The sequence below is a fragment of the Variovorax sp. GW821-FHT09D05 genome (assembly GCF_059416325.1).
Genome location: NZ_JBWKOZ010000014.1, coordinates 1 through 54,277, shown reverse-complemented (window position 1 = coordinate 54,277; position 54,277 = coordinate 1). Strand labels below are relative to the sequence as shown.

54 protein-coding genes and 1 pseudogene (1 of these 55 cut by a window edge) are annotated in these 54,277 nt (G+C 67.9%); 23 read left to right on the top strand and 32 right to left on the bottom strand.

The features are described 5' to 3' along the window. From AC07O3_RS30845 to AC07O3_RS30835, 3 genes are all read right to left on the bottom strand, one after another. On the bottom strand, positions 1 to 922 hold the start of the coding sequence (locus tag AC07O3_RS30845) for an adenylate/guanylate cyclase domain-containing protein (RefSeq protein WP_495341141.1). The gene continues 1,016 nt to the left of window position 1, outside the view; the window shows 922 of its 1,938 coding nt (coding positions 1-922); it begins with the start codon at positions 920 to 922; the stop codon falls past the left edge of the window. Between the two features lie 218 nt (positions 923 to 1,140). After that, complete coding sequence (locus AC07O3_RS30840) at positions 1,141 to 1,914, bottom strand: 2OG-Fe(II) oxygenase (protein ID WP_495341140.1); 774 nt, start codon at positions 1,912 to 1,914, stop codon at positions 1,141 to 1,143. A gap of 41 nt (positions 1,915 to 1,955) precedes the next feature. Continuing rightward, positions 1,956 to 2,876 carry a LysR substrate-binding domain-containing protein gene (locus tag AC07O3_RS30835; protein ID WP_093174801.1) on the bottom strand — a complete coding sequence of 307 codons (921 nt, stop codon included), beginning with the start codon at positions 2,874 to 2,876 and terminating at the stop codon, positions 1,956 to 1,958. Positions 2,877 to 3,063: 187 nt separating this feature from the next. Between AC07O3_RS30835 and AC07O3_RS30830 the strand changes: the two genes are divergently transcribed. From AC07O3_RS30830 to AC07O3_RS30815, 4 genes are all read left to right on the top strand, one after another. After that, a complete protein-coding gene (locus AC07O3_RS30830; protein ID WP_093057036.1) occupies positions 3,064 to 4,263 on the top strand; it encodes an acyl-CoA dehydrogenase in 1,200 nt (399 codons plus the stop codon). A gap of 5 nt (positions 4,264 to 4,268) precedes the next feature. Next, on the top strand, positions 4,269 to 5,504 hold the full coding sequence (locus AC07O3_RS30825; protein WP_495341139.1) for a CaiB/BaiF CoA transferase family protein: 1,236 nt from the start codon (positions 4,269 to 4,271) through the stop codon (positions 5,502 to 5,504). A 13-nt stretch (positions 5,505 to 5,517) separates the two neighbouring features. Further along, entirely contained in the window at positions 5,518 to 5,949 is a 432-nt protein-coding gene (locus AC07O3_RS30820; RefSeq protein WP_489016321.1) for a VOC family protein, read from the top strand. Between the two features lie 158 nt (positions 5,950 to 6,107). Continuing rightward, positions 6,108 to 6,527, top strand: coding sequence for an organic hydroperoxide resistance protein (locus tag AC07O3_RS30815; RefSeq protein ID WP_093057033.1), 420 nt, complete (start codon positions 6,108 to 6,110; stop codon positions 6,525 to 6,527). An 11-nt stretch (positions 6,528 to 6,538) separates the two neighbouring features. On the opposite strand, the gene AC07O3_RS30810 is transcribed toward AC07O3_RS30815, so the two are convergent. Beyond that, positions 6,539 to 6,997, bottom strand: a complete 459-nt coding sequence (locus AC07O3_RS30810; protein WP_495341138.1) for a CopD family protein — start codon at positions 6,995 to 6,997, stop codon at positions 6,539 to 6,541. Between the two features lie 47 nt (positions 6,998 to 7,044). Then, positions 7,045 to 8,031 (bottom strand): LysR family transcriptional regulator, encoded by a 987-nt coding sequence (locus AC07O3_RS30805; protein ID WP_495341137.1) that lies wholly within the window; start codon positions 8,029 to 8,031, stop codon positions 7,045 to 7,047. A gap of 141 nt (positions 8,032 to 8,172) precedes the next feature. Here AC07O3_RS30805 and AC07O3_RS30800 point away from each other — a divergent pair, with 141 nt between their 5' ends. Genes AC07O3_RS30800 through AC07O3_RS30790 form a run of 3 tightly spaced genes read left to right on the top strand, consistent with a single transcriptional unit; the run spans position 8,173 to position 12,093 of the window. Next, positions 8,173 to 9,513 carry a DUF3100 domain-containing protein gene (locus tag AC07O3_RS30800; RefSeq protein WP_495341136.1) on the top strand — a complete coding sequence of 447 codons (1,341 nt, stop codon included), beginning with the start codon at positions 8,173 to 8,175 and terminating at the stop codon, positions 9,511 to 9,513. Positions 9,514 to 9,533: 20 nt separating this feature from the next. Then, positions 9,534 to 10,703, top strand: a complete 1,170-nt coding sequence (locus AC07O3_RS30795) for a M20 aminoacylase family protein (RefSeq protein WP_495341135.1) — start codon at positions 9,534 to 9,536, stop codon at positions 10,701 to 10,703. A 4-nt stretch (positions 10,704 to 10,707) separates the two neighbouring features. Continuing rightward, complete coding sequence (locus AC07O3_RS30790; protein WP_179830506.1) at positions 10,708 to 12,093, top strand: L-serine ammonia-lyase; 1,386 nt, start codon at positions 10,708 to 10,710, stop codon at positions 12,091 to 12,093. Positions 12,094 to 12,105: 12 nt separating this feature from the next. On the opposite strand, the gene AC07O3_RS30785 is transcribed toward AC07O3_RS30790, so the two are convergent. Continuing rightward, complete coding sequence (locus AC07O3_RS30785; protein ID WP_426391013.1) at positions 12,106 to 12,714, bottom strand: VOC family protein; 609 nt, start codon at positions 12,712 to 12,714, stop codon at positions 12,106 to 12,108. A 33-nt stretch (positions 12,715 to 12,747) separates the two neighbouring features. Beyond that, complete coding sequence (locus AC07O3_RS30780; protein WP_495341134.1) at positions 12,748 to 13,614, bottom strand: fumarylacetoacetate hydrolase family protein; 867 nt, start codon at positions 13,612 to 13,614, stop codon at positions 12,748 to 12,750. A gap of 127 nt (positions 13,615 to 13,741) precedes the next feature. Here AC07O3_RS30780 and AC07O3_RS30775 point away from each other — a divergent pair, with 127 nt between their 5' ends. The 3 genes and pseudogenes from AC07O3_RS30775 to AC07O3_RS30765 all read left to right on the top strand — a co-directional run. Further along, positions 13,742 to 14,659: a LysR substrate-binding domain-containing protein gene (locus AC07O3_RS30775; RefSeq protein WP_495341133.1), complete on the top strand. Its 918-nt coding sequence runs from the start codon at positions 13,742 to 13,744 to the stop codon at positions 14,657 to 14,659. Between the two features lie 49 nt (positions 14,660 to 14,708). Next, positions 14,709 to 15,539, top strand: coding sequence for an isocitrate lyase/PEP mutase family protein (locus tag AC07O3_RS30770; RefSeq protein ID WP_495341132.1), 831 nt, complete (start codon positions 14,709 to 14,711; stop codon positions 15,537 to 15,539). A gap of 6 nt (positions 15,540 to 15,545) precedes the next feature. Then, a pseudogene (locus tag AC07O3_RS30765) lies at positions 15,546 to 16,112 on the top strand (uracil-DNA glycosylase family protein); the annotation flags it as partial. 28 nt (positions 16,113 to 16,140) lie between these two features. Here the strand turns inward: AC07O3_RS30765 and AC07O3_RS30760 are convergent. Further along, entirely contained in the window at positions 16,141 to 17,796 is a 1,656-nt protein-coding gene (locus AC07O3_RS30760) for a hypothetical protein (protein ID WP_495341131.1), read from the bottom strand. A gap of 36 nt (positions 17,797 to 17,832) precedes the next feature. Continuing rightward, positions 17,833 to 18,027, bottom strand: coding sequence for a YjiS-like domain-containing protein (locus AC07O3_RS30755; RefSeq protein WP_093057023.1), 195 nt, complete (start codon positions 18,025 to 18,027; stop codon positions 17,833 to 17,835). Positions 18,028 to 18,133: 106 nt separating this feature from the next. On the opposite strand from AC07O3_RS30755, the gene AC07O3_RS30750 reads away from it, so the two are divergent. Then, the gene (locus AC07O3_RS30750; protein ID WP_426391018.1) at positions 18,134 to 19,024 is read left to right on the top strand and encodes a LysR family transcriptional regulator; all 891 of its coding nucleotides are present in this window, start codon (positions 18,134 to 18,136) and stop codon (positions 19,022 to 19,024) included. On the opposite strand, the gene AC07O3_RS30745 is transcribed toward AC07O3_RS30750, so the two are convergent. The 5 genes from AC07O3_RS30745 to AC07O3_RS30725 all read right to left on the bottom strand — a co-directional run bounded on the left by AC07O3_RS30745 (position 19,011) and on the right by AC07O3_RS30725 (position 24,070). Beyond that, complete coding sequence (locus AC07O3_RS30745; RefSeq protein ID WP_495341130.1) at positions 19,011 to 20,615, bottom strand: nitric oxide reductase activation protein NorD; 1,605 nt, start codon at positions 20,613 to 20,615, stop codon at positions 19,011 to 19,013. The genes AC07O3_RS30750 and AC07O3_RS30745 overlap by 14 nt on opposite strands. After that, a complete protein-coding gene (locus tag AC07O3_RS30740; RefSeq protein WP_495341129.1) occupies positions 20,612 to 21,430 on the bottom strand; it encodes a CbbQ/NirQ/NorQ/GpvN family protein in 819 nt (272 codons plus the stop codon). Before AC07O3_RS30740 ends, AC07O3_RS30745 begins: the two co-directional genes overlap by 4 nt. Beyond that, positions 21,427 to 22,464, bottom strand: a complete 1,038-nt coding sequence (locus tag AC07O3_RS30735; protein ID WP_093076596.1) for an aliphatic amidase — start codon at positions 22,462 to 22,464, stop codon at positions 21,427 to 21,429. Before AC07O3_RS30735 ends, AC07O3_RS30740 begins: the two co-directional genes overlap by 4 nt. 179 nt (positions 22,465 to 22,643) lie before the next feature. Next, entirely contained in the window at positions 22,644 to 23,135 is a 492-nt protein-coding gene (locus AC07O3_RS30730; RefSeq protein WP_093057018.1) for a hypothetical protein, read from the bottom strand. Next, entirely contained in the window at positions 23,132 to 24,070 is a 939-nt protein-coding gene (locus AC07O3_RS30725; protein WP_495341128.1) for a LysR family transcriptional regulator, read from the bottom strand. Before AC07O3_RS30725 ends, AC07O3_RS30730 begins: the two co-directional genes overlap by 4 nt. Positions 24,071 to 24,165: 95 nt before the next feature. Between AC07O3_RS30725 and AC07O3_RS30720 the strand changes: the two genes are divergently transcribed. Next, positions 24,166 to 25,152, top strand: coding sequence for an NAD-dependent epimerase/dehydratase family protein (locus tag AC07O3_RS30720; RefSeq protein ID WP_495341127.1), 987 nt, complete (start codon positions 24,166 to 24,168; stop codon positions 25,150 to 25,152). Positions 25,153 to 25,156: 4 nt separating this feature from the next. Here AC07O3_RS30720 and AC07O3_RS30715 read toward each other — a convergent pair whose 3' ends face one another. From AC07O3_RS30715 to AC07O3_RS30705, 3 genes are all read right to left on the bottom strand, one after another. Next, positions 25,157 to 26,101: a glutaminase gene (locus AC07O3_RS30715; protein WP_097197474.1), complete on the bottom strand. Its 945-nt coding sequence runs from the start codon at positions 26,099 to 26,101 to the stop codon at positions 25,157 to 25,159. After that, positions 26,098 to 27,006: a DMT family transporter gene (locus AC07O3_RS30710; RefSeq protein WP_093076603.1), complete on the bottom strand. Its 909-nt coding sequence runs from the start codon at positions 27,004 to 27,006 to the stop codon at positions 26,098 to 26,100. The genes AC07O3_RS30715 and AC07O3_RS30710 overlap by 4 nt, the downstream gene beginning before the upstream one ends. Before the next feature lie 66 nt (positions 27,007 to 27,072). Next, positions 27,073 to 28,026, bottom strand: coding sequence for a LysR family transcriptional regulator (locus tag AC07O3_RS30705; protein ID WP_093076604.1), 954 nt, complete (start codon positions 28,024 to 28,026; stop codon positions 27,073 to 27,075). A gap of 114 nt (positions 28,027 to 28,140) precedes the next feature. Between AC07O3_RS30705 and AC07O3_RS30700 the strand changes: the two genes are divergently transcribed. The 4 genes from AC07O3_RS30700 to AC07O3_RS30685 are packed head-to-tail and all read left to right on the top strand — an operon-like array spanning position 28,141 to position 31,803. Further along, positions 28,141 to 29,268, top strand: a complete 1,128-nt coding sequence (locus AC07O3_RS30700; RefSeq protein WP_495341126.1) for an aryl-sulfate sulfotransferase — start codon at positions 28,141 to 28,143, stop codon at positions 29,266 to 29,268. Then, on the top strand, positions 29,265 to 30,230 hold the full coding sequence (locus AC07O3_RS30695; RefSeq protein ID WP_093076607.1) for an ABC transporter substrate-binding protein: 966 nt from the start codon (positions 29,265 to 29,267) through the stop codon (positions 30,228 to 30,230). The genes AC07O3_RS30700 and AC07O3_RS30695 overlap by 4 nt, the downstream gene beginning before the upstream one ends. Continuing rightward, positions 30,227 to 30,982 (top strand): ABC transporter ATP-binding protein, encoded by a 756-nt coding sequence (locus AC07O3_RS30690; RefSeq protein ID WP_093076609.1) that lies wholly within the window; start codon positions 30,227 to 30,229, stop codon positions 30,980 to 30,982. The genes AC07O3_RS30695 and AC07O3_RS30690 overlap by 4 nt, the downstream gene beginning before the upstream one ends. A gap of 11 nt (positions 30,983 to 30,993) precedes the next feature. Continuing rightward, on the top strand, positions 30,994 to 31,803 hold the full coding sequence (locus AC07O3_RS30685; RefSeq protein ID WP_495341125.1) for an ABC transporter permease: 810 nt from the start codon (positions 30,994 to 30,996) through the stop codon (positions 31,801 to 31,803). Positions 31,804 to 31,815: 12 nt separating this feature from the next. Here the strand turns inward: AC07O3_RS30685 and AC07O3_RS30680 are convergent, their stop codons facing one another. From AC07O3_RS30680 to AC07O3_RS30670, 3 genes are read right to left on the bottom strand one after another with little or no spacing between them, the layout of a single operon-like run. Further along, positions 31,816 to 32,316 (bottom strand): BON domain-containing protein, encoded by a 501-nt coding sequence (locus tag AC07O3_RS30680; protein WP_495341124.1) that lies wholly within the window; start codon positions 32,314 to 32,316, stop codon positions 31,816 to 31,818. Next, entirely contained in the window at positions 32,316 to 32,825 is a 510-nt protein-coding gene (locus AC07O3_RS30675) for a flavin reductase family protein (protein ID WP_093057008.1), read from the bottom strand. The genes AC07O3_RS30680 and AC07O3_RS30675 overlap by 1 nt, the downstream gene beginning before the upstream one ends. A gap of 41 nt (positions 32,826 to 32,866) precedes the next feature. Then, on the bottom strand, positions 32,867 to 33,790 hold the full coding sequence (locus AC07O3_RS30670) for a LysR family transcriptional regulator (RefSeq protein ID WP_495341123.1): 924 nt from the start codon (positions 33,788 to 33,790) through the stop codon (positions 32,867 to 32,869). A gap of 61 nt (positions 33,791 to 33,851) precedes the next feature. Here AC07O3_RS30670 and AC07O3_RS30665 point away from each other — a divergent pair, with 61 nt between their 5' ends. Continuing rightward, positions 33,852 to 35,828: an alkyl/aryl-sulfatase gene (locus tag AC07O3_RS30665; RefSeq protein WP_495341122.1), complete on the top strand. Its 1,977-nt coding sequence runs from the start codon at positions 33,852 to 33,854 to the stop codon at positions 35,826 to 35,828. 270 nt (positions 35,829 to 36,098) lie between these two features. Here the strand turns inward: AC07O3_RS30665 and AC07O3_RS30660 are convergent, their stop codons facing one another. After that, the gene (locus AC07O3_RS30660) at positions 36,099 to 37,328 is read right to left on the bottom strand and encodes a nucleoside recognition domain-containing protein (RefSeq protein WP_093057005.1); all 1,230 of its coding nucleotides are present in this window, start codon (positions 37,326 to 37,328) and stop codon (positions 36,099 to 36,101) included. A gap of 72 nt (positions 37,329 to 37,400) precedes the next feature. Here AC07O3_RS30660 and AC07O3_RS30655 point away from each other — a divergent pair, with 72 nt between their 5' ends. Both AC07O3_RS30655 and AC07O3_RS30650 read left to right on the top strand, forming a co-directional pair. Then, positions 37,401 to 38,981: a phospholipase D family protein gene (locus tag AC07O3_RS30655; RefSeq protein ID WP_093057004.1), complete on the top strand. Its 1,581-nt coding sequence runs from the start codon at positions 37,401 to 37,403 to the stop codon at positions 38,979 to 38,981. 105 nt (positions 38,982 to 39,086) lie between these two features. Further along, a complete protein-coding gene (locus AC07O3_RS30650; protein WP_093057003.1) occupies positions 39,087 to 40,247 on the top strand; it encodes an ABC transporter substrate-binding protein in 1,161 nt (386 codons plus the stop codon). Positions 40,248 to 40,253: 6 nt separating this feature from the next. Here AC07O3_RS30650 and AC07O3_RS30645 read toward each other — a convergent pair whose 3' ends face one another. The 8 genes from AC07O3_RS30645 to AC07O3_RS30610 form a co-directional block, all read right to left on the bottom strand. Next, complete coding sequence (locus tag AC07O3_RS30645) at positions 40,254 to 40,970, bottom strand: ABC transporter ATP-binding protein (RefSeq protein WP_354336403.1); 717 nt, start codon at positions 40,968 to 40,970, stop codon at positions 40,254 to 40,256. Beyond that, positions 40,963 to 41,739: an ABC transporter ATP-binding protein gene (locus tag AC07O3_RS30640; RefSeq protein ID WP_093057001.1), complete on the bottom strand. Its 777-nt coding sequence runs from the start codon at positions 41,737 to 41,739 to the stop codon at positions 40,963 to 40,965. Before AC07O3_RS30640 ends, AC07O3_RS30645 begins: the two co-directional genes overlap by 8 nt. Beyond that, the gene (locus AC07O3_RS30635) at positions 41,736 to 42,698 is read right to left on the bottom strand and encodes a branched-chain amino acid ABC transporter permease (protein WP_093174868.1); all 963 of its coding nucleotides are present in this window, start codon (positions 42,696 to 42,698) and stop codon (positions 41,736 to 41,738) included. Before AC07O3_RS30635 ends, AC07O3_RS30640 begins: the two co-directional genes overlap by 4 nt. After that, entirely contained in the window at positions 42,695 to 43,555 is an 861-nt protein-coding gene (locus AC07O3_RS30630; RefSeq protein WP_093076619.1) for a branched-chain amino acid ABC transporter permease, read from the bottom strand. Before AC07O3_RS30630 ends, AC07O3_RS30635 begins: the two co-directional genes overlap by 4 nt. Before the next feature lie 31 nt (positions 43,556 to 43,586). Then, the gene (locus tag AC07O3_RS30625; protein WP_093076621.1) at positions 43,587 to 44,777 is read right to left on the bottom strand and encodes an ABC transporter substrate-binding protein; all 1,191 of its coding nucleotides are present in this window, start codon (positions 44,775 to 44,777) and stop codon (positions 43,587 to 43,589) included. Positions 44,778 to 44,888: 111 nt separating this feature from the next. Then, entirely contained in the window at positions 44,889 to 45,212 is a 324-nt protein-coding gene (locus AC07O3_RS30620) for a 2Fe-2S iron-sulfur cluster-binding protein (protein WP_495341121.1), read from the bottom strand. Between the two features lie 5 nt (positions 45,213 to 45,217). Then, the gene (locus AC07O3_RS30615) at positions 45,218 to 46,666 is read right to left on the bottom strand and encodes a glutamine synthetase family protein (RefSeq protein ID WP_495341120.1); all 1,449 of its coding nucleotides are present in this window, start codon (positions 46,664 to 46,666) and stop codon (positions 45,218 to 45,220) included. An 11-nt stretch (positions 46,667 to 46,677) separates the two neighbouring features. Continuing rightward, entirely contained in the window at positions 46,678 to 48,012 is a 1,335-nt protein-coding gene (locus AC07O3_RS30610; protein ID WP_495341119.1) for an aromatic ring-hydroxylating dioxygenase subunit alpha, read from the bottom strand. A gap of 262 nt (positions 48,013 to 48,274) precedes the next feature. Here AC07O3_RS30610 and AC07O3_RS30605 point away from each other — a divergent pair, with 262 nt between their 5' ends. Together AC07O3_RS30605 and AC07O3_RS30600 are read left to right on the top strand one after the other, a co-directional pair. Continuing rightward, a complete protein-coding gene (locus AC07O3_RS30605) occupies positions 48,275 to 49,009 on the top strand; it encodes a GntR family transcriptional regulator (protein WP_495341118.1) in 735 nt (244 codons plus the stop codon). Between the two features lie 92 nt (positions 49,010 to 49,101). Beyond that, on the top strand, positions 49,102 to 49,719 hold the full coding sequence (locus AC07O3_RS30600; RefSeq protein ID WP_495341117.1) for a TetR/AcrR family transcriptional regulator: 618 nt from the start codon (positions 49,102 to 49,104) through the stop codon (positions 49,717 to 49,719). Here the strand turns inward: AC07O3_RS30600 and AC07O3_RS30595 are convergent. Then, positions 49,716 to 51,215, bottom strand: a complete 1,500-nt coding sequence (locus AC07O3_RS30595) for an amidase (protein ID WP_495341116.1) — start codon at positions 51,213 to 51,215, stop codon at positions 49,716 to 49,718. The genes AC07O3_RS30600 and AC07O3_RS30595 overlap by 4 nt on opposite strands. 99 nt (positions 51,216 to 51,314) lie before the next feature. Beyond that, positions 51,315 to 52,121, bottom strand: a complete 807-nt coding sequence (locus tag AC07O3_RS30590) for a metallophosphoesterase (protein WP_495341115.1) — start codon at positions 52,119 to 52,121, stop codon at positions 51,315 to 51,317. A gap of 80 nt (positions 52,122 to 52,201) precedes the next feature. Between AC07O3_RS30590 and AC07O3_RS30585 the strand changes: the two genes are divergently transcribed. After that, positions 52,202 to 52,420 carry a hypothetical protein gene (locus AC07O3_RS30585; protein ID WP_093056991.1) on the top strand — a complete coding sequence of 73 codons (219 nt, stop codon included), beginning with the start codon at positions 52,202 to 52,204 and terminating at the stop codon, positions 52,418 to 52,420. 10 nt (positions 52,421 to 52,430) lie between these two features. On the opposite strand, the gene AC07O3_RS30580 is transcribed toward AC07O3_RS30585, so the two are convergent. After that, positions 52,431 to 53,411, bottom strand: a complete 981-nt coding sequence (locus AC07O3_RS30580) for a LysR family transcriptional regulator (protein ID WP_093056990.1) — start codon at positions 53,409 to 53,411, stop codon at positions 52,431 to 52,433. A gap of 121 nt (positions 53,412 to 53,532) precedes the next feature. On the opposite strand from AC07O3_RS30580, the gene AC07O3_RS30575 reads away from it, so the two are divergent. Next, positions 53,533 to 54,075, top strand: a complete 543-nt coding sequence (locus AC07O3_RS30575; RefSeq protein WP_495341114.1) for a hypothetical protein — start codon at positions 53,533 to 53,535, stop codon at positions 54,073 to 54,075. Positions 54,076 to 54,277 lie beyond the last annotated feature (202 nt).

The following is a 54,277-nucleotide window of genomic DNA, read 5'->3' as shown; positions in this document are numbered from 1 at the left end:
CCACCATGTGCGCATGCAATGCACCGAGCACGCCGCTGGGCGGCTGCAGCTCGTGCAGCACACCCGGCATGTCGCTGCGCGCGAGCACGCGGAAGTCAGCGCTCAGCAGCGCGCTGTCGCCGTAGCCGTCGCTGCTGAACTGGCGCACGAATTCCGACAGCCGCCCGAGCGACACGTCGCCCGCCACCACCAGCGCCTGCGCGCTGCTGTCGGCGTAGCGGCGCTTGCTGGGCAGTGCGTAGGTCACGCCAAGCTCTTGCGCGGCTGCGAACACGTACGGCTGCGTCCAGATGGGCCCCTGTGCCTTGCATGCCTGCACGTACCAGCTGCGCTGCGTCGGGTTGTAGTTGCTGCGGAACGACTCGAGGCGCTGCGTGGCATAGCGCTGCTGCACGTCGGCCTCGGCATCCAGCGGCAGCTTGTACTGCCAGGTCTCGGTGGTGGAGCCTGCGCCGCGCTCGATGTAGCGCATGGCCGGCACCGGGTAGCGCAGCGCCATCAGCATCTGGCCCTTCTCGTTGCTGACGTAGATGCTGTCGAGCTCGGGCGACTGCTGCAGCAGCGTCCAGAGCAGCTCCGCCGTTCTTTCGGAGTGCTCGCCCGCGGGCTGCAGGCTGGGGGCGGTGCCCACCGCGTTGATGACCGACTCGGCTTTCTGCAGAAAGGCCAGCACCTTGTCTTCGGTGCGGTCATGGTTGGCCTTGTGCGCGGACACGCCGATGCGCGACACCAGCCGCTGCGAGCCCCAGTAGCCGAGCGACACCAGCAGCAGCGACTGGGCCAGCGCCACCACGCTGACGATGGTGCCCACGTCCACCCGGAAGCGGCGCGAGCGCCCGGCCGGTGCCGGTTGTGTGACAGATTTTTCGACCGACGGCTTTCCAGCCACTTCCGGATTCCCGGAAGAGTTCTTGTTGTTCATACAGCTCCCTGACGACCACTCGAACGCACCCGCTGCAGCGAAGCCGCGGGCCGACCTTCGGTGAGTCACGGCCTCGATCGTTGGTGTCGGGGATCCTGGTGGCGCCGGAGGCGGGCGCGATTTTCGCTCGACTTCGGCTGTCCGTGCGGTACTGAACAGCGCCGCAGTGGCTCAGGCCTGTCTAGACCGGAGTCGTGGAAGCGCGTGGGAGCGGCCTGTCAGCGCGCGTCGTGAAAGATGATGCCCAGCGTATGCCGCCGGCCCGAACGCACGCGGCTCACGCCGTGGCGCATCGTCACGCGGTAGCTGCCGCGCGTGCCGGCCACCGGCCGCTGGTTGACCGCGAAGATCACCGCCTCGCCCTGCGCGAGCGGCGCCACCTCGGCGCGCGATTGCATGCGCGGGCGCTGCTCGGTCAGCACGAACTCGCCGCCGGTGAAGTCTTCGCCCGGCTTGCTCAGCAGCACCGTGAGCTGCAGCGGAAACTGCAGGTCGCCGTACAGATCCTGGTGCAGGCAGTTGTAGTCGCCCTCGTCGTAGCGCAGCAGCAGCGGGGTGGGGCGCAACTGGCCCGCTGCGTGGCAGCGCGCGAGATACGCGGCGTGGTCCGGCGGGTAGTCGGCCGGCTGGCCCATCGCCGCGGCCCACGCATTGGCCAGCGGCGCGAGGCGTTCGTACAGCGCGCTGCGGCATGCGGCGAGCCTGGGCGGCAGCGGGTTTGCAAAGTATTGGTACTCGCCTTGTCCGAAGCCGTGGCGCTGCATCACCACGCGGCTGCGAAAGCGGTGGGCTTCGTCGTACATGGCTGTGAGCGCGGCGCATTCCTCGGGAGTGAACAGCTGGCCAGTGACGGCGCAGCCGCGGGCGGCGAGGTCTGCTTCGATGCGGGGCCAGTCGAGCGAATCGATGCGGGAAGGCTTTCTTGTCATGCGCCCAGTGTCCCGCTTGCAGACCCGCGAGGCTCGCCGTTTCCGGACGCGGGTTTCGGACATGGGCTTTGGCGCCCCACGTGGCGAGAAAGTCACCGGCCCCTTCAAGCTGCCCCGCGTTCGGGCTCCTGCCGGGCCTGCTCCAGCAGCCAGTCGCTGAAGAACTTCAGCAGCGGCCGCTGATCGGCCCGCTCCGGCGTCACGAGGTAGTAATTGCGCTCGCCAGAAAGGGGCCGAGCGCACGCCACCACCAGCTCGCCGCGTGCCAGTTCGTCGGCCACCAGCATCGTCGGCATCAGCGCCACGCCGAGCCCGTGCGACGCGGCCGCGGCCAATATCGAGAACAGCTCGTAGCGCGGACCACCGCGCGCGTTGGGCGCGTCGATCTGCTGCGCGTCGAACCACTGGCGCCAGCCGTCGGGCCGCGTGCTTTGCTGCAGCAGCGGCATCTTCGCGATGGCGGCCGGCGTTACGGCCTTGCCGCGTGGGAGCAGCGACGGGCTGCACACCGGCACCACGTCTTCGTGCATCAGCAGCAGCGCGCGCGTACCGGCCCAGTTCTCTACCTGCGCGGGCGTGCCGGCGTACAGCGCGGCGTCGAACTCGGCGTCGGCAAACAGAAAGGGGCGGGTGCGCGTCTCGATGTGCACCACCACGTCGGGCTGCAGCGCCGCGAAGCCCTTCAGGCGCGGCATCAGCCAGCGGGTGGCGAAGGTGGGCACGGCCGCCAATGAGAGCGAGCCGCCTTCGCCCTGGTGGGCCATTGCGTCGAGCGTGTCGCGCTCCATCGCTTCCAGCCGCTTGGTGATCTGCCGCGCGTAGGCCGCGCCGCTGGCCGTGAGCGCTACCCCGTGCCGCGTGCGGCGGAACAGCGCCACGCCGAGGAAGGCTTCGAGCGTGCCGATCTGGCGCGACACGGCGCTTTGGGTGAGCGCCAGTTCCTGCGCAGCGCGGGTGTAGCTCTCGTGGCGCGCGGCGGCGTCGAAGCACACGAGGGTTTGCAGGGGTGGAATCTTGCGGCGCATGTATGCCTCGGGTGTATGTATGAAACCCTGGCCTCACCAATGAAGAGGCCGATCGAACATCTTGCAAGACATTCTACGAACGCATATCTGGGTGCGGAATCATCGTTTGCGTCATGCCCCCCGCATGGCTAGCATCGGCCCCATTCCCCCTCTTTTCACCTTTCCCCTAATTTCCGGAGACAGCCACATGGCCGCCAAAGCGCAATTCCACTGGGACGACCCCCTTCTTCTCGACCAGCAACTGACCGACGAAGAACGCATGATCCGCGACGCGGCCAACGCCTACTGCCAGGAGCGCCTTGCGCCCCGCGTCATCGAAGGCTTCCGCACCGGCGAAACCGACCCCGCCATCTTTCGCGAAATGGGCGCACTCGGCTTGCTGGGCCCGACGATCCCCGAGCAGTACGGTGGCCCCGGCCTCAACTACGTGGCTTACGGCCTGATCGCCCGTGAAGTCGAGCGCGTCGACTCGGGCTACCGCTCGATGGCCAGCGTGCAGAGTTCGCTGGTGATGGTGCCGATCTTCGAATTCGGTACCGAAGCGCAGAAGCAGAAGTTCCTGCCCAAGCTCGCCACCGGCGAATGGATCGGCTGCTTCGGCCTGACCGAGCCCGACCATGGCTCCGACCCCGGCAGCATGGCCACGCGTGCCAAGAAGGTGCCGGGCGGCTACTCGCTCAGCGGCTCGAAGATGTGGATCAGCAACTCGCCCATCGCCGACGTGTTCGTGGTGTGGGCCAAGGAAGTCAGCGAAAGCGGCACGGTCGGCCCCATCCGCGGCTTCGTGCTCGAAAAGGGCATGAAGGGCCTGAGCGCTCCGGCGATCCACGGCAAGGTCGGCCTGCGCGCCAGCATCACCGGCGAAATCGTGATGGACGGCGTGTTCTGCCCCGAAGAAAACGCCTTCCCCGAAGTGCAGGGCCTCAAGGGCCCGTTCACCTGCCTGAACAGCGCCCGCTACGGCATCTCGTGGGGCGCGATCGGCGCCGCCGAAGACTGCTGGCATCGCGCCCGCCAGTACACGCTGGACCGCAAGCAGTTCGGCCGCCCGCTCGCCGCCAACCAGCTCATCCAGAAGAAGCTGGCCGACATGCAGACCGAAATCACGCTGGGCCTGCAAGGCAGCCTGCGCCTGGGCCGCATGAAGGACGAAGGCATCGCCGCGGTGGAAATCACCTCGATCATGAAGCGCAACAACTGCGGCAAGTCGCTCGACATCGCCCGCATGGCGCGCGACATGATGGGCGGCAACGGCATCAGCGACGAATTCGGCGTGGCCCGCCACCTGGTGAACCTGGAAGTGGTCAACACCTACGAAGGCACGCACGACATCCACGCGCTCATCCTGGGCCGCGCCATCACCGGCATCGCAGCTTTCGCCAACTGAGCCGCATGACCAAGCCCGCAGCACTCGACGGCATCAGGGTCCTCGATCTGTCCCGCGTGCTCGCGGGCCCGTGGTGCACGCAGATCCTGGCGGACCTGGGCGCCGACGTCGTCAAGATCGAGCGCCCCGGCGTCGGCGACGACACGCGCACCTGGGGCCCGCCCTTCATCAAGGACGCGGACGGCAACGACACCGACCAGGCGAGCTACTTCACGTCCTGCAACCGCAACAAGCGTTCGGTCACGGTCGACATGGCCACGCCCGACGGGCAGGCGCTGCTCAGGCAGATGGCGGCGCAGGCCGACATCGTGGTGGAGAACTTCAAGACCGGTGGCCTCAAGCAATACGGCCTCGACCACGAGAGCCTGCGCGCGGCCAACCCGCGCCTCATCTACTGCAGCGTGACCGGCTTCGGCCACGACGGCCCTTATGCCGAGCGCGCGGGCTACGACCTGATGATCCAGGCCATGACCGGCATGATGAGCATCACCGGTCGTCCCGATGACGTACCCGGTGGTGGCCCGTTGCGCGTGGGCGTGGCGCTCACGGACCTGTTCACCGGCGTCTACGCCAGCACCGCCATCCTCGCAGCGCTGCAGGTGCGCGACCGCACCGGCGAAGGCCAGCACATCGACATGGCGCTGCTCGACGTGGGCATGGCCATCCTCGCCAATCAGGCGAGCGCGTTCCTCAACACCGGCAAGGCGCCCGAACGCCAGGGCAACACGCACCCGAGCCTCGCGCCGTATCAGGACTTTCCGACGCAAGACGGCTCGATGCTGCTGGCCATCGGCAACAACGGGCAGTTCGCGCGCTTCTGCGAAGCAGCCGGCCATCCGGAATGGGCGACCGATGCGCGCTTTGCCACCAACACACTGCGCGTGAAGCACCGTCTGGTGCTGATCCCGATGATGGAAGAACTCACGCGCACCCGCACCACGGCCGCGTGGGTCACGCTGCTCGAAGACAAGGCCGTGCCCTGCGGCCCGATCAACGACATTGCCCAGGCCTTCGATGACGCGCAAGTCAAGGCGCGCGGCCTTGCGGTCACGCTGCCGCGCGATGCGGGCGACGGCATCGCCAGCATCACGGGCGTGGCGAGCCCGCTGCGGCTGACGGCCACGCCGCCCGTGCTGCGCCATGCACCACCGGCGCTGGGTCAGCACACGCAGGAAGTGCTGGCGGAAATGGGCATCGACTCCGCCCGCTTCGACGCCCTGCGATCGGCCGGCGTGGTCTGACCACCAGGCAGCCATGACGAGCCCGATGCGCACGCCACCGTTCTCGGTGCTGCGCATCGACCACATCGTGCTGCGCGTGAAGGACATCGAACGCGCCATCACGTTCTACCGCGACGTGTTGGGCTGCGCCATCGAGAAGCGCCGCGACGACCTGGGGCTCGTGCACCTGCGCGCCGGCGCGAGCCTGATCGATCTCGTCACGCCCGATGGCCCACTGGGTAAACAGGGCGGGGCGCTTGCCGGTGTGGAAGGCCGCAACGTCGACCACATCTGCCTGCGCATCGAGCCTTTCGACGAAGCCGCCATTCGCGCGCTGATGGCTGCCCACGGCGTAGCGGTGAACGGCGAGGTGCAGAACAACTTCGGCGCCGAGGGCAATGGCCCCTCGATCTACATCGCCGACCCCGACGGCAACACCGTAGAGCTCAAGGGCGCCCCTCGCTGACCTGCGGCTCGACCGAGCGGCCGCTTTGTACGCCAGTGTGTCTGGCCGCCCGCCGCACACACGGGCATGCAAAAGTGCGCCCCGCTCGACACATCGCGGATACAGCCCGCCGATTCAATCCATGCATCGCCATTCCGGCGAGCCTGAAAGGAATCCCCATGAGCTCCACCACCGCAAAGATCCTCTACACCGGCAAGACCCACACCACCGGCGGGCGCGACGGCGCATCGCGCAGCGACGACGGGCGCCTCGACATCCGGCTTTCGTCGCCCGGCACCTCTGGCGCGGGCACCAACCCCGAGCAGCTGTTCGCCGCGGGCTGGTCGGCCTGCTTCATCGGCGCGATGGGCAAGGCGGCCGGCGCGATGAAGATCAAGCTGCCCGCCGACCTGGCCGTCGATGCCGAGGTCGACCTGGCCAACGAAGACGGCCAGTACTTCCTGCGCGCGCGCCTGAACGTGAGCCTGCCGGGCCTCGAGCGCGAAACCGCCCGCGCTGTGGTCGACGCCGCGCACCAGACCTGCCCGTACTCCAAGCTCACGCGCGGCAACATCGACGTCGAGCTCAACCTGGTCTGAGCGCCGCAGCCTCAGCCAGCCCGCCCGATGGTCGCCACGCCGAACACGATCACGCCCAACACCAGGTTCACCATCACCAGCTTGCGCACGGTGTTGAGCCGCGCGGCCGCTACTGGCCAGGCGCTTTCTTCCACCGCGCGCCGCATTGCCCTGAACACCGAGGCGCGGATGTAGACGTAGATGGCGGCCATCACGATCGCGATGCTCATCATCGCCTCGATGCGCCAGTGCAGGCCGCGGAAGCCGCCCGTCGAGAGGATCATCGCCACGCCGGTCACGAACAGCAGCGTGACCGACGCGTCCACCCCCACGAAGAAGCGCCGCAGCGTCGCGGCCATCATGCGCAGGCGCAGCGGCGGCTCCAGCGTGTCGACGGCGGAAGGGCGCACCGCGAAGTGCATGGTCGCCATGCCGCCGACCCAGAAGGCGGCGCAGAGCAGGTGAATGAAAAGCGGAATGGCGTACGACATGGGGCCCGATCAGAACACCGAAAGGGCGAGGCGCGCAATGTCGTGCCTCATGCCGCGGTGCTTCGTGTACGCGAGGCTGCGCGCTTCTCCGCTCTCTCCGGCTTGTCCTTGCCGGCAGCCAGATCGGCATAGCGCCGCATGTCCGCCACCACGCACCGCAGCAATTCGGCCGCGGCCGGCGACAGCATGCGCCCGTGCCGCGACACGATGTGCGAGCGGCCCTGCGACAGCAGCGGGTTCTTCATCGGCAGCTCGACCAGTTCGGGGTTGGTGGCGTTCGGCGTGAGCGAGATGCGCGTGCCCAGCGCATAGCCCAGCCCGGCCGACACGAAGTGGCCGAGCGCGCTGAACGAGGTGGTGGTCAGCAGCGACGGCAGCCGCACGCCCTCGCTGACTTCCGCTGCCTCGATGTGCTGCCGCACGCCGAAGTTGCGGTGCAGCGTGGCGCCCGGGTAGGGCAGCAGGTCGGCCAGCTTCAGCGGACGGCCCAGCTGCGCGAGCGGGTGCGTGGCCAGCACCAGCGCCTGGATCGGCTGCGAGTGCGACTGGTGGGAGGTGAGCCTGTCGTCCTTCGGCGGCTGGAACAGCATGCCGATGTGGGCGCGTTCCTCGACCACGCGCTGCACGATCTCGTCGGTGCTCGCCACGTCGAGGTCGATGGTGATCTTCGGGTGCGTGGTCATGAAGTCTCGCAGGCTGTGGCGCATGAGCCAGTCGACGTACCCCTCGCCGGCCACGACATCGATGTGGCCGCGCTCGATCTTGCGGATGCTGTCCATCTGCGCCATCAGGTGCTGCTTCTGGCTGTTCTGGCGCCGCACGTAGCCAGCCAGCATCTCGCCCGCGTCGGTGGGCACCACGCCGCGGCCGTGGCGCTCCAGCAGCGGCACGCCGCACTCCTGTTCGAGGACGCCGATGGCGCGGCTCACGGCCGATGGGTCCATGTCGAGCACGTCGGCGGCGCCGCGCACCGAGCCGCTGTCGAGCACCTGCATGAAGTAGCGCACGCGGCGCGTGTCGAGCTTGTCGTCCATGGCCCGGTCTCCTGAAGTTCGTGGCGAGTGTTGCATTCAATGCATCGAATATCCCGATTTACGGTCATTGATGCAATAGACCCGCAAGCCGAAACTCGCCGGCACCCCGCAGGTACTGCGCCCCGAAAAGACGCCCCACCCATGACCTCTGCCGCCTCCGTCCTTGCCGCTGCCGCGCCCTCCAGCGCCTCCGGAAAACTCAAGCTCGCGCTCGTCACCCTCGCCATCGTGGCCGTAGCCGAGCTCATCGGCCCGGTGCAGTTCAGCGTCGGCCCGGGCAAGGTGGCGCTGCTGCCGATGCTGTGGGCGCTGCTGATCGCAGCCGCATGGGGCATCGCGCACAGCCGTGTGCCGGGCGTGGCGCGCGTGGCGACTGCCGAGCAGTCGTTTGCCGGCGGCCTGCTGAATGCGGGCCTGCTGCTGTTCGTGGTGAAGCTGGGCCTCACGGTCGGTGCCGCGCTGCCGCAGGTCAAGCAGGCTGGCTGGGCGCTGCTGCTCCAGGAGTTCGGCCATGCGCTGGGTACTCTGGCGCTGGGCCTGCCGCTGGCGCTGCTGCTGGGCATCAAGCGCGAAGCCGTGGGCGCCACCTTTTCGGTGGGCCGCGAGGGCAACCTCGTGATCATCGGAGAGAAGTACGGCATGGCCTCGCCCGAGGGCCGCGGCGTGCTGGCCGAGTACATCACCGGCACGGTGCTGGGCGCGCTCTTCATCGCGGTGCTGGCGGGCTTCATCGCCAGCCTGCACATATTCGATCCGCGCTCGCTGGCCATGGGCGCCGGCGTGGGCTCGGGCAGCCTGATGGCCGCGGCGCTGGGCGCCATCGCCGCGCAGCAGCCGGCCGAGATGCTGCCGCAGCTCACAGCCATCGCTGCCGCGTCGAACCTGCTGACCACCGTGGCCGGCTTCTACTTCACGCTGTTCCTGTCGCTGCCGTTGTGCTCATGGCTCTACGGCAAGCTGGAGCCGGTGCTGGGTCGCTTCTCGAAGCGCGGCGCGCAGGACTCGGCAGGCACGGGCGCCGTGTCGCAGGTCAGCGTGGCGCATGGCGGTGCCTTGCCACTGCGCGACACGCTCATCGCCTGGGCGGTGGTGGGTGGCGGCGTGCTCATCGGCAATTCGCTGACCTACAAGGTGCCGATGCTGGTCTCGCTCGAAGGCATGGCTGTGGTGGTGGCGATCGCGCTGGTGGTCGAGGGCATCAAGCGCCTCGTGCCGCGCCTGCCGATGGTGCTGGTGCTGTCGGTGGTGGCCACGGTGGTGGGCATTCCGGGCCTGTTCCCGTTCTCCGACGCGCTGATCGCGCTCACCGCCAAGCTCAACTTCCTTGCCTTTACGACGCCGGTGCTGGCGCTGGCCGGCTTCTCCGTCGCGAAAGATTTGCCGGTGTTCCGCCAGCTGGGCTGGCGCATCGTGGTGGTGTCGCTCACCGCCACGGCCGGTACCTTTCTCGGCGCCACGCTGATCGCCGAATTCTTCCACTGACAACCCACGAGAGAACTGCCATGTACCGCGACCCCGACATCGACGAAGACACCCGCGCCCGCATGCTGAGCTGGCGCCGCGACATCCACGCCAACCCCGAGACCGCCTTCGAGGAACACCGCACCGCCAACGTCGTCGCCAACGCGCTGATGCTGATGGGCCTGACGGTGCATCGCGGCCTGGCCGGCACTGGCGTGGTCGGTACGCTGAAGAATGGCGAGGGCCCGGGCATCGCGCTGCGCGCCGACCTCGATGCGCTCAACATGCAAGAGCTGGGCACGCAGGCGCATGCCTCCAAGTGCGCCGGCAAGATGCACGCCTGCGGCCATGACGGCCACACCGCCATGCTGCTCGGCGCGGCCGAGCACCTGTCGCGCCACAAGCCATTCAAGGGCACGGTGCACTTCGTGTTCCAGCCCGCCGAAGAGAACGAGGGCGGTGGCCGCGTGATGGTGGAAGAGGGCCTGTTCGAGCAGTTCCCGGCCGACGCCGTCTACGGCATGCACAACTTCCCGGCCCTGCCGCGCGGCCAGTTCGCGATCCGCAAGGGCACGATGACGGCCTTTCTCGACACCTTCGAGATCGTCATCACCGGCAAGGGCAGCCACGGCGCCATGCCCGAGACCGGCATCGATTCGGTGGTTGTCTCGGCCCAGCTGGTGAACGCACTGCAGACCATCGTGAGCCGCCGCACCGGCGCGACCGATTCGGCCGTGGTGAGCGTCACGCAGATCCACGGCGGCGACACCTGGAACGTGATCCCCGAGACCGTGGTGCTGCGCGGCACCGTGCGCACGCTCGACCCCGTCATTCAAGACCAGACCCAGGTCGCGATGCAGCAGATCTGCGACGGCGTTGCGGTCACGCACGGCGCCCGGGTGGCGCTCGACTATCGCCGCGGCTACCCCGGCGTGGTCAACACGCCCGCCGAGACCGACGCCGCCATCGCCGCCGCCGCCAGCCTGGTCGAGCGCGAGCAGGTGCACACCGACATCCCGCCGGCCATGGGCTCGGAAGACTTCGCCTTCATGCTGCAGAAGCGCCCGGGTGCCTACATCGGCATTGGCGCGGGCGAGGGCCCGAACGATCCGAACGTGCACAACCCGTACTACGACTTCAACGACGCCATCCTGCCGCTGGGCGCCGCCTACTGGGTGGCGCTGGTCAAACAGCAGCTTCCCGTCGCATGATGCGCTGATGCTCTCCGCCTTCGACATCTTCAAGATCGGCATCGGCCCGTCCAGTTCGCACACCGTCGGGCCGATGCGCGCGGCGCTGCTGTTCGCGCAGTCGCTCGAACGGCGCGGCGTGCTCGCGCAGGTGGCGCGGCTGCATGTTGACCTGTTCGGTTCGCTCGGCGCCACCGGGCACGGCCACGCGACCGACCAGGGCGTGATCCTCGGGCTCTTCGGCGATGCGCCCGACACCGTGCGGCCCGAGACCGTGCAGCCGAGGCTCGAAGCGCTTCGCCGCACCGGCCAGCTGAGCCTGCTGGGCACCACGCCCATCGCATTCGACCGCGTGCGCGACATCGCCTTTCGCGGCGAAGAGTCGCTGCCAGAACACCCCAACGCCATGCGCTTCACGGCCTTCGCGGCCGATGGCGGCACGCTGGCCGAGGGCACGTACTTCTCGGTCGGCGGCGGCTTCGTCGTCGAAGGCGGGCAGGCCGTGGCCGCAACCGTGGCGGCTGCTTCCGCCGTGCCGCATCCCTTCACTACCGGCGACGAACTCATGGCGCAATGCCATGACAACGGCCTGTCGGTGGCCGCGCTGGTCATGCGCAACGAATGCGTGTGGCGGCCCGAGGCCGAGGTGCGCAGCGGCCTGCTGCGCATCTGGGGCGTGATGCAGCAGTGCGTGCAACGCGGCTTCGGCATCGACAACCCGCTGGCGTCGCATGCGCTGCCCGGCCCGCTGCGCATGCGACGCCGTGCCCCCGAGCTGAACCGTGAGCTGCTGGCGCAAGCCGGCGCGGCCGACCCGCTCGCGGTGATGGACTGGGTCAATGCCTTCGCGATGGCGGTGAACGAGGAGAACGCAGCCGGCGGCCGCGTGGTCACCGCACCCACCAACGGCGCTGCGGGCGTGGTGCCCGCGGTGATGCACTACTACCAGCGCTTCGTGCCGCAGGCGAGCGACGAAGGCATCGTCGACTTCCTGCTCACCGCGGCGGCCATCGGCATGCTCTACAAGACCAACGCTTCCATCTCGGGCGCCGAAGTCGGCTGCCAGGGCGAGGTGGGCGTGGCCTGCTCGATGGCGGCCGGCGCGCTGGCCGCGGTGCTCGGCGCCACGCCGGCGCAGGTCGAGAACGCCGCCGAGATCGGCATGGAGCACAACCTCGGCCTTACCTGCGACCCGGTCGGCGGCATGGTGCAGATCCCCTGCGTCGAGCGCAACGCCATGGGCGCGGTGAAGGCCATCAACGCGGCGCGCATGGCACTGCGCGGCAACGGCAGCCACTATGTGTCGCTCGACGCGGTGATCCGCACCATGAAGCAGACCGGCGAGGACATGAAGTCGACCTACAAGGAAACCTCGCTCGGCGGCCTCGCGGTGAACGTGGTGGAGTGCTGACCGCGCCGAAGCTCAGGGCACGAACATGTCCCACGGCGCCTTGCCCTCCGGCAGCCGGGGCCGTTCGGTGAGCGAAGCCAGTGGCTCGCCGGCCTCGAAGCGCGCAGCCAGCGCTTCGGGGTCGAACACCACGCCCATGAAGTTCTCGGCATAAGCGCCACTGGCGAAGAAGGCGCTGACTTCCTCGGCTGTTTCGAACACGTCGTGCTGCAGCTCGAGCCGGTGGCCGTCGGGGTCGCGGTAGTACATCGAGATGGTCGGCCCGTGGTTGATGCACCAGTAGGGCCGGATGCCGCGCGCGGCCAGGCGGCGATGGTTGGCCAGCAATTCGCCGAGCGAGCCGTAGGTGAAGGCGATGTGCTCCAGGCCCGTGCTCGCGTCGGCTTCGTGTTTCAGCTCCGGTCCTGCGATCAGGCCGATGCGGTGGTGCTCGTCGTCGTAGGTCAGGAAGCACAGCATCTCGTTCTCGAACGCGGCATGGGCCTGCAGCACGTCGAGGTACCAAGCACGCGAACGCGCCAGGTCGCTCACGCGCAGCACTACGTGCGCCAGCTTGACGGGGCTGAGCGAGGTGCGCGTGAAGTCGGGTAGCGGGCGTACCGGGGTCGCAATGTCGTTCATGGGTGTCTCCTTCTTTCTTTGGGGGCGCAACGCTCAGCCGGCGGGTTCGGCAATCACGCGGTTCTCGATGTGGCCGATGCCTTCGATCTCCACGCGCACCACGTCGCCCGGCACCAGGTAGCGCGGCGGGTCCATCAGCCCGCCGACTCCAGCGGGGCTGCCGGTGCTCAGCACGTCGCCCGGCTCCAGCGTGAAGGCGGTGCTCAGTTCGACCAGCATGGCCTCGATGCGGTGGATCATCTGCGCGGTGTTGCCGTCCTGCCGCAGCTCGTCGTTGACCCAGGTGCGCAGCCGCAGCGCGTGCGGGTCGGCAATCTCGTCGCGCGTCACCAGCCAGGGCCCGAAGGGGCCGTGCGTGTCGAAGGACTTGCCCAGCGTGTGCGTGGGCGCGCGCATCTGCCAGTCGCGCACGCTCATGTCGTTGACCACCACGTAGCCCGCGACCATGGCCATCGCGTCTTCCGCGCGCACGTGGCGGCAGCGCCTGCCGATGACCACGCCGAGTTCGCCCTCGTAGTCGAACTGGTCGGACACGCGGGGCTTGTGCACCGCATCGAAAGGGCCGGCCACGCACGACACCTGCTTGTTGAACCACACCTGGCCCGGTGGCCGAACGATCCCCAGCTTCGCGGCCTCCTCCAGATGCGAGGCGTAGTTGCCGCCGAGCCCCAGGAACTTCTGCGGCGCGGGAATGGGCGCCGCCAGCCGCACGCCGGCCAGTGCCACGCGGGGTGCTTCCGCGAGCGCAGCGTGCAGCCACGCCATGCCTTCGTCGCCGCGCGCAAGGAGCTCGCGCAGCCCGGGCGGCGCGCCGGGCTGGTCCGTCAGGTCGGCGATTTCCTCGTTTCGGACCACGCCGAAGCGAAGGGCGTCGCGGTGCTGGAAGCTTGCGAGTTTCATGGCGTGTGCTGGAACGGGTGGTTGACCGACAGGGAGCGATCGATGATGCTGGTGGAACGAACGCAGAACAATTCGCCCGGCATGAACGGATCGTTCTGCCGGTGGAACGAAAAACAGAACGAGAGACATGGAAGACCTCAACGACCTGGCGCTCTTCGCCCACGTGGTGACGCAGCAGGGCTTCAGCGCAGCGAGCCGGCACCTGGGCATTCCCAAGTCGCGCCTGAGCCGCCGCATCTCGCGGCTCGAGGAGCGCCTGGGCGTGCGACTGCTGCAGCGCAGTTCGCGCCGCCTGCTGCTCACCGGCGTGGGCCGGGAGTTCTACGAGCGCTGCCAGGCCACGGTGGCGGCGGGCGACGAAGCCTTCGACGTGCTGCGCCAGGCCACCTCGCAGCCGCAGGGCCTGCTGCGCGTGAGCTGCCCGTTCACCCTCGCGCAGTTCTGGCTCACGCCGCTGATTCCGGCCTTCATGCGTGCCTGCCCCGGCGTGCGGCTGCAGCTGGAAGTGAGCAACCGGCGCGTCGATCCGATGCAGGAGAACATCGACGTGGTGCTGCGCGTGCGGCGCCCGCCCTTCGAGGACTCCAGCCTCATCGCCCGGCCGCTGGGCTCCACCGTCGACGTGCTGCTGGCCAGCCCCGCGCTGCTGGCGCAGCTTGGCGCGCCGCTGGGGCTCGCCGACCTGGCCGCATGGCCCGTGCTGTCGCTGCCTGCGGAGAACGACCGCTACCGCTGGACGCTGGAGCGCGGCGCGCAGGTGCAGGAATTCGGCTTCACGCCGCACTTCGTCACCGACGACATGTTCGCGCTCAGGCATCTCGCGGAGCAGGGCATGGGCCTGGCGCTGCTGCCCGAGATCATGTGCCGCGATGCGCTCGCCGAAGGCCGCCTGGTGCGCGTGTGCGGCGAATGGGCCTGTGCGACCAGCGAGATCCAGGCCGCGTTCGCTTCCCGGCGCGGCATGCTGCCGGCGGTGCGCGCCTTCATCGACTACCTGCTGCAAAACCCGCCGGGCGAGGCTGTCGCGCGGACAGGCTTATCCTGACCGACCCTTCTTTCGTTCCAACTCCCGCAAAGCAAACCGAGGCACTGCAATGACCCGTACCGTCGCCGAGAAACGCGCCGACTTCCGCGCCCTTCACGAACAAGGCTGCTTCGTCATTCCGAACCCCTGGGACACGGGCAGCGCGCGCTTCCTCGAAGGTCTGGGCTTCAAGGCGCTGGCCACCACCAGCTCGGGCTTTGCGTGGTCGCAGGGTCAGGCCGATGGGGCGATGTCGCGCGAACTCATCCTGGCGCACTTGCGTGAGCTGGCGGAAGCCACCGACCTGCCCGTAAATGCCGACTTCGAGAACGGTTTTGCCGCCGATGCACAGGGCGTGGCCGAGAGCGTGCGCCTCGCGATCGAGACCGGTGTGGCGGGTCTGTCCATCGAAGACTCGACGGGCAACGCCGCCGACCCGCTCTTTTCCATCGACGTGGCGGTCGAGCGCATGCGCGCCGCGCGTAAGGCCATCGATGCATCGGGCGCCGACGTGCTGCTGGTCGGCCGCGCCGAGAACTTCTTCGCCGGGCGACCCGACCTGGCCGACGCCATCGCGCGGCTCAAGGCCTATTCGAACGCGGGCGCCGATTGCCTCTACGCGCCCGGCATCAAGACCCGCGAGCAGATCGCGGCCGTGGTTGCTGCCGCAGGAGGCAAGCCGGTCAACCTGCTGGTGGGTGCGGCCAGCGAGCTCACGATGCAGGACATTGCCGGGCTTGGCGTGCGCCGCGTGAGCGTGGGCGGCGGCATGGCGCGCGCGGCCTGGGGCGGCTTCATCCGCGCTGCGCGCACGCTGGCCGACCAGGGGCGCTTCGACGGCTTTGCAGATGCCGCACCGGGCGCCGAGCTCAACGCGTTCTTCCGCCCGTTCGCCGGCTGAGGCACCGTGGATGCACTGCTCGCCGAGATCCGCGCCTGCCGCGTGTGCGAGGCGCATCTGCCGCTGGGCCCGCGGCCGGTGGTGCAGGCCAGCGCGAGCGCCCGGCTGCTGATCGTCGGCCAGGCACCCAGCATGACCGTGCACCGCACGGGCGTGCCGTGGGACGACAAGAGCGGCGAGCAGCTGCGCCGATGGCTCGGCATCGATCGCGACGTGTTCTACGACGCGACGCGCATTGCGATCATGCCGATGGGCTATTGCTACCCGGGGCGCGGTGCCAGCGGTGACCTGCCGCCGCGCAAGGAATGCGCCGAGCTGTGGCACGAACGGCTGCTCGCGCAGATGTCGCGCATCGAACTGACGCTGCTCATCGGGCAGTACGCGCAGCGCCACTTCCTCGGCAAGACGGCGCGCGGCAGCGTCACCGAAACCGCCCGGGCCTTTGCCGACTACGCGCCGCGTTTTGTTCCGCTGCCGCATCCATCGCCGCGCAACACGGGCTGGTTCAAGCACCACCCGTGGTTCGAGAGCGATGTGCTGCCGGTGCTGCGCGAGCGGGTGCGGGAAGCGCTGTTTTCGCCCACGCCATCGCCGCCTGCAACTAGGGCGTTGACTTCGCGCGCCGCGCCGCAGGCCGGCGCGGCGGCTTCGCCTCCAGCACCAGCTCGGCCGGCAGCGCGTCGTTCCATGATTCGGTGAAGTACGCGCGGTCGCTCGGCACCAGCAGGGGCAGCGCTTCGCGCAGCAGGCTCAGCGACTGTTCCGCCGCCTTCAGGTCGCCCGCGTGCGCCGCATACCAGGCGTGCTCGAACAGCAGGCTGCAATGCTGCAGCCCCGGGTAGCGGCGGCGCCCCGCCTGGTGGTCGGCAAGCCGCGCTTGCGCCACGTCGACCCAGCGCGCGGGCCAGTTCGTCGCATCGAAGGCATCGGCGAGCGGGCCGGCCAGCTTCGAGATGGCGGCCGGGTCCAGTGGCTTCTGCGCACGGAACTGCGCGAGCGTGGGCTGCTTCTCTGGCCGGCAGTGCCCGCGCGCGATGCGCATCAGGTAGATCGCGTTCCACGCCGAGCGGCCCTGGCCGTCGGTGTGGCCGCAGAGCCATTCGCTGAAGGCGATCCATTGCACCGCGCGCCGCGTGGTGTCGGCCTTGCCGTCGTGTGCGAGCGTGGGCAGGTCGGACAAGCCCACGCGATCGAACAGCCATGCGGCCATGCCCATGTTGGCGGCCACGTGCTGCGCCGCGTCGAAGGAGTGCGATTCGAAGGCGGCCGCCAGCGCCTCGCCGAAGCGGCGCAGTGATTCTTCGGCCAGCGCGGCTGAGGCAGGCTTGTCTTCGGCCGACAGCGCCAGCGCGCGCGAGCGGCACACCAGCGCCCACAGGTTGCACCACTCGAAGCGCACGTCGGGGTGGTGCCGCAGCACCAGCCCGCGCGCCGCATCTTCGGCCATGCCGCCCAGCAGCGACTGCGCCAGCGGCAGGTCGCGCGCGGTGTAGGCGCACCATGCGGAGACGATGCATTCCATCGCGCCGAGGTAGTCGTTGCCCGCCACGTGGTGCGCGAGCCGCTGCTTCTTCAACGCCTGCAGCCGCCGACGCGCCTGCTCGTTGTCGCCGAGCCGGCGCCACAGCATGGCCTCGTTGAGCGTGACCAGTGCGCGCTGGAAGTCGGTGGCTGCCAGCGTGCCGGCGAGGCGGATCGATTCGAGCGCGCTTCCGTTGCCACTGCCGTTCCCGCCCGCCACCGGCGCCATCAGCCGGCCCTGCCGCGCCGCCTGCTGCGAGGCGACAAGCTGCTTCCAGAAGGCCGCGTCCTGCAGATGCACCGCGTCGGGCGGCGGCGAGCCGGTGGCTTGGGCTTTGCGCGAACGCAGGCCGAGGAACGACGCCACTTCGGCGGCCGTGGCCGCGCGGCCTTGCACCAGCACGCGCACGCGCTTCGCCTCGGCGGCGGGAAGCCAGAACGGGCCCTGGCTGCGCCGCTCGGCATTCAGGAAGCGGGGCTCGCGCTGGGTGTCTTCGCCCCAGCCGACCTCGATGTTCCAGGCCTTGAAGTCGCGGAACGCGCGGCTCACGACCATGCGCAAGGTGCTGGCATCGGACACTTCGCCGCGCAGGTCGGCCAGCCGCACGATGCCGGCGCCGGCATCGTGCGCATGCTGCATGCGCACCAGCAGCCAGAGCGATTGGAAGGCCGCGCGCCGGCCGTTGACCGACTGCGGCGAGGTGAGTTCGATGGAAAGGAGAGCAGGCTTGGGCACGCCCGAATTGAACCTCAAATCGGGCGCAGAACCTGATCAGTGCCGATGGCGGTCCAGCAGCTCGGGCACTTCGCTGCGCCCGATACCCAGGTCGCGCAGATCGTGGTCGCTCATGCCGGCCAGTTGCCGCGAGTCGGCGTGCGCGCGGCGGCTGTTCACCACCCGGCGGCGCCAGCCGCGCAGGGCATGGATCAGGCGTTGATGAAAAGACGATGGCTTGGGCGCGGTCACGATGGGCTCCTTGGTTGGGAGCGCTCATCTTCCGGCGGTGCATGCTATTGTGGAAGTTGAGATTCCTGACACTTCCCATCACCTTTACTGATACTGAGGCGACCCGATGCGACAGCTCAACCTCGATCAACTGCGTACCCTCATCGCCATCGTCGATCTCGGCACCTTCTCGGCGGCGGCCAGGGCGCTGCACCTGGCGCAGCCCACGGTGAGCCTGCACATCAGCGAACTCGAATCGCGCCTCGACGCGCCGCTGGTGGTGCGCGGCAACCGGCGCATCACGCCCACGGCCGCCGGAGCGGCGCTGGTCGAGCGCGGACGCAAGCTGCTGCGCGACACCGACGACGCCGTCGAAGCAGTCAAGCGCCAGGCCGAAGGGCGCGTGGGCCGCGTGCGGCTGGGCACTTCGACCGGCGTGCTGGTCGACCTGCTGCCGCAGGTGCTCGAAGCGCTGGGGGAGGAGCATTCGGGCATCGACGTCGAAGTGAGCATCCGAGGCTCCTACGAGGCCATGGAGCGGCTGGCGGCGGGCACGCTCGACATTGGCCTGGTCGCCATTCCGCAGCCGCCGCTGCGCGGCATCGTCGTCACGCCGTGGTGCGAGCAGCCCATGATGGCCTTCGTGCCGCAGCGCTGGAAGGCGCCCAGGCGCGTCACGCCGGCCTGGCTGGCGACGCAGCCGCTGATCTTCAACGAGGCGACCACGCACATGTACCGGCTCACGATGGAGTGGTTCGCAGATGCCGGCTTCGCGCCGCGCGCACGCATCGAGCTCAACTACGACGCGGCCATGCGCAGCCTGGTGGCGGCGGGCTATGGCGCCGCGCTGCTGCCGCTGCAGCAGTCCACAGACACGGGGCGCAACGACCGCATGCAGATCCTGCCGGTGAGCCCGAAGCTCACGCGCCGCGTGGGCATTGCGCATCGCCAGCACGCGATGCTCGACGGCGCGACGCTGAGCGTGCTGGAGGTGCTGACGGCGTTCAGCCAGGCCTGAGCATCCCGAGCCGGGCGCTCATGCGCGCCAGGCGCTGGGGGAGCGCGCGCACATCGTCGGCAATGCCGTGGTTGCGCCAGCCGAAGATGCGGCGCACATAGGCATCGGCTGCGCCGTCCACCGCAATGCAGGCGGTGTGCACGCCGGCTTCGCGCGCCTCGGCCACGGCCTGGCGGGCGTCTTCGATCAGGTAGTTGGGGTCGTGCACGTCGATGTCGGAAGGCGCGCCGTCGGTCACGAGCAGGATCGCGCGCTGGCCCGCGGGCTCGCCGCGCAGGTGCGAGGTCGCATGGCGAAGCGCGGCGCCCATGCGCGTGGAGTAGCGCCCGCGCACCGCGCCGATGGTGGCGCGCGACGCGGAATCGAGCGGCTGGCCGAAGTCGAGCAGGCGGTAGTAATAGACCTCGGCGCGCGTGTTCGACGAAAAGCCGTGGATCGCGAGGCGGTCGATGCCTTGCGTGTTCGATGCGGCAAGCAGCAGGGCGGCCCGCTTTTCGATGTCGAGCAGCGAGACGGTGTGCGGGCCCGCATCGTTCGCCGATGCCGACAGGTCGAGCAGCACGAGCAGGCTCGAAGGGCGCGGGCCCTTGCCGGGGCGCATGAACAGGCGGGGGTCGGGCTGCAGGCGCAGGCGGCGGTCGATCAGCACTTCGATGGCGGCGTTCAGGTCGATTTCATCGCCTTCCCATTGGCGGCGCAGCCGGTGCGTGCGGTCGAGATGGCGGGAGCGGGGCAGGGCGAGCGGAGGGATGCGTTTGCTGTCGGCCGTGGCTTGCTCGCGCAGTGTGGTGAGGCCTTGCCATGCGGGCAGCTTCTCGATCACCGTGCACCAGTCGGGGCGCAGGCGCTCCAGCTTGCGGTCCCATTCGGGGTAGGTGTAGCGGCCCAACTCCATCTCATCCATGCCGCCGGCTGACGGGTGGCTGCTGCCTTCGCCAAGCGCCCCCGATTGCTGGAGCGCGATGGTCTCGTCCGGCGGTGTATCGGCGTCGCCGAAATCCCAGAGGTAGCTGTTGTCGTCGCGGTAGGGCGCGGGCACCGCATAGTCCCGGGGCTCGAAGCGCACGCGCATCTGGCCGAGGTCGTTGGCAAGGATGGAGGCGACGGCGCGGAAGGCGTCGCAGTCTTCAAGGCCAGTGCGTGCGACGGTTTCGTCGAAAAGGCGGCGAGCCTTGTTGACCCAGTGGTTGTCGTCCTGCCATGCGGGCAGCATCAGCATGCGGTCCATGCGCGCGACGAGCGCGGCGAAGCCCAGGTCCAGCGGGTCGGGCACGGGCGCCAGCGATCCGGCGAACCAGCCGTGCAGGCCGGGGAAGTCGCGGCACAGCAGGCGTTCGACGCGCGCGTCCTCGATGGCCGAGATCACCGCGATGCCCATGGGCTTGAGGGTGCGCGCCGGGCGGGCGGGCGTGGAGTGGCGCAGGTGCGCGACCGCATGCGCGACCATGGCGCGATGCAAGCGTTCTTCGCCGGCGCCCTCGGGCAGCAACAGGCGCTTGCCGACGAGCACGGCGCGTGGTCCGGCCAGCGCCTGCACTTCGACATCGATGCCGGCAAGGCCACGGGCCAGCAGCGACAACGCAGCGTTCATCCGAACTGCGCTTCGACAAAGCCCTGTAGCGCGCTCGCCATGTCGGGGTCGTCGGTCAGCGCGCGCGTCATCGTCATCTCGCAGCTCTCGCGCGGCGTCACGCCGTCGCGGATCAGCACGCCCGCATAGATCAGCATGCGCGTCGACACGCCTTCGTCGAGCCCCCGGTGCTTCAGCTCGCGCGAGCAGCGCGCGATGGCCACCAGCTTCGCCGCGAGGTCGAGTTCGATGGCGGCTTCGTGCGACACGATCTCCGCTTCGAGCGCGCTGTCGGGGTAGTCGAATTCCAGCGCCGCGAAGCGCTGGCGCGTCGAAGGCTTCATGTCCTTCGTGCTGCTCTGGTAGCCGGGGTTGTATGACACCACGAGTTGAAAGTCGGGGTGCGCGCGCACCAGTTCGCCCTTCTTGTCGAGCGGCAGGATGCGCCGCGCGTCCGCCAGCGGGTGGATCACCACGGTCGTGTCCTGCCGCGCCTCCACCACCTCGTCGAGATAGCAGATGCCGCCGTGCCGCACGGCGAGTGTCAGCGGCCCGTCGTGCCAGGCCGTGCCGTTGGCGTCGAGCAGGTAGCGCCCGACGAGGTCGGAGGCCGTCATGTCCTCGTTGCAGGCCAGCGTGACCAGCGGCCGGCCCAGCGACCACGCCATGTGCTCCACGAAGCGGGTCTTGCCGCAGCCGGTCGGGCCTTTGAGGATCAGCGGCATGCGGTGGCGGTACGCCTGCCGGTACAGCGCCACCTCGTTGCCCGCGGGCCGGTAGAAGGGCTCGGTCTCGATGCAGTAGGCAGCCAGCGGATCGGGAACCGCCGCGTTCATCGGTGCTGGGCCGGCTCGTTCGGAATGCCCTCGATGGGGCACTCCGGCGTGCCCACCGTGCTGCGCGTGAACGACTCCACCATTTCGCGCGTGCCCTCTGGGTCGTTGATCCACTTCGTGTAGAAGTTGTACGGGCAGGCTGCCACGCCCTTGTCGCCGTCGCCGGAGTTGATGGTGCCGGTGTAGCCGCGGTGCACGAGCTTGAACAGGTGGTTCTGCGACTGGCCGTTCTTGCGCGCATCGCGGATCAGGCCCATCGAGAGCTCGGCGTAGTTGATGCCCATCTCTTCCTCGCCGCATTCGCCCAGCGTGCGGCCGTCGAAGCCGATCAGCGCCGAGTGGCCGAAGTACGAGTACACGCCGTCGAAGCCCGCCGCATTGGCCACCGCCACGTAGGTGTTGTTCATGAAGGCCATGGCCTTCGACACCATGATCTGCTGTTCCTTGGCCGGGTACATGTAGCCCTGGCAGCGCACGATGAGCTCGGCGCCGCGCATCGCGCAGTCGCGCCAGATCTCGGGGTAGTTGCCGTCGTCGCAGATGATCAGGCTGATCTTCATGCCCTTGGGGCCATCGCTCACATAGGTGCAGTCGCCCGGATACCAGCCCTCGATGGGCACCCACGGCATGATCTTGCGGTACTTCTGGACGATCTCGCCCTGGTTGTTCATCAGGATCAGCGTGTTGTAGGGCGCCTTGTTCGGGTGCTCCTCATGGCGCTCGCCGGTCAGCGAGAACACGCCCCACACGTTGGCGCGGCGGCAGGCGTCGGCAAAGATCGCGGTTTCCTCGCCCGGCACGGTGGCCGCGGTGTCGTACATCTCCTTGGCGTCGTACATGATCCCGTGCGTCGAATACTCCGGGAAGATCACCAGGTCCATGCCCGGCAGGCCCTTCTTCATGCCGACCAGCATTTCGCCGATCTTGCGGGCGTTGTCCAGCACCTCTGCCTTGGTGTGCAGGCGGGGCATCTTGTAGTTGACGACCGCGACGCCCACGCAATCGTTGCTGCTCGAAATATCACCATGTCTCATGACGCTGCTCCTGAAGGATGGTTGAGAAAGAAAACAAACAAAAAAGGCCCGAACCGGGGTTCAACCGGTTCGGGCCTGTCTGTCTGCGGTGCAACGGGTTCGTGTCGTCGAAGCCGATTGTTCTCAACTCAGCGCGAGCTGCACATACGTCATTTCGCTGATTGCGGTGGGTGCTGTGTTCAGCGGGGGCGCGCGTAGCCGGATTCGATCCAGGCGGTGGCGCTGGAGGCGGTGAGCCTGAAGGCGGGCGACACGTTGACGCTGGCGAGCTCGGAGTCGTCGGCATCGTCATAGGCGGTGAGCGTGGCCGAGGGGTTGTCCTCGTCGGGCACGATGCCCAGGGCCACGCGAATGCGCTGGTCGTTGCGCGCGGTGACGGTCACGCTCTTGTTGAGCGTGGCGTGCAGCTGCTGCTCGTGGCGGCGGATGACTTCGGCGGCGGTCTTCACCAGCGTGGAGAAGGCGGGGCCGTCGAGCGGCTTCGGATTCTTCTTGTCGCGGCCCATGGTCCAGGGGCCGACCAGTGCCGGCTCGGGGTCGCCGTGGCGGGTCATCTCGACGGCCCAGCCGTCGTCTTCCTCGTTCTTGATGATGCGGGCGGTCCAGCGGTCGTCGCGCCAGAGGCGGTCTTCCTGCAGGGGGAGGGTGTCGGAGTCTGTCGGGTCGGTCATTCGGGTGTCGTTGGTCTGGCGCGGGGTATTTTCGCCTCTGCCGCAGGGCCGCCGATGTAGAGCGAGAGGCCTTCGACCAGTGCGTCGAAGGCGGCGCGGCAGCGCGGGCTGTTGCGCAGGTCTTCGTGCATCGTGACCCAGGTGTCGAGCTTCAGCGAGAAGGTGCGCGGCATCAGCCGCACCAGCGCGGCGTTGCGCCTGGCCAGCGCCACCTGGCAGATGCCGACGCCCGCGCCCGCGCGGATCAGCGCCAGCTGCGCGAGGTCGCTGTCGGTGCGCAGCGAGAAGCCATCGCGCGAGAAGATCTTGAGCGACTTGCCCGCGTTGCGCACGAAGGCCGAGGGCTGGTCGTAGCCGATCACCGAATGCGCGGCCAGCTCCTCGAGCTTGCGCGGCGTGCCGTGGCGGGCGAGGTAGTCGCGGTGCGCATGGAAGCCCAGCTCGATGTTGCCGATGCGGCGCGCCAGCAGCTGCTCTTGCCTGGGCCGCACCATGCGCACGGCGATGTCGGCTTCGCGCTGAAGCAGGTCCTGCACGCGATTGGTCGACACCAGCTCGACCTTCAGCGCCGGGTGCGCCTCGCGCAGCCGCGCCACGATGGGCGGCAGCACTTCGACGCTGACCACCTCGCTGGCCGACACCCGCACCACGCCGCGCACGCCTTCGCCCTGGCTGCTGGCGGCCCGCTCCAGCGAGGCGGCGGTGCTTTCCATGGCCTCGGCATGCGCGCGCAACGACAGCGCCACCTCGGTGGGAAGCAGCCCGGTCTGCGAGCGTGTGAAGAGCACCACGCCCAGCGCCTCTTCGAGCGCTGCCACGTGGCGCCCGGCCGTGGGCTGCGTGATGCCGAGCGCGCGCGCCGCGCCCGAGAGAGAGCCCTCGCGCAGCACGCCGAGGAAGGAGCGGTACAGCTCCCAGCCGATATTCGAAGTCATACATAAATGTATGACCGATGGCTCATGTTCGGCAATTCCAATTGAACCCTGCCGAACCCAGAATTCCTCCATCGACAACTGTTCTGGAGCATTTCATGGCACGCAACGACACGGTTCTGGTTCTTGGCGCAACGGGCGGCATCGGCGGCGAGGTAGCCAGCCAGCTGCGCGATGCGGGCTGGGAGGTGCGCGCGCTCAAGCGCGGCGCGACCGAAGGACGCAGGGACGGCATCACCTGGCTGGCTGGCGACGCAATGGACGCGCAGGCTGTGCGCCAGGCCGCGAAGGGCTGCTCGGTCATCGTGCATGCGGTCAACCCGCCGGGCTACCGCCGCTGGTCGGAGCTGGTGCTGCCGATGCTCGACAACACCATCGCCGCCGCGAAGGCCGAAGGCGCGACGATCGTGCTGCCCGGCACGGTCTACAACTTCGGCCGCGATGCCTTCCCGCTGCTGGCCGAAGACTCGCCGCAGCATCCGGCCACGCGCAAGGGCGCGATCCGCGTCGAGATGGAACGGCGCCTCGAAGACGCCAGCCGCCAGGGTGCCCGCGTGCTGATCGTGCGCGCTGGCGATTTCTTCGGACCGAAGGCCGGCAACAACTGGTTCTCGCAGGGGCTGGTGAAGGCGGGCCAGCCCGTCAAGGGCGTGAGCTACCCTGGCCGCGCCGGCATTGGCCACCAGTGGTCGTACCTGCCGGACGTGGCCCGCACCATGGTCGAGCTGCTGGCGCGGCGTGACCGGCTCGAAGCCTTCGCCCGCTTCCACATGGCCGGCCATTGGGACGCCGACGGCACGCGCATGAGCGATGCCATCCGCAAGGTAGTTGCTCGCCGCACAGGTGCCAAGGTGAGTGCGTCGGCCTTTCCGTGGTGGCTGCTGACGCTGGCCTCGCCCTTCGTCACCACCTTCCGCGAAATGCGCGAGATGCGCTACCTGTGGCAAACGCCCGTGGGCATGGACAACGCGAAGCTGGTTGCCTTCCTGGGTCGTGAGCCGCACACCCCGCTCGACGAGGCAGTGGAGGCCGCGCTGGAAGGCATGGGCAGCCTGGCCGCGGCGCCGGTGGCCGTGGCAGCCTGATCGATCAGAAGACCGACAGCCCCGTGCGCGCCACGAACAGCTCCAGCGCCTTCATGCCCAGCAGCGAATTGCCGGTGGCATCGAGCGCGGGCGACCACACGCACAGCGTGAGCCGGTCGGGCACCACCGCGACGATGCCGCCGCCCACGCCGCTCTTGCAGGGCAGACCGATGGAAAAGGCCACGTCGCCCGCCGCGTCGTAGGTGCCGCAGGTGAGCATCAGCGCGTTGATGCGGCGCGTCTGCCGCTCGCCCGTGATTTCGGGCTCGCCGTCGATCGGGTGCGCCCCGTCGCGACAAAGGAAGGCGGCGGCACGCGCCAGTTGCCGGCAGCTCATGCGCAGAGAGCACTGGTGGAAGTAGGTGTCGAGCACGGTCGCGACGTCGTTGTCGATCTTGCCGAAGCTCTTCATGAAGTTGGCCAGCGCGACGTTGCGAAAACCCGTGTCGGCCTCCGACTGCGCCACTTCGTCGTCGAAGCCGATGGACTCGCCGCACAGGCTGCCCATGAGCGCGAGGATGTCGGCCTTCGCGCTGCCGCCGGTGGCCTTCGCCTGGCTTACCAGCCGGTCGGCCACTGCGATGGCGCCGGCATTGATGAACGGGTTGCGGGGCTTACCCTGCTCGTTTTCGAGCTGCACCAGCGAGTTGAACGGATTGCCCGAGGGCTCGCGCCCGATGCGCTCCCACAGCGCGTCGCCCATGCGCTGCATGGCGAGCGTGAGCGTGAAGAGTTTCGACACGCTCTGGATGGAGAAGGGCGTCTCGAAGTCGCCCGCGCCGGCTTCTTCGCCCTGGCAGGTACGCAGCGCGATGCCGAACTGCCGCGCGTCCACGCGGGCGAGCGCCGGGATGTAGCTCGCGACGGTGCCACCCTGGCCGAGCTGCGGACGCAGCGTGGCGACGATCTCGTCGAGAACGGGCTGGAAGTTCGTTGTTGTCTTGCTCATGCCGAGCGTTGTACCGCAGGCCGCCGGTTCACCAGCACGATGCCCAGCGCCACGCCGGCCAGTGCCACGATCAGCTGCGCCGTGAGCGGCTCCTTCAGCAGCACCACGCCGAACACCAGCGCGAACAGCGGCGTGAGAAAGGTGAAGGACGACATCTGCGTGGCCGGGTAGTGCCGCAGCAGCCACATCCACGCGAGGTAGCTGGCGAAGGCGCCGACCACCGTCTGCAGCCCGATGGAAGTCCAGGCCCACGCGGAATACGAAAAGCCCCAGTGCTCGCCGAGCGCGAGCGACAGCACCGGGCACACCGCCGCCGTTACCGCCACTTGATAGAACAGCGTCTTCTCCGCGCTGGCCGTAGCCAGGCGCGTGGTGCGCAGCGTGAGCGTGGTCAGGCCCCAGAGCATGCCGGCCGCCAGCGCCATGCCGTCGCCGATGAGCTGCGACGAACTCATGTGGCCGAAGCCTTCGCTGAAAGCCAGCACCACGCCCGAGAACGCAATGAACAGCCCCAGCCACTGGAAGCCCCGCAGCCGCTCGGCCGGCACCCAGCGCGGCAGCAGCAGCGACACCCAGAAAGGCGCGGTGTAGAGAAACACCGTGAGCCGCGAGGCGCTGGTGTGCTGCAGCCCCAGGTAGATGCCGGCGAACTCGCCAGAGAACAGCAGGCCGGCCAGCAAGCCGGGCCACAGCGTGCCATCGCGCTCGAACAGTGGTACGCCTCGCGATACACACCACAGCCACAGCAGCACCGTGGCGCCGATCATGCGGATCGAGGCCTGCCACATCGGCGGCACCTCGGCCACGGTGGTCTTGATGAGGATCTGCTGCAGGCCCCAGAAGGCGCAGCAGGCAATGAGCAGGCCGATGGCGAGGGAGTCGAGGTGGGTCTTGCGCTGGATCATTCGGGGCCGGTCAGTCGCGGCGGGTTGCCGCGTAATTCATCCGATGATCGTATCGTGCCAGCGTGTTTATTGTGCGAACGCGGTCAGCGAAGGCAGCGGCGCGCGCTGCTCGAAGCGCTTTTCGATGGCCAGCAGTGCAGCCTCCAGGAACTGCAGGAACATGCCCATGGCCACCGCGGTGGTCTGGCCCGCGCGCTGGTAGAGGCAGCTGAACGAGCGCGCCCCCGCGTCGGCCAGGCCGGTCCACACCAGCGTGCCGCGTTCCACGTCTTCGGCCACGTTCTCGGGAATGAGAAAGCCGATGCCCGTGCCGCCGGCCACCAGCCGCCGCACCATTGCGACCGAGCTGGTCTCCACCAGCGGGCGCACCTTGCGGTGCTCGCGGTGGTCGATCTGGTCGACCATGGCGCGCAGCTCGGTGTCTGGCGTCATGAGGATCAGCGGGTGGTCCAGGCAGTCGCGCAGCCGCGGCAGCTTGCCCAGCGCCGCCAGCGGATGGCCGGGCGGCGTGACCAGGCCCAGGTGCTGCGGAAACGCGCGTATCTCTTCCACGCCGGGCGGCGGCTTGCGGCGCAGGCAGAAGCCGATGTCCGATTCGCCGTTGGCCACCCACTTCAGGATGTTCTCGCCGCTGCCCGAGCGCACGCTGTAGGTCACGCCCGGGTAGTTCTTCATGGCCGCCTCGATGACCTCGGGCACCAGCTGTTCGGCCGACGAATGCGACACCGCCAGGTTGATGTGCCCGCGCCTGAGCGACCGCAGGTCTTCCACCTGGGCCATGGCGTTGTCGAAGTCGCGCTGCCCGCGCCGCACGGCGGCCACCATGATCTCGCCCGCCGTGGTCAGCTGCATGCCGCGCGGCAGCCGGTCGAACAGCGGCGTGCCGACCTGTTCCTCGAGGTTGAGCACCTGCTGGTGCACGGCGGCCGCCGTGAGGTGCAGCGCCTCGGCGGCCTTGCGCACCGAGCCGCGGCGGGCCACTTCGTCGAAACAGCGGAAGGTCTGGGAGATGGCGCGCATGGTGGCGGGGAGTGTATGGATTTTCTATACGCACCGTACGAAACAAACAGATTTTCCTGACGGGCGATGCGGCCTAGATTCGCACTACTCTTCAAACTCCCGAGGTTCGCTTCCGTGACCACAACCACCGTCGACCAGATCACCCAGCGCCGCCGCGGCACCGGCCTGATCGCCCACGACCCGGCGCTCAGCGCCGGCGGCTACACCCTGATCGCGCCGCAGACCGATGACGGCAACGTCTACCTGATCGACATCGAGGGCCGCGTCGCGCACCAGTGGAAGATGCCGGTGCGCCCGGGCCGCGCGGCGGTGATCCTGAAGAACGGCAACCTCGGCTACAACGGCAACCACGCGAACTCGCCCGAGATCTACGGCGCCTGGTCGCTGTGGCACGGCGGCGATTTCTACGAGGCCACGCCAGAGGGCGAGATCGTCTGGCGCTTCGAAGATCCGACGCACCACCACGACGCCCGCTGGCTCGACAACGGCCACCTGCTGTACGCCGGCTGCGCGCCGGTGCCGGCCGGCTTTGCCGAGCGCGTGCCGGGCGGCACCGCCCACGGCCCCGGCGAGGCGATGTACGGCGACGTGATCCGCGAGGTCGACCGCGACGGCAAGCTGGTGTGGGAATGGAAGGCCTGGGAGCACCTGGCGCCGGAAGACTTCCCCATCCACCCCGGTTTCGGCCGCACCCACTGGCCGCTGGTGAACGGCCTGGACCTAACGCGCGAGGGGCTGGTGCTGATGAGCCTGCGCACCACCTCCGGCATCGTCGGCGTCGACAAGGCCACGGGAGGCGTAAAGCTGCACATTCCGCCGTCGGTGCTGTCGCACCAGCACGCGCCCGTCGCGCTGGCCAACGGCCACATTCTTGCTTTCGACAACGGCAACTTCCGCACCGGCAAGCATGTGGCGTTCTCGCGCGTTCTCGAAATCGACCCGGCCTCCAACGAGGTCGTGTGGCAATACGCGGACGAACTGGTCAACGCGTTCTACACCGCCTACATGGGCAGCGCGCAGCGCCTGCCCAACGGCAACACGCACGTCACCGAGTCGGCCACGGGGCGCCTGTTCGAGGTCACGCCGGCCGGCGAGGTGGTGTGGGAGTACGTGATTCCCTGGTTCGCCCAATACCCGGACGAGGCCGCGCGCAAGTACGTGCCCGGCCGGCAGAACAGCGTGTTCCAGACCTTCCGCTACACCGCGGCGCAACTTCCATGGCTCAAGGTTTCCGCATCATGATTTCTTCCGCCCTTCGCATTGCGTTCCCGTTGGCGCTGGCGGCGGTGCTGCCTCTTTCCGCGCAGGCTGCCGACGCTCCCAAGCCCGTGCGCATCCTCAGCAACTGGTTCGCCCAGCCCGACCAGGCCGGCTACTGGCAGGCCCAGCAGGACAAGCTCGGCAAGGAAGCCGGCATCGAGATCAGCGTGCTGCAGGGCGGCCCGAAGATCCAGACCATTCCGCAGGTGGCCTCGGGCCAGGCCGAGTTCGGCATCGGCAATGCCGACGACGTGCTGCTGGCCCGCCTGCGCGGCGCGCCGGTGCGTGCGGTGTTCGCGCACCTCGACTACGTGCCCTACACGCTGGTCTACCACGCCGACCCGGCCGTGAAGTCCATCGCCGACCTGCAGGGCCGCACCTTCGCGGTGAACATCGGCAACGCCTACTGGGAGTGGACGAAGAAGCAGTACAAGCTCACCGGCACGCGCGAGATCCCGGTGAGCGGCGACCTGAGCCTGTTCCGCAACGACCCGAAGATGGTGCAGCAGGGCTACTCGCTCTTCCTGCCCGCGCGCATGGCCGCGGCCGGCGTGCAGGTGCAGCAGGTCACGCTGGCGTCGCTGGGCTACCGGCCCTACGACGTGCTCTTCACCACCGACGACATGATCCGCAAGAACCCCGCGCTGGTGAAGGCCACCATCGCGGCGGTGCAGAAGGGCTGGGCCAACTACGTGCGCAACCCCTCGGGGCTGAAGCCGCTGATCACCGGCATGAACAAGCAGATGACGCCCGAGATCTACGACGCGGCCAACAAGGAAATGATCGAGACGCTGATCTCGCACGACCTTGGCCGCATCGGCTGCATGACCGACGCGCGCTGGAGCGAGCTTGCGGGGCAGCTGCGCAGCGTCAACTTCCTGCCGGCGAACTTCGACGCGAAGCAGGGCTACGACCGCACGCTGGTGCCGGGCTGCAACCCATGAGCGGCGCGGCCGTCGGGCTGGAGGGCGTGTCCAAGCGCTTCGACTCCGGGTTGCAGGCGCTGGGCACGGTCGACCTCGCGCTGCGCCCCGGCGAATTCGTCTCCATCGTCGGGCCCTCGGGCTGCGGCAAGTCGACGCTGCTGCGCATCATGGCGGGGCTCATCGCGCCGAGCACGGGCCGTTGCACGCGGCCCGACGGCATCGAGACCGCCTTCGTGTTCCAGGAAGCCGCGCTGCTGCCCTGGCGCACCGTGGAGCGCAACGCGCAGCTGCTGATGGAGCTCGAAGGCCATGCGCCCGCGAGCTACCGGGCGCGTGCGGCCGAGGCGCTGAAGCTGGTGGGGCTTGCGGGCTTCGAGAAGTCGTACCCGCACCAGCTTTCGGGCGGCATGCGCATGCGGCTGTCGCTGGCGCGCGCGCTGGCGTTGCGGCCGGGGCTGCTGCTGCTCGACGAGCCGCTTGCGGCGGTCGATGAGCTCACGCGCGACGTGCTGCAGGAAGAGCTCTCGTCGTTGTGGCGCCAGGCCGGCTTTACCGGCGTGCTGGTCACGCACAACGTGCATGAGGCGGTGTACCTGTCGAACCGGGTGGTGGTGATGTCGCCCCGGCCGGGGCGCATCCTCGATGTGATCGACGTGCCTTTCGAATTCCCGCGCGCGCCGGAGTTGCGCGCCAGCGCCGGCTTTGCGGCGCTTACGGGACAGGTGACGGCGGTGCTGCGTGCGCAGCACCATGCGCAAGCCGTGGCTTGAGGGAGATGGCGATGACCCGATCCGATTCTTCTTCTTCGGCCGCCGCCTTCGTGCGCAACGCCGCCCCCGTGCTGGTCGTCGCGCTGCTCGCCATCGGCCTGTGGTGGCTGCTGAGCGCTACCGTCTACGAAGGCAAGGGCTATCTGCTGCCGTCGCCGCAGGAAGTGGCGGCAGCCACGGCCGAGAACGCCGCAGTGCTCGCGGGCGCGACGCTCTCTACGCTGAAGGAGGCGCTGCTGGGCTATGCGCTGGCCATCTTCCTCGGCATCGCGGGTGCGGCAGTGCTGGCGCAGTCGCGGCTGCTGGAGCGCAGCCTGTATCCGTACGCGGTGCTGTTGCAGACCGTGCCGGTGGTGGCGATCGCGCCACTCATCGTGCTCTGGTTCGGCTACAACGAGCTGTCGGTGGTGATCGTCAGCTTCATCATGTCGCTGTTCCCCATCATCAACAACACGATGCTTGGCCTGCGCTCGACCTCGCGCAATCTTGCGGAGCTGTTCGCGCTGCACCGCGCGAGCGGGCTGGTGTCGTTCTGGAAGCTGCGGTTGCCGGGTGCGCTGCCGCACATCTTCGCGGGACTGCGCATCTCGGCAGGGTTGTCGGTGATCGGCGCCATCGTGGGCGAATTCATCATCGGCTCGGGCAATGCCGAAGGCGGGCTGGGCGTGCAGATCGTGTTCGCGCAGGGGCGCATGTACACCGCACTGCTGTTCGCGGAGGTGATCGCGGCGACGCTGCTGGGCTTTCTGTTCTTCCTGGTGGTGAGCGCGATCGGCCGGCTGCTGCTGCGGCACTGGCACGAATCGGCATTGGGAAGCTGAGTGCCAGGGGCCTTATTTCGCGGCCAGCGGGTAGGGCGGCTTGCCCCGCGCGCCCACCATCAGGTCGGGCACCACCGTCTCGACATCGGGCAATGCACGCGCCGCGCGTTCCAGCTTCTTCGCCAGCGCCGCGTTCGGCACGCAGCCCTGCAGGTACACCCAGCGGCGCTGGATCATGACCCACACGCTGCCCTTGTTCACTCCGGGCACCGCCAGCAGCGCGGCGCGCACCTTGGGCGCGAGGGGCTTGTCGTAGCGGTAGGCGTTGCTGTCGGTGCATTTGCCGGCCAGCCAGCAGCTGGTGCCGCGCTCCAGCCGCGAATGGGTCTGCATGCGGCGCTCTTCGGCGGTGTAGAACGGCCCCTCGGGCATGGCGCAGGCCGGCAGGCCCGCGGACACCTGGAAGAACGGGTCGTCGAACCAGTTCTGCTTGAGCGGCCCGCTCGCTTCCTGCGCCATGCCGGTCTGTGCGGCAAGCAACAAGACAGACGACAGGAGCGCAGGGCGGTTCATTACAAGGGATGCTCGGTGTAGAAGCGCCCGCCGTGGAACAGCAGCGGCGAGGCGCCCGCGTCGTGCGTGCAGCGCTCCACCTCGCCCACGAAGATCACGTGGTCGCCTTCGTCATAGCGGCTGCGGTTGAAGCACTCGAAGCTGGCCGCCGCGCCTACCAGCACCGGCGCACCGCCGAGGCCCTCGGTGAAGGCCACGTCGGCCCAGCGGTCGATGTTCTTGGTGGCGAAGCGCTCGGCCAGCGCCTTCTGGTTGGCCGCCAGGATGTTCACCGTGTAGTGCGAGCCGGTGCTCAGTGCGGGCATCGAGCCGGCCGCGCGTGCAAGGCTCCACAGCACCAGCGGCGGTGCCAGCGACACCGAGTTGAACGAGTTGGCGGTGAGGCCGACCAGCGTGCCGTCGGCCGCGCGCGCAGTGACCACGGTGACGCCGGTGGCGAACATGCCGAGCGATTCACGAAACTCGTCGGTCGAAAAGGAGGGCGGCTGGGCCCGGCGGGGAGTGGTCACGAAAGAGGCTGGGCGGTGGTCGGCAGGAGGGCCATTTTGGCTCAGCGCCCGGCGGGCTGCCTGACCGGGCCCATCAACTCTGTCACCAGGCGGGTATAGACGGTGGCGGCGGCCGAGGGCGTTCGGCCCGCGAGCGTCACCAGGCTGTAGTGCGTCTGCATGCGGGCAAAGCCGGCCACCGGCAGTGGCACGAGGGCGTTGGTGTCGGTGTTCAGGGCCGGCGCGTGGGGCGCGAGGATGACCGCGTTGGCGGTCAGGGCCAGGTGGCGCAGGGTGCCGGCGTCGTCGCAGGTGACGTTGAACACGCCGCGGTCGTCGCGCTGGATCTGGCTGTCGAAATACGCAGCCACCTCGGCGGGGAGGTTGGGGCCGGCCACGGGATAGCGCATGGCTTTTTCCAGCGTTACCTGCTTCAGCCGGCGCAGCGGGTGCTTCGGCTGCACGAAGAACGAGACCGGCAGGTCGGGCAGCCGGGCAAGCTTGAGGCCGGGCTGCTTCTTCAGGTCGCGCGTGTCGGCGATGAACAGGTCGAGCTGGCGCCGGTGCAGGCGCTCGCTGAGCGTGGCGGTGTCGGCCACTTCCATGCGCATCAGGAGTTGCGGATGGCGCTGCGTCATCAGCGACAGGGCCATGCGCCCGAGCGTGCTCGCGGCGAAGGGACCGAGCCCCACGGCGAGGCTGCCGATGGCCAGGCCTTCGAGCTGCAGCACGTCGCGCTGGATCTGCTGCGCATCGGCCAGCAGTTCGCGGGCACGCGCCAGCACGAGCTCGCCGGCTTGCGTGAAGCGCACGGTGCCATAGGCCCGGTCGATCAGGCGCGCCTGCAGGTTGTCTTCCAGGGTGTCGATGCTGCGCGAGAGCGCGGGCTGCGACAGGTGCACGGCCTGCGCTGCGCGGCCGAAGCTGCCCTGCTCGGCAAGGGCAACAAGATGCTGGAGCTGGCGCAACTGCATTTTGCGTTTCACTTAAAAAGGAAGCGCGTATTTTGCATTTGCCAATGCTTCTGCCGCTTCGGAGAATTGCCGGATGACCCCTTCTTCCTTCTCCACAGCTGCATTCGTCGCACTGGCTTGCGCGCTCGGCGCCCCGTCGATCTCCGCGCAGATCGCGCCCAAGGCGCCCGAGCCTTCCACGCTGCAAGCCAACGCCGACATGGCGAAGACGCTGCCTTTCGCCAACCGGCAGGACTTCGAGGACGCGATGCGCGGCTTCGTCGGCACCGTGCCCGATGCGCTGGTGCCCGGCAGCGGCACGCGGCCGGTGTGGAGCATGAAGCCCTACGACTTCCTGAAGGCAAACGAAGCGGCCGACACCGTCAACCCGAGCCTGTGGCGCCAGGCGCAGCTCAATGCGATCCATGGCCTCTTCAAGGTGACCGACCGCGTCTACCAGGTGCGCGGCTTCGACATCGCCAACATGACCATCGTGGAAGGCGACAGCTCGCTGATCGTCATCGACCCGCTGCTGGCCGCCGAAACCGCGCGCGCCGCGCTTGCCCTGTACTACCAGCACCGCCCGCACAAGCCGGTGGGCACGGTGATCTACACGCACGGCCATGCCGATCACTTCGGCGGCGTGAAGGGCGTGATCGACGAGGCCGACGTGAAGGCCGGCAAGGTGCAGGTGCTCGCGCCCTCGGGCTTCATGGAAACGGCCGTGGCCGAGAACATCCTCGCGGGCAATGCGATGAGCCGGCGCTCGCAGTACCAGTTCGGCACGCTGCTGCCGCCGGGCGCGCGCGGGCAGGTCGACACGGGCCTGGGCAAGGCGCTGGCGCGCGGCACCATTTCGCTGATTGCGCCCACGGCCACAATCGACAAGCCGACCGAAGAGTGCACCATCGACGGCGTGCAGTTCGTCTTCAAGCTCGTGCCGGGCTCGGAGGCGCCGTCGGAAATGATCATGTACCTGCCGCAGTTCCGCGTGCTGAACATGGCGGAGGACGTGACGCACAACATGCACAACCTCTACACCATCCGCGGCGCGGAGGTGCGCGACGGCAACCTGTGGTCGAAGTACATCGACGAGGCGCGCGTGGCCTTCGGCGACAAGACAGACGTGCTCATCGCCCAGCACCACTGGCCCACCTTCGGGGGCGAGCGCATCGTCGATCTGCTGAAGAAGCAGCGCGACATGTACAAGTTCATCAACGACCAGTCGCTGCGCTTGCTCAACCAGGGCTACACGTCGGCCGACATCGCAGAAACGCTGCGCATGCCCGCGAGCCTGGAGCAGGAGTGGTCCGCGCGCGGCTACTACGGCACGTTGCGGCACAACGCCAAGGCCGTGTACCAGAAGTACCTGGGCTGGTACGACGCCAACCCCGCCAACCTGAACCCGCTGCCGCCGGTGGCCTATGCGAAGAAGACGGTCGAGTACATGGGCGGCGCAGACGCGGTGCTGGCGCGTGCGCGCGAAGACTTCAAGAAGGGCGAGTTCCGCTGGGTGGCCAGCGCGATGAGCCAGCTGGTGTACGCAGACCCGGCCAACCGCGCGGCCCGCGAGCTGGGCGCCGATGCGCTCGAGCAGATGGGCTACCAGTCGGAGGCCGGCACCTGGCGCAGCGCGTATCTGGTGGGTGCGATGGAGCTGCGCAATGGCGTGCCGAAGATTCCGGGCGGCAACAGCTCCAACGCCGACACGCTGAAGGCGGTGAGCAACGACCTGTTCTTCGACTTCCTCGGCGTGCGGCTCGATGCGGCCAAAGCCGAGGGCAAGAAGATGGTCATCAACTGGAACTTCACCGATTCGAACCAGCAGTTCGTGCTGACGCTGGAGAACTCCGCGCTCACGCACATCGCCGGTCAGCAGCCGGGAGCCGATGCCACGGTCACGCTGAGCCGCGCCACGCTCGATGCAGTCACGCTGAAGGAGACGAGCTTTCCTGCTGCGGTGCTGGCGGGCAAGGTGAAGATCGATGGTGACCGGGCGAAGCTGGGTGAACTGCTGTCGATGCTCGATACCTTCGAGCCGATGTTTCCTGTTGTCGAGCCGCGGAAGTGAGGGTTCGGGGGGTGTGCGAATGGCACCGGGTACTCCCCTCCGCGAATGTCCCCCGGCCTGCGGCCTCCTCCTTTATTTCGCTGCGGGGAGCACCCGGTGCCATTCGCACATGGACGCAGCGCTCATGCCGACCTATCAACAAGTGCTCTGAACGATCACGTCGATGGGGTGCCTTGCGCAGCGAAATAAAGGAGGAGGCCGCAGGCCGGAGGACATTCGCGGAGCAAGGTACCCCGTCGGCGTGATCGCGCCCCGAAACAACGCCGAGTCCTAGCCAAAGAACCAATAGCAGACCGCGACAGCCGCCACAACACCGGCCAGCTCTGCCAGCAACGCGCAGGCCACCGCATGCCGCGCTCTCTGGATGCCAACGGCGCCGAAATACACGGCCAGCACGTAGAAGGTGGTTTCGGTGCTGCCCTGGATGGTGGCGGCCACCAGCGCGGGAAAGCTGTCGACGCCCTGGCTCTTCATGGTCTCGATCAGCATCGCGCGCGCCGCGCTGCCCGAGAAGGGCTTGACCAGCGCGGTGGGCATGGCGTCGACGAAACGAGCGTCGAAGCCGCCGGCGTTCACCAGCCAGCGCAGGCCGTTCAACGCGAAGTCGAGCGCGCCCGAAGCGCGCAGTACGCCGACCGCGCACAGCATCGCGACGAGGTACGGCAGCAGGTTCTTCGCGATGTCGAAGCCTTCCTTCGCGCCTTCGATGAAACACTCGTACACCTTGATGCGGCGTATCGCCCCGGCCAGCAGGAACACGACGATCACGCCGAATAGCGTGAGGTTGCCCAGCAGCGAAGACAGCGACGCAATGGCCGCCGCCGACAGCGTGCCCAGCAGCGCCATGAAGCCGCCCAGCAGCAGCGCGCCCGGCAGCAGGTAGGCCAGCACCACCGGGTCCCACAGCCGCAGGCGCTGCGCCACCGCCACCGAGAGCAGCCCGACCAGCGTCGAGGCACTGGTAGCCAGCAGGATCGGCAAAAACACCAGCGTCGGGTCGCCCGCGCCCTGTTGTGCGCGGTACATGAAGATGGTGACCGGCAGCAAGGTCAGCGACGAGGCATTAAGTACCAGGAAGAGGATCTGCGCGTTGGTGGCCGTCACCGGGTCGGGGTTCAGCCGCTGCAGTTCGCGCATCGCCTTCAGGCCGATGGGCGTGGCGGCGTTGTCCAGCCCCAGCGCGTTGGCCGCGAAGTTCATCGTGATGAGCCCGAGCGCCGGATGCCCCGCCGGCACGCCCGGCATGAGCCGCCGGAACAGCGGCCCCAGCAGCCGTGCGAGCCAGCCGACCAGCCCCGCGGCCTCGGCGATGCGCAAAAAGCCCAGCCACAGCGTGAGCGTGCCGAACAGCAGCACCATCACCTCGACCGCCAGCCGCGCCATCGCGAACAGGCTCTCGACCAGCGCCGCGAACACGGTCGGGTCGCCGCCGATGAGCCACCGCCCCAGCGCCGCCAGTGCCGCCACCCCGAAGAAACCAAGCCACAAGCCGTTGAGCACGCTTCTTTTCCTTTTGTTTCGCTTCGATGATAGGGCCGCCATCCGGGCTCGCCGCGAGCTACAGTTCGGGCCATGCGCGCCCTCATCGTCCGTCGTTTTGCCGCCTGCCTGAGCGTCCTGGCGGCCATTTGGCTCACCGGCTGCGTCAGCCTGCCGCCGCCCGAGCCGAAGGCGAACGTCACGGCGTTCACCGACGTGGCGCAGACAGAACTGGGGCAACTGGCGGCCAAGGGCGCGCCGGGCGATTCCACCGCGCTGTCGGGCTTCCGGCTGCTGCCCGAGGCGGCGTTTGCCTTCGACGCCCGCATCTCGCTTGCGCGGCATGCCGAGAAGTCGCTCGACGTGCAGTACTACCTGGTGCAGCGCGACGACATCGGCCTGCTGTTCCTGCGCGAACTGCGCGAGGCCGCGGCGCGTGGCGTGCGGGTGCGCCTGCTGGTGGACGACCTCTACACCGGCGGCGAGGACGAGCTGTTCGGCACGCTCGCGGCCTTTCCCAATGTGGAGGTGCGGCTGTTCAACCCGCTGCCTTCGCGCGCCAGTTCGCTCGGCACGCGGCTGCTCATGTCGCTGACCGACTTCGGCCGCATCAACCACCGCATGCACAACAAGCTGCTGGTGGCCGACAACAGCTTTGCCGTGTCGGGCGGCCGCAACATCGGCAACGAGTACTTCATGCGCAGCACGGCCGCGAACTTCATCGACATGGACGTGATTTCCAGCGGCCCGGTCGTGCGGCAGATGTCCGAAGGCTTCGACCGCTACTGGAACAGCTCGCACGCATGGCCCATCGAGCGCATCGCGCCCCTGCGCGGCATGACGCGCGAGGCGGCGCAGCGGCGCTTCGACGAAATTGCGCGCACGGCCGTGCCCGACGTGCCCATTCGCCCGCGCGACGTGCTCAACAAGTCACCCGTGGGCGAGCAGCTCATCACCGGCAAGCTCGACCGCTACTGGGCGCCGGCCACGCTGTTCATCGACGACCCCGACAAGATCACGCGCAAGGCCGACGAGGCCTATATCGGCAGCGTGACCGAAGGCGCGCTCAGCGTGATCAACGCGACGCGGCGCGAGGTCGTCATTGCCTCGCCGTACTTCATTCCGGGCCCCAAGGGCCTGGAGGAAATGCGGGCGTGCATCGCCAAGGGCGGGCGCATCACGGTCGTGACCAACTCGCTGGGCGCGACAGACGAGCCGCTGGCCTATGCGGGCTACGAGCGCTACCGCGCCGACATGCTGAAGATCGGCGTCACCATCTTCGAGATCGCGCCCACCCTAAGCGGCAGCTCGGGCCGCTTCGGCGACTTCGGCAAGTCGATCAGCCGGCTGCACGCCAAGCTGGCAATCGTCGACAACGAGCGCTTCTTCGTCGGCTCGATGAACCTCGACCACCGCTCGGCCGCCGTCAACACCGAGATCGGCCTGGTCATCGACAGTCCCGAGCTGGTGCAGGACTACAACAAGCTCATGTCGGGCGAGCGCGTGAACCTCGGCTACCGGCTGCGGCTCGGGCCCAACGGCCGGCGCGTGCAATGGCTGGAGTACGACGACGCCGGCGGCGACATCGTCCACGAGGACGAGCCCGGCGAATTCCTCTGGCTGCGCTTCAAGAACTGGCTGCTGTTGCCCATCGTGGGCGAAGAGCTGCTTTAGCGAAGTAGCTGCCGCTGTCATCTCAGGTGGAGAGTGGGTGCGTTACATTCCTTGAAAGAATGTGAATTTTTGTCACTAACGCATTACCTCCTGGAGACTTCGACCATGACCGTTCCCGTGCCGCGCGAGTCGATTGCGCCGCTTTCCACCAGCCGTCGGCGTGCGCTGACCGGGCTGGCCGCAGCAACCGCCGCCGCGGGCCTGGGTTTTCCGGCGCTTGCGCAGAACCGGCCGGTGCGCATCGGCACCACCTTCGACAACAGCAGCGTCGAGAAGGCCAACGGGCAGGGGCTGTTCCAGGGTTCGAGCGCGTTCTTCAATGCGCTGAACAAGGCGGGTGGCATCAACGGCACCAAGGTCGAGCTCGTGATGGCCGACGACACCTTCAAGCCCGACGTGGCCAAGGCCAACGCGCTGGCCTTCGAGAAAGACAGCTCCGTGCTCGCGCTGCTGCACCCGCTGGGCACGCGCCAGACAGCCGAGGTGATGGACGCTGTGCCCGGCATGGCCGTGGTCGGCCCGATCACCGGCACGATCGCGCTGCGCAAGAAGGCTTCGCCCAACACCTTCTGGGTGCGCGCCAACTACGACCAGGAAGTCGACAAGCTCGTGAGCACCGCCGCCGTGCTGGGCCAGAGCCGCATCGGCCTCGTGCATTCGAACGACCCGCTGGGGCAGTCGGTGCTGGCGGCCTTCAAGAATGCGCTGGCCAAGGCCAAGCTGGAGCCGGCGGTGATCGCGACCACGCCCAACACCACCAGCATGGAAGTGGGCCCCGCCGCCGAAGCGATCGCCAAGGCCAAGCCGCAGGTGGTGGTGGTCGGGCTGGCCGGCACGGCGCCGGTGTTCCTGAAGGCACTGCGCGAGGCGGGCAACAGCAGCTCGGCCTATGGCCTGTCGATCACGGCCAGCGCGCTGTCGGCCATGGGCGACCTGGCCAAGGGCCTGGGCTTCGTGATCGTGGTGCCGTCGCCGTACTCGACCAAGTTCGAGATCGTGCGCCGCTATCAGGCCGACATGGTGGCCAACGGCGTCAAGGACTTCTCGCTCACGAGCCTGGAGGGCTATCTGAACGCCGCAGTGCTGGCTGAAGGCATGCGCCGTGCCGGTGGTTCGCTCACGCGTGCGTCGGTGATGTCGGGGCTGGCGAGCATCGAGAACTTCGACCTGGGTGGGGTGAAGATCAACTACGGTCGGACCAACCGCGAAGGCGGGCAGTTCGTGGACGTGGCCGTCATCGGCAGCCGCGGGCAGATGCTGAGCTGAACGCCGTCAGGCTTGCTCGGCGATTCCCACGCCGAGCAAGCCTTCGAGCAGATTCCTGTCTGCCGCGAGTTCCGCGCTCGGCCCCGCATGCACCACGGTGCCGCGCTCCAGCACGATCGCCTTGTGCGTCATCTCCAACGCGAGCACCGGATGCTGCTCGACCACGATCGACGCCAGTCCTTCCGACTCGCACAGCCGGCGGATCGCTGCAGCCAGTTCTTCCACGATGATCGGCGCGAGGCCTTCCATCGGCTCGTCGAGCAGCAGCAGCTTGGGGTTGGTCATCAGCGCGCGGCCGATGGCGAGCATCTGCTGTTCGCCGCCGGAGAGCTGGTTGCCGTAGTTGCCGCGCCGCTCGCGCAGGCGCGGGAAGAAGTCGTAGACGCGCTTCAGGTTCCAGCCGCCGAGCCGCGATATCACCGTGAGGTTTTCTTCGACGGTGAGCGATGGGAACACCTCGCGCTCCTGCGGCACCCAGCCCAGCCCCGCGCGGACGCGCTGGTGCGAGGGCCAACGCGTGATGTCGGCGCCTTGCCAGCGGATTGAGCCCTGCATCACGCGGGTGTTGCCCATCAGCGTTTCGAGCAGCGTGGTCTTGCCCACGCCGTTGCGCCCGAGGATGGCGAGGCTCTCGCCCTGCTTTAGCGAAAAGCCGAGTCGGTCGAGCACGACTGCATTGCCGTAGCCGGCGGTGACCTGATCGAAGGCGAGTGCTTCAGGCATGGTGGTGATGGCGGGGTGAACTTCCGAGATAGACCTCGCGTACGCGCGGGTCGGCGCCGATTTCCGAAGGCGTTCCCTCGGTCAGGATGCGTCCGCCCACCAGCACCGAGATGCGGCGCGAGAAGCGGAAGACGAGCTTCATGTCGTGCTCGATGAACAGCACGCTGATGTCGGGCGGCAGCGCAGCGATGGCCTCGAACAGCTCGCCGCTCTCGTCCTCCGGCACGCCGGCAGCGGGTTCGTCGAGCAGCAGGATGCGGGGCTTGGCCGCGAGTGCGAGCGCGATCTCCAGCAGCCGCTGCTTGCCATAGGCCAGCTCGGCCACGGGCACGTCGGCGAGGCTGTCGAGCCGGAGCGTGCCGAGCAGCGCATGCGCCTCGTCGAACACCGCCGTGCAGCCCTTGAGCGGCCGCCACCAAGTGGCACCCAGCCCTTCGCGCTCGCTGATTGCCAGCACGACCGACAACAGCGGCGTGAGGCTGGGGAACAGCGTGTTGATCTGGAAGGTGCGCGCCAGGCCCATGCGCGCGCGCTTGTCGCCAGGCAGGCGGGTGATGTCGCGATCGCCCATGTGGATGCTGCCGCTGGTGGGCTTGAACACGCCGGTGAGCAGGTTGATGAGCGTGGTCTTGCCCGCGCCGTTGGGGCCGATCAGCGCCTGCCGCGCGCCGGGTTCGAGCGAGAGGTTCACATCGCTCACGGCCTGGAAGGCGCCGAAGCGGATGCCCAGGCCGTGTGTGCGCAGCGTGTGCGTGGTGGTGGAACTCATCGCGCCTTCCCTATGCGAACGAAACGCGAGAGCGCACCCATGATGCCGCCGCGGCCCAGCATGACGGCCGCAATAAGGAAGATGCCGAGCCAGAACATCCAGTACTGCGGGTTCATGTCCGCGAACCAGTCGTGCACCAGCATGTAGACGATGGCGCCGATCATTCCGCCGTACAGCCGCCCTGTACCACCCAGCACCAGGATGATGAGTACCTCTGCCGAGCGGTTGAAGCCGATCGACTCGATGCCGACGAACTGCGTGGTCTGCGCCAGCAGCGCGCCCGCCACGCCGGCCACCGCGGCCGAGAAGGCGTATGCCATGCGCAGCCGCGCCTCCACCGGCGAGCCGATGGCCGTCATGCGCTTGCGGCTGTCGTGAATGCCGCGCAGCGCCAGGCCGAAGGGCGAGCGCAGCACGAGCCGCACGAGCAGGAACATCGCGAGCACCACGCCGAAGGCATAGCCGAATGCGGTCTTGCCGTAGAGGTCGAAGTCGAAGAGACCGAGCACCGGCGCGATGACCACGCCCTGCAGCCCGTCGGTGCCGCCGGTGATGCCCGAGAGCCGGTTGACCAACTCGTACAGCAGCACGCACACGCCGATGGTGATCATCAGCCGCGTGAGGTCGGCGCCGCGCACCACGAGGTAGCTCAATACATAGCCGAGCACGCCGCACACTGCGAGTGCGAACAGCAAGCCGGTGAAGGGCTCGCTCCAGCCGTACTTGGCCAGCAATCCGGCCGCGTAGGCGCCCGCGCCGAAGAAGGCCGCGTGGCCCACCGTGAGGATGCCCGCGTAGCCCAGCGCCATGTCGAGCGACACGGCGAACAGGCCGAAGATCATGATCTGGCTCATCAGCGTGAGCTTGTCGGGCAGCAGGAAGAAGCTCGACGCGAGTGCCAGCCAGAAAGCGATTTCGGCGATGCGCAGGTGCGCGGGAGAAAGATGCAGGGCTTTCATGCGAGCCCCTTCTTCGCAACGATGCCGTTTGGCCGCACCAGCAGCATGACGATCATGAAAACGTAGATGAGAAAGGCGCCCGCTTCCGGCAGGTAGTACTTGCCCGCCACGTCCACGATGCCGACCAGCAGCGCCGCAATGAACGGCCCGGTGACGGTGCCCGCACCGCCCACGCACACCACCATCAGGAAGTAGACGAGGTACTTGAGCGGGAACGACGGCTCCAGCCCCAGCATGCCCAGGCTCAGCGCACCGCCGAGGCCCGCGAGGCCGCAGCCGAGAGAGAAGGTCAGGAAGAACAGCCGCTGCACGTTGATGCCGGTGCCGCCCGCCACGCGCTGGTTGTCGACCGCCGCGCGCACCATCGCGCCGTAGCGGGTCTTGCCCAGGCCCAGCAGCAGCGCGGCCAGCACCGCCACGCCGCAGACGATCAGGAACAGGCGGTAGCGGCCCACTTCGAGGCCCAGCAGCGACATCTGCCCGTCGAGCGCCGGCGGCAGCGTGAAGGGCTGCATCGTCGGGCCGAAGAAATACGTGAAGGCGGCGATCGACACGAACACCACGCCGATCGACAGCAGCACCTGGTCGAGCGGATGCGCGCGGTACAGCCGACGGTAGAACACGAACTCCAGCACCGCGCCCGCGACGGCAGCCGCCACGAAGGCCGCCGCCAGCGAGAGGCCGAAGCCCAGGCCGAAGTGGTTCATCAGCACGCTCGCGGCGTAGCCGCCCACCATCGCGAAACTGCCGTGCGCGAGGTTGACGAAATTCATGAGCCCCATCGTGATGGACAAGCCCACGCCGATGAGAAACAGGAGCATGCCGTAGGCCACTCCATCGAAGATCACGATGCCCATGAATTTCCTGCTGGCTGACGAACTGGCTGGCTTACTTGGCTGCGGCTTCCTTGGCCGGGTCCTTCACGCGGTCGAACTTGTCGAACTCGACGTTCACCAGCTGGCCGTTCACGCGCTCGGTCTTGCGGATGTAGACGGTCTGCACGATGTCGCGCGTGGCGGGGTCGATCTCGATGGGGCCGCGCGGGCTCTCGAAGCTCAGGCCCTTCAGCGCCTCCATGAACTTGTCGCCGCTGGCGTCGCCCTTGGTCTTGGCCAGTGCGAGGTCGATGGCGGCCATGGCGTCGTAGGCGGTCACGGCGAAGTAGCTCGGGCGCAGCTTGGCGCCGTTGTCGGCGGCGAAGTCTTTGACGAACTTCTGGTTCTTGGGCGAGGGGTGCGCGAACGAGTAGTGGTGGCTGGTGACCAGGCCCAGCGCCACGTCGCCGGTGGCGTCGAGGTAGCTGTCGTCGGTGGCTTCACCCGTGGCGTAGAGCTTGATGCCGGCCTGCTCCATGCCGCGTTCCTTCCACACCTTCAAAAAGGCCGGCGGCATCACGCCCGAGGGGAAGAAGAAGAACACGGCCTGGGGCTTGGCGTCCTTGATGCGCTGCACGTAGGCCGAGAAGTCGGGGTTGTTCATCGGCGTGCGCACTTCGCCCGAGACCTTGCCGCCGCCGGCGGTGAAGGTTTTCTTGAACGCGGTTTCGGCATCGACGCCCGAGGCGTAGTCGGCGACCACGGTGTAGGCGTCCTTGATGCCTTCCTTGAGCATGTAGCGCGCCATCGGGTCCGTTACCTGCTGCACGGTGAACGACAGGCGCGCCACGTAGGGCGAGCTGGTGGTGATGGCCGACGATGCCGCGTTCATCACGATCGTCGGAATCTTCGCCTGCGTGGCGATGGCGCCCACGGCGTACGCGTTGGGGCTGAAGTCCAGGCCGGTGAGCACGTTCACCTTGTCGCGCACGATGAGTTCCTGCGCGATGCGCTTGGCAGCGTCGGGCGCGGGGCCTGCGGTGTCCTTCTTGATGATCTCGACCGTGCGGCCGCCCACCTTGCCGCCGTGCTCCTTCAGGTAGAGCGCGATGCCGGCGTCGAACTGGCGGCCGTAGTCGGCGTACGGGCCCGAGTAGGTGGCGATGAGGCCGATGCGCAGCGGCTCGTCGGCGGCGTGCGCCGTGGCGCCCAGCAGGCCGAGGCCGGCGAGCAGCAGGGTCGAGAGGATGGTTCTCTTGGTCATCGTTGGGTTCACGGAAAACGCCTTTCAGGTGGAGTGGATGCGCCACGTCGGGCGCCGCTGTCATGTAACCGAATATGCAAACAAAGCGGGCGATGATGCCCGAGCCGTCCTTCAAATCTGGGTATCGGGCACGCGGACCCTGAGGCCATCGAAGGCTGCGGTCACGCTGAGCTGGCAGCTCAGGCGCGAGCCGGGCCTGCGCTCGGACGCGACGGCGTCGAGCAGCGCGCTCTCCATGTCGTCGGGCGGCGGCAGCAGGTCGATGAAGGCGTTGTCCACGTAGACGTGGCAGGTGGCGCAGGAACAGCAGCCGCCGCACTCGGCGTCGATGCCGCGCACGTTGCCGCGAATGGCGGTCTCCATCACGCTGGCGCCGACCTTGGCGTCGACTTCGCGGGTGGTACCGTCCTTGAGGATGTAGTGGATCGTGGGCATGGTTTTCAGAACATGTCGAAGTACTCGCGGTGTTCCCACTCCGAGACTTCGAGGTTGAAGCGGGCGATTTCCGCTTCCTTGATGTGGCAGAGGTAGTCGATGAAGACTTTGCTCATCTGCATGTTGAGCATCTCGTCCTTGCGCAGGCAGGCGAGGGCGTCGCTCAGAGAGCGAGGTAGTTGCTCTGCCGGTGTTTCGTACGGCGCATCGGCCGAAGGACCGGGGTCGGTCTTGTTGCGGATGCCGTCGAGCCCCGAGAACAATTGCGATGCGAGGTACAGGTACGGGTTGGCCGTCGGCTCGCCCACGCGGTTCTCGATGCGCGAGGCGCTTTGCCCCACGCCGCCGAGCACGCGCAGCATCGCGCCGCGGTTGTCCTTGGCCCAGATCGCTCGGTCGGGCGCGAGAGAGAAGGGGCGGTAGCGGCGGTAGCCGTTGATGGTGGGGCTTGCCAGTGCCGCGGCGCCGCAGGCATGCGCCTTGAGGCCACCGAGGTAATGCATGCCGATCTCGCTGAGGGTCTGGCCCTCGGCTTCGGGCATGAACGCGTTGACGCCGTCGCTCTTGCGGCGCAGCGACTGGTGCAGGTGCCAGCCGCTGGACATCACGTTCGGAATCTTCGGGCGGCACATGAAAGTGGCGTGCAGCCCGGCGCGCTGGCAGATCTGCTTGATGGCGCTGCGCAGCAGCACCATGGTGTCGGCCGGCATCACGCCGGCGGTGGGGCCGAAGGTCAGCTCGAACTGGCTCGGGCCGAATTCGATTTCGAGCGATCGCAGCGGCAGGCCGAGCGCGATGAGGTTCGAGCGCAGCAGTTCCATCAGCCCGTCGACGCGGTCGTAGCGCAGCTCGGTGAGGTACTGGTGGCCGTGCGACAGCAGCGACACGCGCGGCGGTTCGCCGGGCTGGCCCGAATCGGCCAGGCCCATGCGCGCGTCGTCGAGCTTGAAGACGTGGAACTCCACCTCGAGGCCGGCGATGAAGTCCAGCCCCAGCTCGTCGAGCTGGCGCACCGCGCGCTGCAGGATCTGCCGCGTGGCAAAGGGGCAGGGCTTGCCGTCGGCCATGTAGGCGTCGCACATCACCCAGCCGGTGCGCGGCGACCACGGCAGCACCTTGAAGGTGGCGGGGTCGGCCACGATGGTGAAGTCGGCGCCGCCCTGCAGGCCTTCGATGGCGAAGCCGCCGCCTTGCGTGAACACCGGGAACACGGTCTTGTGCGAGGTGTCCTTGGCGAGCAGCGTGGAGGTGAGGTTCACGCCTTCCCACAGGGCAGAGCGCGCCTCGGTGGCAACGAGCGTCTTGCCGCGCAGGATGCCGTGCTGGTCGGGCCAGGCGAAGCGCACGAGGTCGACCTCGCCGCTGTCGATGCGGCGCACCAGCTCCCTGGCTTGCGCGTGCTGGTCGTCGGACCAGAGGCCGAAGCGGTCGACGAATGTGTGGCTGCTGCTCATGGCGTGCGTGCTCAGGCGGCGAGCCGTGCGGAGGCCCAGTCGGACTTCAGGCGGCGCGCGCGGTCGGCGTCCTGCCAGTAGGCCTCGGTGGCTGCCTCGTCGCTGACGTTGCGGCCGATGCCGTCGATGGAGGGCGGGCCGGTCATTGCGCTGGCCTGTGCGGCGTCGATGAGCATCGGCGCACTCTCGCCGGCCAGCGTGGCTTCGATGGCCTTCACCAGCACGCGGCGGTAGGCAATGATGCCCTTGTCGGTGCTGCCCAGGTGCTCGCGCGTGCGGTCCTGGATGGCGCCTTGCGACTCCACCGCCCACTGGTCGTGCACGTTGATGTCGTCGCCCATGCCGGTGTAGGTTTCGGTCAGCTGCTCTTCGATGCTGTAGCCGTAGTTGTTGCGCTTGTTCTTGCGCGAGGTGTAGTCGGGCAGCTCGTAGAGCTTCAGGCGCTGGTCGCGCATCTGCCGCTTGTCGACCGGGCCGGTGAAGCTGGTGAAGATGGCGTACCAGTAGCAGTGCGTGTCGTCCACCGGCACGTGCCATTGCGAGATGGTCATCTCCGCGCTCATCGGGATCACGAAAGCCTGCGGGAACACCACGTTGGTCACGCGCACGTGGGTGGTGTCTTCGGACAGCTTGCGCAGCGCCTTCAGGCGGAAGCCGTAGTCGGTGGGCTCCACGCTGATGTCGGGACGGTCGTACTCGCGCAGCACCTTGGTGATGGGCATGTCGGAGTCGGCCGACGCGCCGCGGAACTGTTTGCCGTAGCTCCCGGAGGTGTCTTCGTCCTCGAAGAAGCGGTGCAGGTACGAGGCGTGTGCCGGGTCGATGCCCACTTCGAGCGCCTGCAGCCAGTTGCATTCGAACAGGCCCTTGAACGCGAAGGTGTGGCTGTCGGGCGCGACGAAGCAGTCGAACTCGGGGAAGGCGGGCGGCTCGCCCTCGCCGATGAACGCGAAGACGACGCCGCTTTTCTCGACCACCGGATAGGCCGACTGCTTGATGCGGCTGCACAGCTTGCTGGTGGCGGGCTCGGCGGGGGTTTCGAGGCAATTGCCCTTGGCGTCGAACAGCCAGCCGTGGAAGGCGCAGCGCAGGCCGCCGTTTTCGAGCCGGCCGAAGGCGAGGTCGGCGCCTCGGTGCGGGCAGTCGCGGTCGAGCATGCCGAGCTGGCCGTTCTCGTCACGGAACAGGACGAAGTCCTGCCCCATGAGCTTCACGGGCTTGACCGGGCGCGGGCCCGCAAGTTCGTCGGCCAGGGCCACCGGCTGCCAGTAGCGGCGCAGCAGCTTGCCGGCGGGCGCGCCGGGTCCGACGCGGGTGATGAAATCGTTCTGCTCTGCGCTGATCATCGTGCGGGCTCCATCGTGGGGACTGTGGAAAGAGGCTTGCAGTCATTGCATGCAACTGTATGCATTGTCTTGGTGATCCTCGATCCGGGTCAAACTTTCATCTGCGATTTCGCCCCGATTCGGGGCTTGAAGAGGCAAAAATCAGGGTAAACGCTGAGCTGCTCGTTAGTTTTCGACACTTGTTGTGGCGCAATGCATGCAACAACCGAGCCAAGCTAAATATGCTGCGTGCAGTGTCGGGCTCGTCTCCTAGAATCCGCCGATGGACTCCCAACAATCCCGCGTGCTCGTGCAACTGCGCGACATGATCCTCAAGGGCGAATTCGTGCCCGGAGAGCGGCTGGCCGAGATCCCGCTCGCCGAGAAGCTCGAAGCCTCGCGCACCCCGGTGCGGCTCGCGCTGGCCAGTCTGGAGCACGAAGGGCTGATCGAGCAATCGCCCAGCGGCGGCTACCAGATGCGCCGCTTCACCTCGCAGGAAGTGGCCGACGCCATCCGCGTGCGCGGCGTGATCGAAGGCTTCGCCGCGCGCCTGTTGGCCGAAGACGGTGCATCGCGCCAGCTGCTGCGCGACCTGAAAGAGTGCCTGGAAGACGGCGACCGCGCCGTGAACAAGCCCAGCATGGAGATCGACGACTACGCGGCCTACGTCGAAATGAACGACCGCTTCCACAAGCTGATCGTCGAAGGCTGCGGCAATCTCGCGCTCAAGCGGGTGATGGACATGCTGGGCGGCCAGCCCTTTGCTGCCCCGAGCGCGATGCTGCCGATGCAGTCGTCGATGGAAGAGGGCCAGCAATGGATGCGGCAGGCGCACCGCACGCATCACGCGATCGTGCAGGCCATCGAGCGCGGGCAAGGGGCGCGGGCGCAGGCGCTGGGCGAGGAGCACGTCGAGATCGCGCGCATGAACCTCGACTACGCGCTGGAGCGCCCGGAACTGGCGGCCGAGCTGATGCCAGGCATCCGCCTGGTGTCCAAGGGCAGGGGCGCCTGAGATCGGGCAAACCGGCGGGTCTGTATAAGACTGGCTGGTATTTCGGCATCCATGCCGTTTGCTCGGCGACGGGCGAGACTAGAATTTCCGGCATGAGTGCCACCGCCCCCGCCAAGACCTCGTTCAAGGAACAGATGCTGCAGGCCCGCGAGGAGGCCATCGTGCAGACCGCGAACCGCCTGCTCGCCGAGAAGGGCTTCGAATCGATGACGGTCGACGAGGTGGCCGCAACGGTCGGCATCGCCAAGGCCAGCCTCTACAAGCACTTTCCCAGCAAGGAGGACCTGGCCGCCGCAGCGATGGTGCGCATCATGCAGCGCACGCTGGATTTCCTTGCCGCGGTGCCGGCCGAGGACAAGACCGTCGACAAGCTGCGCGCCGTGGTGCGCTGGGCCATGCAGATGCAGCTGGCCGGCGAGATGCCTTCGCTGCCGCACCAGAACTCGAGCCTGCGCGCCGCGCTGATGAACAACCGGGGATATCTCGACCGCCTGGTCACCATCAGCGACCAGCTCGGCGGCTGGATCCAGGCGGCGCAGGCCGACGGCTCGCTCAACCCGAAGCTGCCGGCGATTGCCGTGCTCTACACGTTGTTCGCACGCGCCTGTGATCCGGTGCTCGGTTTCCTGAAGGCCGGCGGGCTGCAGACAGACGAGCAGATCGTCGAGCTTGTGCTCGCAACCTGCTTCGACGGCCTGGCCGCGCGCTAGCTGCTGAGCGCGCGCCGCGGCGTCACCACGGCTTCCACCGCCGCGCCCACCGCGAGCAGCCGGTGATCGGTGTTGCCGATGCTGGCCACCATCAGCCCGACCGGCGCCGTGCCCGCGTCGTGGCAGGGCACCGAGAGCGCGCAGCCGTCGAACAGGTTCACCACCGAGGGGTTGCGCAGCATGCGGCCGTTGATGCGGTAGTAGGTGTCGTCGTCCTTCAGAACCTCGGCGATCGGCGGAGCGATATCGGGCGTGGTGGGCGTCAGCATCGCGTCGTAGCCCACGGCGGCCGTGTTGATCGAACGGATGAACTGGCGGCGCAGCGCCTGCAGCTGCAGATAGTCAGGCGCGGTGATGGTTTCGCCGGTCTTGATGCGGGCCAGCACGCGCGGGTCGTACTTGGCGGCACCTGTCTTGATGAAGTCGCGGTGCCAGGTGAAGGCTTCGGCGGCGGTGATCATGCCGCGCGGGTTGATGGTCGGCGCCTTCGCGAACTCGGTCATCGGCAGTTCGGTGACCGTGGCGCCGGCGGCCGAGAGCTTGGCCAGCGCCGACGCGAATGCCGCGGCCACGGGCGGCGACAGATCGTCCTGGAAGAAGGTCTTGGGCACCGCGAAGCGCAGGCCGCGCAGCGGAAGCACACGCAGCGGGCGCTGCAGTTCGGCGGCCAGCACGGCGTCGAGCAGGGCGCAGTCTTCTACCGTCCAGGCCATCGGGCCGGCCGAATCGAAGGAGGTCGACAGCGGCATCACGCCGTCGAGCGGAATGCGCCGCTGCGTCGGCTTGAAGCCCACCAACCCGTTGAGCGCCGCCGGGATGCGCAGCGATCCGCCGGTGTCCGTGCCGATGGCGCCGGCCGCCATGCCGTCGGTCACCGAGATCGCGCCGCCCGAGGTCGAGCCGCCCGGGATGCGGCCTGTTGCGCGGTCGTAGACGTTTTTCGGCGTGCCGTAGTGCGGGTTGACGCCCAGACCGGTGTAGGCGAACTCGACCGTGTTGGTGCGCCCGATGATGATCGCGCCGGCGCGTCGCAGCCGCTCGACCACGAGGGCATCGCGCGCCGCCGGCGGCTGGCCGGCCAGCACCATCGAGCCGCCGAGCGTGGTGATGCCGGCTTCGTCGAACAGGTCCTTCAGGGAGATCGGGATGCCGGCGATCGGCGAGGCGGCCGGGCGGCCGCTCTTGCGCTCGGCGTCGAGCCGTGCCGCGGTGGCGCGGGCCGAATCGGCGTGCACGCGGATGAAGGTGCGCGCGCCTTCGCCCGCGGGGTTCTGGATGGCGGCCAGTGCTTCTTCTACTAGTTGGCTGCTGCTGAGGGTGCCGGCGGCGAGGCGGCGCGACATTTCGGCTATCGACAGCTGGCCCATGGCCCTGCCGGCGGTTTCGTTCGGTCCCTGGGCGAAGGCCCGGGGCCACAAGGAGAGCAATCCAGTGGCCGCGGCGGCGCCGGCGGTCTGCTGCAGGAAGTTGCGTCGTTGTTGTTGCTGTTGCGTCATGGCGCTCTCCTCCATCGGTGAGATGGGCTCGGCCAGTCTACACAGCCGTGGTGGCGAACGCGTTGCTGGCCGTTACCGTCTGCGCGACGGTGCGGCCGGTCAGCGCACGTCGATAAGCAACTGGGGCTTGTAGCCTTCCTGTTCGCCGTTGCGTGCGTAGCCCAGCGGGTTGGCCACCACGCGGCAGCCGTTCTTCACATAGTCGGACGGACAGTGCAGGTGGCCGTGCAGCCACAGCTTCGCATGGGGCAGCAACTCGTCGAGCGCATTGCAGAAGCCGGCCGTGCCGGGTGTCAGGCCGTAACGCGGGTCAGCACTTTCGAGGCTCGGCGCAAAGTGGGTGATGGCCACCGTGGTGCCGTCGAAAGGTTCGGCCAGCGCCTGGGTGAGCCAGGCCTGGCAGGCCAGCGCCTGGTCGCGCAGCTGCGCGGCGAGGAAGAGTTCGCCGTTACGCATGGTGGCTGCTTTTTCAAGATAGAAATCGGCCGCGCGCATGGCCTTGCCACGTTTCTTGAGCGCCTCGGCCAGGCTGTCGGTGGGTTCGGCCAGTGCGTCGAAGTCGGCCCACAGCGTGGTGCCCGCGAAGCGGATGCCGTCGATTACCCGGGTTTCGCGCTCCAGCCAGAGGATGTCGAGTTCTTCGCAGAGCGTGCGCAGGCGGTCGTGGGTCTCGTCGAAGTCGACGTTGTCGTACTCGTGGTTGCCCGGCACGTAGACAACCGGCACTGGCCAGCCGTTGCGGGGCGAAAAGCGGCCCAGACCGAAATCGGTATCGGTCAGGCGGGAGCCTTGTTGGTAGGAGCCGATGTCGCCCGCCAGGATCAGCATGTCGGCGCCCGGCACGGGCTCGGCATGGAAGCGGGGATGGGACTCCAGATGCAGGTCGGAGAGCAGTTGCAGCTTCATCGTCGGGCCAGTCTAGGTGAATTGCCCCATGCGTGAAGTGCATAAGGTTTGGCTTGATTAACTAGGGATAACCCTTATTCTTGAAACATCAACCACTCCAGCGCAGCCACGAGCCGCGCACCGTCATGTTCAGCCTCATTGCCCAAGTGGCCCGTTTCTTCCGTTCTTCCAGCGCCAATGCTCCGGCCAGCCACGCCGCAGCGCTGATGGAAAGCGCCGATATGCGCGCCGGCCGCGGAGCCCACCACGCGCAGGAACTGCGCGCCGCAGCCAGCGCCTGGCTCAGCGTCGTCCGCTAAGCGAACCCGGTCAGCCGGGCACTTTCTGCCCGAGGACCGATCCGGCGAAAGCCGCGGCTGCCGAGCGCAACAGCGCATTGCGCAGCCACTCGTGCGAATGCCCATGCTGGGCGCGCCGATGCCAGATGGCATCCACGTGCACCGGCGGCTGGTCGAAGGGCAGGTCGCGCAGCACCAATTGATCGTCGATGCCGGTCACCGTCACGAAGTGACGGGGCAGCACGGTCAGCAGGTCTGAATTGGCGACCACCCGGCCGGCCGTGAAGAACTGGTTCACCGTCACCACGATGCGCCGCTCGCGCCCCAAGGCGCCCAGCGTCTGGTCGATGAAGCCGTAGGGCCTCCCCGAAAAACTCACCAGCAGGTGTCGCGCTGCGCAGTAGTCATCGAGCGTGAGGGGTGCGCTCGCAAGCGGATGGCCGCGCCGCATCACGCATACATACTGACCCAGGTAGAGCCGCTGGGTCTCGAACGGCACCCCTACCCCAGATTGCCCGCGCGCCGCGAGGCTGGCGATCACCGCCGGGAAATAGCCGACGGCCATGTCGACCTCTTCCAGCTCCAGCATGCGGCGCGGATCGCGTGTGGTCAGCGGCAGCACGCGCAACGAAATGGCGGGCGCTTCCTTTTCGGCGATCTGCACCAGGCCCGGGATGAGTTCGGCTGCGGTGGCGTCGGCCATCGCTAATAGGAAGGTGGTGTCGGCGGTGCCTGCATCGAACTCGCCGGGAGCCAGTGTGTGCTGCAGCTGGCGCAGGGCATCGCGCACGGTCGGCCAGAGGGCCAGCGCCCGTGGCGTGGGCTCCACGCCGGCGCCGGAGCGCCGCACCAGCTCGTCCCCCAGTACTTCACGTAAGCGCCGCAGCGCATTGCTTACCGCCGGTTGCGTGATCGAGAGGTTGCGGGCGGCGCGCGTGAGGTTGCGCTCCGCCATCACCTCGTCGAAGACGCGAAGCAGGTTGAGGTCGAGTGTGCGAAAGTTGACATCCATCAGTCTTATGAATGATAAACATCAGAAAGATAAAGTGGACGAACACTGGGGTAATCCCTAATATCACTACATCGGCCTTGTTCGCCACCACTGATTACCACTGTCCCAGGAGGGATGCATCATGACTAGCTTCGTTCACGTTGACCAACCTACTGTCCACCCCGGCGTGCGTCGCGCCGAAGTCCTGTTCGGCCAGATCCAGGCCGCCCGCGCCGGTGCCAATGGCGCCCGTCCGCTCGTTGCTCTGCTGATCGTCGCCATCGCGGCGGCCGTGCTGGTGGTGACTGACTCGCTCGTTTCCAACTGGAACGAAGGCGGTCTACTCGCTGCCTGGACTGTGTTCTGCGTCGCAGCCATCGCCTTGTTTGCGCTGTTCGCAGGCTCGGTGCGCCAAAGCAGCATCGCCGGTGCCTGGCGCGCTGCAGCCGAACGCCGTGCCGCTGCCCGCGCCGACGCCCGCTTCCTGGAAACCGCGAAGAGCGACCCGCGCGTGATGCAAGAGCTGCAGGCTGCGATGTGGCGCCAGCAATCGGAAGGCACGTTGCCTGCCGCTGAGGCTGCCAAGATCGACGCGCTGGCCCGCATGAGCACCCGTTCGCAGGAAGTGCGCATGCCCACGCTCTATGAAGCGATGCGCCGCATGAACAGCTCGCGCTATTACTAAGTAGCAACTTGCTGTATGTAAGAAAGCCGCCCTCGGGCGGCTTTCTTTATGGGGGAGCGTAGTCTTCGAGGAGGTGCCTCGGAACTTGGGCGAAAAAAGTTCTTGGAGGTTGATGGCACCTCCAAATCTGTCATATACTCGTGGGCTTCGCTGATGAATGCCACTGGTGTTCGAGGCAGTTGGTGCTTCTTCTGGGGTGTTG

What these genes read in the sequence shown, in the direction of transcription:
- AC07O3_RS30780 (WP_495341134.1), bottom strand. Translation starts at nt 13,614, where the DNA reads ATGAAACTCGCAAGCTTCCAGCACCGCGACGCCCTTCGCTTCGGCGTG.
- AC07O3_RS30820 (WP_489016321.1), top strand. Translation starts at nt 5,518, where the DNA reads ATGACGAGCCCGATGCGCACGCCACCGTTCTCGGTGCTGCGCATCGAC.
- AC07O3_RS30600 (WP_495341117.1), top strand. Translation starts at nt 49,102, where the DNA reads ATGAGTGCCACCGCCCCCGCCAAGACCTCGTTCAAGGAACAGATGCTG.
- AC07O3_RS30775 (WP_495341133.1), top strand. Translation starts at nt 13,742, where the DNA reads ATGGAAGACCTCAACGACCTGGCGCTCTTCGCCCACGTGGTGACGCAG.
- AC07O3_RS30835 (WP_093174801.1), bottom strand. Translation starts at nt 2,876, where the DNA reads ATGCGCCGCAAGATTCCACCCCTGCAAACCCTCGTGTGCTTCGACGCC.
- AC07O3_RS30620 (WP_495341121.1), bottom strand. Translation starts at nt 45,212, where the DNA reads ATGCCCACGATCCACTACATCCTCAAGGACGGTACCACCCGCGAAGTC.
- AC07O3_RS30840 (WP_495341140.1), bottom strand. Translation starts at nt 1,914, where the DNA reads ATGTCCGAAACCCGCGTCCGGAAACGGCGAGCCTCGCGGGTCTGCAAG.
- AC07O3_RS30650 (WP_093057003.1), top strand. Translation starts at nt 39,087, where the DNA reads ATGACCGTTCCCGTGCCGCGCGAGTCGATTGCGCCGCTTTCCACCAGC.
- AC07O3_RS30805 (WP_495341137.1), bottom strand. Translation starts at nt 8,031, where the DNA reads ATGGACGACAAGCTCGACACGCGCCGCGTGCGCTACTTCATGCAGGTG.
- AC07O3_RS30635 (WP_093174868.1), bottom strand. Translation starts at nt 42,698, where the DNA reads ATGAAAGCCCTGCATCTTTCTCCCGCGCACCTGCGCATCGCCGAAATC.
- AC07O3_RS30825 (WP_495341139.1), top strand. Translation starts at nt 4,269, where the DNA reads ATGACCAAGCCCGCAGCACTCGACGGCATCAGGGTCCTCGATCTGTCC.
- AC07O3_RS30625 (WP_093076621.1), bottom strand. Translation starts at nt 44,777, where the DNA reads ATGACCAAGAGAACCATCCTCTCGACCCTGCTGCTCGCCGGCCTCGGC.
- AC07O3_RS30575 (WP_495341114.1), top strand. Translation starts at nt 53,533, where the DNA reads ATGACTAGCTTCGTTCACGTTGACCAACCTACTGTCCACCCCGGCGTG.
- AC07O3_RS30745 (WP_495341130.1), bottom strand. Translation starts at nt 20,615, where the DNA reads ATGAACGCTGCGTTGTCGCTGCTGGCCCGTGGCCTTGCCGGCATCGAT.
- AC07O3_RS30610 (WP_495341119.1), bottom strand. Translation starts at nt 48,012, where the DNA reads ATGATCAGCGCAGAGCAGAACGATTTCATCACCCGCGTCGGACCCGGC.
- AC07O3_RS30720 (WP_495341127.1), top strand. Translation starts at nt 24,166, where the DNA reads ATGGCACGCAACGACACGGTTCTGGTTCTTGGCGCAACGGGCGGCATC.
- AC07O3_RS30665 (WP_495341122.1), top strand. Translation starts at nt 33,852, where the DNA reads ATGACCCCTTCTTCCTTCTCCACAGCTGCATTCGTCGCACTGGCTTGC.
- AC07O3_RS30655 (WP_093057004.1), top strand. Translation starts at nt 37,401, where the DNA reads ATGCGCGCCCTCATCGTCCGTCGTTTTGCCGCCTGCCTGAGCGTCCTG.
- AC07O3_RS30730 (WP_093057018.1), bottom strand. Translation starts at nt 23,135, where the DNA reads ATGACCGACCCGACAGACTCCGACACCCTCCCCCTGCAGGAAGACCGC.
- AC07O3_RS30695 (WP_093076607.1), top strand. Translation starts at nt 29,265, where the DNA reads ATGATTTCTTCCGCCCTTCGCATTGCGTTCCCGTTGGCGCTGGCGGCG.
- AC07O3_RS30800 (WP_495341136.1), top strand. Translation starts at nt 8,173, where the DNA reads ATGACCTCTGCCGCCTCCGTCCTTGCCGCTGCCGCGCCCTCCAGCGCC.
- AC07O3_RS30815 (WP_093057033.1), top strand. Translation starts at nt 6,108, where the DNA reads ATGAGCTCCACCACCGCAAAGATCCTCTACACCGGCAAGACCCACACC.
- AC07O3_RS30750 (WP_426391018.1), top strand. Translation starts at nt 18,134, where the DNA reads ATGCGACAGCTCAACCTCGATCAACTGCGTACCCTCATCGCCATCGTC.
- AC07O3_RS30605 (WP_495341118.1), top strand. Translation starts at nt 48,275, where the DNA reads ATGGACTCCCAACAATCCCGCGTGCTCGTGCAACTGCGCGACATGATC.
- AC07O3_RS30740 (WP_495341129.1), bottom strand. Translation starts at nt 21,430, where the DNA reads ATGAACGCGGCGGTTCCCGATCCGCTGGCTGCCTACTGCATCGAGACC.
- AC07O3_RS30630 (WP_093076619.1), bottom strand. Translation starts at nt 43,555, where the DNA reads ATGGGCATCGTGATCTTCGATGGAGTGGCCTACGGCATGCTCCTGTTT.
- AC07O3_RS30645 (WP_354336403.1), bottom strand. Translation starts at nt 40,970, where the DNA reads ATGCCTGAAGCACTCGCCTTCGATCAGGTCACCGCCGGCTACGGCAAT.
- AC07O3_RS30590 (WP_495341115.1), bottom strand. Translation starts at nt 52,121, where the DNA reads ATGAAGCTGCAACTGCTCTCCGACCTGCATCTGGAGTCCCATCCCCGC.
- AC07O3_RS30595 (WP_495341116.1), bottom strand. Translation starts at nt 51,215, where the DNA reads ATGACGCAACAGCAACAACAACGACGCAACTTCCTGCAGCAGACCGCC.
- AC07O3_RS30615 (WP_495341120.1), bottom strand. Translation starts at nt 46,666, where the DNA reads ATGAGCAGCAGCCACACATTCGTCGACCGCTTCGGCCTCTGGTCCGAC.
- AC07O3_RS30785 (WP_426391013.1), bottom strand. Translation starts at nt 12,714, where the DNA reads ATGAACGACATTGCGACCCCGGTACGCCCGCTACCCGACTTCACGCGC.
- AC07O3_RS30810 (WP_495341138.1), bottom strand. Translation starts at nt 6,997, where the DNA reads ATGTCGTACGCCATTCCGCTTTTCATTCACCTGCTCTGCGCCGCCTTC.
- AC07O3_RS30795 (WP_495341135.1), top strand. Translation starts at nt 9,534, where the DNA reads ATGTACCGCGACCCCGACATCGACGAAGACACCCGCGCCCGCATGCTG.
- AC07O3_RS30640 (WP_093057001.1), bottom strand. Translation starts at nt 41,739, where the DNA reads ATGAGTTCCACCACCACGCACACGCTGCGCACACACGGCCTGGGCATC.
- AC07O3_RS30725 (WP_495341128.1), bottom strand. Translation starts at nt 24,070, where the DNA reads ATGACTTCGAATATCGGCTGGGAGCTGTACCGCTCCTTCCTCGGCGTG.
- AC07O3_RS30770 (WP_495341132.1), top strand. Translation starts at nt 14,709, where the DNA reads ATGACCCGTACCGTCGCCGAGAAACGCGCCGACTTCCGCGCCCTTCAC.
- AC07O3_RS30580 (WP_093056990.1), bottom strand. Translation starts at nt 53,411, where the DNA reads ATGGATGTCAACTTTCGCACACTCGACCTCAACCTGCTTCGCGTCTTC.
- AC07O3_RS30830 (WP_093057036.1), top strand. Translation starts at nt 3,064, where the DNA reads ATGGCCGCCAAAGCGCAATTCCACTGGGACGACCCCCTTCTTCTCGAC.
- AC07O3_RS30680 (WP_495341124.1), bottom strand. Translation starts at nt 32,316, where the DNA reads ATGAACCGCCCTGCGCTCCTGTCGTCTGTCTTGTTGCTTGCCGCACAG.
- AC07O3_RS30690 (WP_093076609.1), top strand. Translation starts at nt 30,227, where the DNA reads ATGAGCGGCGCGGCCGTCGGGCTGGAGGGCGTGTCCAAGCGCTTCGAC.
- AC07O3_RS30705 (WP_093076604.1), bottom strand. Translation starts at nt 28,026, where the DNA reads ATGCGCGCCATCTCCCAGACCTTCCGCTGTTTCGACGAAGTGGCCCGC.
- AC07O3_RS30735 (WP_093076596.1), bottom strand. Translation starts at nt 22,464, where the DNA reads ATGAGACATGGTGATATTTCGAGCAGCAACGATTGCGTGGGCGTCGCG.
- AC07O3_RS30685 (WP_495341125.1), top strand. Translation starts at nt 30,994, where the DNA reads ATGACCCGATCCGATTCTTCTTCTTCGGCCGCCGCCTTCGTGCGCAAC.
- AC07O3_RS30715 (WP_097197474.1), bottom strand. Translation starts at nt 26,101, where the DNA reads ATGAGCAAGACAACAACGAACTTCCAGCCCGTTCTCGACGAGATCGTC.
- AC07O3_RS30710 (WP_093076603.1), bottom strand. Translation starts at nt 27,006, where the DNA reads ATGATCCAGCGCAAGACCCACCTCGACTCCCTCGCCATCGGCCTGCTC.